This window comes from Staphylococcus sp. GDX7P312P (assembly GCF_008385775.1).
In the GTDB taxonomy this organism is placed as follows: Bacteria; Bacillota; Bacilli; order Staphylococcales; family Staphylococcaceae; genus Staphylococcus; species Staphylococcus haemolyticus.
In genome coordinates this window covers 115344-173014 of sequence record NZ_VUKI01000002.1, presented here as the reverse complement: position 1 = coordinate 173014, position 57671 = coordinate 115344, and the positions used below count along the sequence as shown (strand labels likewise).

General features: G+C 31.8%; 57 protein-coding genes, 2 pseudogenes and 1 riboswitch (2 of these 60 cut by a window edge). Of the genes and pseudogenes, 40 read left to right on the top strand and 19 right to left on the bottom strand.

Features of this window, described 5'->3' with window-relative positions; all coding sequences use genetic code 11:
* Positions 1 to 2384 carry the 3' portion of a YSIRK-type signal peptide-containing protein gene (locus tag F1592_RS01360; protein ID WP_107609731.1) on the top strand. 1222 nt of this gene lie to the left of the window's left edge, so only the last 2384 of its 3606 coding nucleotides appear in the window; the start codon falls outside the window, past its left edge; the stop codon is at positions 2382 to 2384.
* A gap of 80 nt (positions 2385 to 2464) precedes the next feature.
* Here F1592_RS01360 and F1592_RS01355 read toward each other — a convergent pair whose 3' ends face one another.
* Both F1592_RS01355 and F1592_RS01350 read right to left on the bottom strand, forming a co-directional pair.
* On the bottom strand, positions 2465 to 2866 hold the full coding sequence (locus F1592_RS01355; protein ID WP_037537078.1) for a ribonuclease HI family protein: 402 nt from the start codon (positions 2864 to 2866) through the stop codon (positions 2465 to 2467).
* A gap of 118 nt (positions 2867 to 2984) precedes the next feature.
* Positions 2985 to 3689 (bottom strand): queuosine precursor transporter, encoded by a 705-nt coding sequence (locus F1592_RS01350; protein ID WP_037537079.1) that lies wholly within the window; start codon positions 3687 to 3689, stop codon positions 2985 to 2987.
* Positions 3690 to 3893: 204 nt separating this feature from the next.
* Between F1592_RS01350 and F1592_RS01345 the strand changes: the two genes are divergently transcribed.
* From F1592_RS01345 to brnQ3, 26 genes and pseudogenes are all read left to right on the top strand, one after another.
* Positions 3894 to 4088: a zinc-finger domain-containing protein gene (locus F1592_RS01345; protein WP_075140546.1), complete on the top strand. Its 195-nt coding sequence runs from the start codon at positions 3894 to 3896 to the stop codon at positions 4086 to 4088.
* A 12-nt stretch (positions 4089 to 4100) separates the two neighbouring features.
* Positions 4101 to 4352, top strand: coding sequence for a NifU N-terminal domain-containing protein (locus F1592_RS01340; RefSeq protein ID WP_037537080.1), 252 nt, complete (start codon positions 4101 to 4103; stop codon positions 4350 to 4352).
* A gap of 24 nt (positions 4353 to 4376) precedes the next feature.
* Positions 4377 to 5489: a conserved virulence factor C family protein gene (locus F1592_RS01335; protein WP_053017648.1), complete on the top strand. Its 1113-nt coding sequence runs from the start codon at positions 4377 to 4379 to the stop codon at positions 5487 to 5489.
* A 36-nt stretch (positions 5490 to 5525) separates the two neighbouring features.
* On the top strand, positions 5526 to 5960 hold the full coding sequence (gene brxA, locus F1592_RS01330) for a bacilliredoxin BrxA (RefSeq protein WP_011275773.1): 435 nt from the start codon (positions 5526 to 5528) through the stop codon (positions 5958 to 5960).
* Positions 5961 to 6196: 236 nt separating this feature from the next.
* On the top strand, positions 6197 to 7153 hold the full coding sequence (locus F1592_RS01325) for a thymidylate synthase (protein ID WP_053017651.1): 957 nt from the start codon (positions 6197 to 6199) through the stop codon (positions 7151 to 7153).
* A gap of 61 nt (positions 7154 to 7214) precedes the next feature.
* A complete protein-coding gene (locus tag F1592_RS01320) occupies positions 7215 to 7694 on the top strand; it encodes a dihydrofolate reductase (protein ID WP_037537083.1) in 480 nt (159 codons plus the stop codon).
* Between the two features lie 26 nt (positions 7695 to 7720).
* Positions 7721 to 8566 (top strand): fatty acid kinase binding subunit FakB2, encoded by an 846-nt coding sequence (gene fakB2 / locus F1592_RS01315; RefSeq protein ID WP_037537084.1) that lies wholly within the window; start codon positions 7721 to 7723, stop codon positions 8564 to 8566.
* Between the two features lie 113 nt (positions 8567 to 8679).
* On the top strand, positions 8680 to 9207 hold the full coding sequence (gene msrA / locus F1592_RS01310; protein WP_011275777.1) for a peptide-methionine (S)-S-oxide reductase MsrA: 528 nt from the start codon (positions 8680 to 8682) through the stop codon (positions 9205 to 9207).
* Positions 9200 to 9628 (top strand): peptide-methionine (R)-S-oxide reductase MsrB, encoded by a 429-nt coding sequence (msrB, locus tag F1592_RS01305; protein ID WP_037537085.1) that lies wholly within the window; start codon positions 9200 to 9202, stop codon positions 9626 to 9628. Before msrA ends, msrB begins: the two co-directional genes overlap by 8 nt.
* Positions 9629 to 9640: 12 nt before the next feature.
* Positions 9641 to 10141, top strand: a complete 501-nt coding sequence (locus tag F1592_RS01300; RefSeq protein ID WP_053017653.1) for a PTS sugar transporter subunit IIA — start codon at positions 9641 to 9643, stop codon at positions 10139 to 10141.
* Positions 10141 to 10362 (top strand): YozE family protein, encoded by a 222-nt coding sequence (locus F1592_RS01295; RefSeq protein WP_053017655.1) that lies wholly within the window; start codon positions 10141 to 10143, stop codon positions 10360 to 10362. The genes F1592_RS01300 and F1592_RS01295 overlap by 1 nt, the downstream gene beginning before the upstream one ends.
* Before the next feature lie 276 nt (positions 10363 to 10638).
* On the top strand, positions 10639 to 12111 hold the full coding sequence (locus F1592_RS01290; protein WP_149809355.1) for a S41 family peptidase: 1473 nt from the start codon (positions 10639 to 10641) through the stop codon (positions 12109 to 12111).
* A gap of 18 nt (positions 12112 to 12129) precedes the next feature.
* Entirely contained in the window at positions 12130 to 12633 is a 504-nt protein-coding gene (locus tag F1592_RS01285; RefSeq protein ID WP_011275782.1) for a GNAT family N-acetyltransferase, read from the top strand.
* Between the two features lie 18 nt (positions 12634 to 12651).
* A complete protein-coding gene (locus F1592_RS01280) occupies positions 12652 to 13719 on the top strand; it encodes an undecaprenyldiphospho-muramoylpentapeptide beta-N-acetylglucosaminyltransferase (RefSeq protein ID WP_053017658.1) in 1068 nt (355 codons plus the stop codon).
* An 18-nt stretch (positions 13720 to 13737) separates the two neighbouring features.
* Positions 13738 to 14361 (top strand): phosphatase PAP2 family protein, encoded by a 624-nt coding sequence (locus F1592_RS01275; RefSeq protein ID WP_037537091.1) that lies wholly within the window; start codon positions 13738 to 13740, stop codon positions 14359 to 14361.
* Positions 14362 to 14605: 244 nt separating this feature from the next.
* A pseudogene (locus tag F1592_RS13675) lies at positions 14606 to 14712 on the top strand (hypothetical protein); the annotation flags it as partial.
* A 191-nt stretch (positions 14713 to 14903) separates the two neighbouring features.
* The gene (locus F1592_RS01270) at positions 14904 to 15563 is read left to right on the top strand and encodes a response regulator transcription factor (protein WP_011275785.1); all 660 of its coding nucleotides are present in this window, start codon (positions 14904 to 14906) and stop codon (positions 15561 to 15563) included.
* A complete protein-coding gene (locus tag F1592_RS01265) occupies positions 15560 to 16921 on the top strand; it encodes a HAMP domain-containing sensor histidine kinase (protein WP_037537092.1) in 1362 nt (453 codons plus the stop codon). Before F1592_RS01270 ends, F1592_RS01265 begins: the two co-directional genes overlap by 4 nt.
* 282 nt (positions 16922 to 17203) lie before the next feature.
* Positions 17204 to 20012 (top strand): annotated as a pseudogene (locus F1592_RS01260) (2-oxoglutarate dehydrogenase E1 component).
* A gap of 11 nt (positions 20013 to 20023) precedes the next feature.
* A complete protein-coding gene (sucB, locus tag F1592_RS01255; protein WP_053017662.1) occupies positions 20024 to 21298 on the top strand; it encodes a dihydrolipoyllysine-residue succinyltransferase in 1275 nt (424 codons plus the stop codon).
* Positions 21299 to 21448: 150 nt separating this feature from the next.
* On the top strand, positions 21449 to 21598 hold the full coding sequence (locus tag F1592_RS13565) for a hypothetical protein (RefSeq protein ID WP_158264274.1): 150 nt from the start codon (positions 21449 to 21451) through the stop codon (positions 21596 to 21598).
* A gap of 779 nt (positions 21599 to 22377) precedes the next feature.
* A complete protein-coding gene (locus tag F1592_RS01245; protein WP_037537095.1) occupies positions 22378 to 23184 on the top strand; it encodes a VOC family protein in 807 nt (268 codons plus the stop codon).
* A gap of 36 nt (positions 23185 to 23220) precedes the next feature.
* Positions 23221 to 23424 (top strand): DUF6501 family protein, encoded by a 204-nt coding sequence (locus tag F1592_RS01240; protein ID WP_029376685.1) that lies wholly within the window; start codon positions 23221 to 23223, stop codon positions 23422 to 23424.
* Between the two features lie 145 nt (positions 23425 to 23569).
* Entirely contained in the window at positions 23570 to 24361 is a 792-nt protein-coding gene (locus F1592_RS01235) for an ATP-binding protein (RefSeq protein ID WP_053017664.1), read from the top strand.
* A 12-nt stretch (positions 24362 to 24373) separates the two neighbouring features.
* Positions 24374 to 26263, top strand: a complete 1890-nt coding sequence (locus F1592_RS01230) for a vWA domain-containing protein (protein WP_053017666.1) — start codon at positions 24374 to 24376, stop codon at positions 26261 to 26263.
* Between the two features lie 128 nt (positions 26264 to 26391).
* Positions 26392 to 27735 (top strand): branched-chain amino acid-like transporter carrier protein BrnQ3, encoded by a 1344-nt coding sequence (gene brnQ3 / locus F1592_RS01225; protein ID WP_149809353.1) that lies wholly within the window; start codon positions 26392 to 26394, stop codon positions 27733 to 27735.
* Between the two features lie 76 nt (positions 27736 to 27811).
* Here the strand turns inward: brnQ3 and F1592_RS01220 are convergent, their stop codons facing one another.
* From F1592_RS01220 to F1592_RS01210, 3 genes are read right to left on the bottom strand one after another with little or no spacing between them, the layout of a single operon-like run.
* Positions 27812 to 28981 (bottom strand): toxic anion resistance protein, encoded by a 1170-nt coding sequence (locus F1592_RS01220; protein WP_107612665.1) that lies wholly within the window; start codon positions 28979 to 28981, stop codon positions 27812 to 27814.
* Between the two features lie 26 nt (positions 28982 to 29007).
* Positions 29008 to 29634, bottom strand: a complete 627-nt coding sequence (locus F1592_RS01215) for a 5-bromo-4-chloroindolyl phosphate hydrolysis family protein (protein ID WP_011275799.1) — start codon at positions 29632 to 29634, stop codon at positions 29008 to 29010.
* 21 nt (positions 29635 to 29655) lie between these two features.
* Positions 29656 to 29925 (bottom strand): acylphosphatase, encoded by a 270-nt coding sequence (locus F1592_RS01210; RefSeq protein ID WP_037537100.1) that lies wholly within the window; start codon positions 29923 to 29925, stop codon positions 29656 to 29658.
* 165 nt (positions 29926 to 30090) lie between these two features.
* On the opposite strand from F1592_RS01210, the gene msaA reads away from it, so the two are divergent.
* The 6 genes from msaA (at position 30091) to F1592_RS01180 (ending at position 33731) form a co-directional block, all read left to right on the top strand.
* Positions 30091 to 30399, top strand: a complete 309-nt coding sequence (msaA, locus tag F1592_RS01205) for a regulatory protein MsaA (RefSeq protein ID WP_011275801.1) — start codon at positions 30091 to 30093, stop codon at positions 30397 to 30399.
* Between the two features lie 204 nt (positions 30400 to 30603).
* Positions 30604 to 30804 (top strand): cold shock protein CspA, encoded by a 201-nt coding sequence (cspA, locus tag F1592_RS01200; protein WP_002433901.1) that lies wholly within the window; start codon positions 30604 to 30606, stop codon positions 30802 to 30804.
* A 654-nt stretch (positions 30805 to 31458) separates the two neighbouring features.
* Positions 31459 to 31713: a CPBP family glutamic-type intramembrane protease gene (locus tag F1592_RS13670; RefSeq protein ID WP_228480716.1), complete on the top strand. Its 255-nt coding sequence runs from the start codon at positions 31459 to 31461 to the stop codon at positions 31711 to 31713.
* 4 nt (positions 31714 to 31717) lie between these two features.
* A complete protein-coding gene (locus F1592_RS01190; protein ID WP_053017673.1) occupies positions 31718 to 32128 on the top strand; it encodes an Msa family membrane protein in 411 nt (136 codons plus the stop codon).
* Positions 32115 to 32972 carry an ABC transporter ATP-binding protein gene (locus F1592_RS01185; protein ID WP_149809352.1) on the top strand — a complete coding sequence of 286 codons (858 nt, stop codon included), beginning with the start codon at positions 32115 to 32117 and terminating at the stop codon, positions 32970 to 32972. The genes F1592_RS01190 and F1592_RS01185 overlap by 14 nt, the downstream gene beginning before the upstream one ends.
* 9 nt (positions 32973 to 32981) lie before the next feature.
* The gene (locus tag F1592_RS01180) at positions 32982 to 33731 is read left to right on the top strand and encodes a membrane protein (protein ID WP_037537103.1); all 750 of its coding nucleotides are present in this window, start codon (positions 32982 to 32984) and stop codon (positions 33729 to 33731) included.
* A 133-nt stretch (positions 33732 to 33864) separates the two neighbouring features.
* Here the strand turns inward: F1592_RS01180 and lysA are convergent, their stop codons facing one another.
* The 9 genes from lysA to F1592_RS01135 form a co-directional block, all read right to left on the bottom strand.
* Complete coding sequence (gene lysA / locus F1592_RS01175; protein WP_053017677.1) at positions 33865 to 35130, bottom strand: diaminopimelate decarboxylase; 1266 nt, start codon at positions 35128 to 35130, stop codon at positions 33865 to 33867.
* Position 35131: 1 nt separating this feature from the next.
* Positions 35132 to 36208 (bottom strand): alanine racemase, encoded by a 1077-nt coding sequence (locus F1592_RS01170; protein ID WP_053017679.1) that lies wholly within the window; start codon positions 36206 to 36208, stop codon positions 35132 to 35134.
* Positions 36209 to 36214: 6 nt separating this feature from the next.
* Positions 36215 to 37366 (bottom strand): amidohydrolase, encoded by a 1152-nt coding sequence (locus F1592_RS01165; protein WP_107610020.1) that lies wholly within the window; start codon positions 37364 to 37366, stop codon positions 36215 to 36217.
* Positions 37367 to 37683: 317 nt separating this feature from the next.
* Entirely contained in the window at positions 37684 to 38403 is a 720-nt protein-coding gene (gene dapD, locus F1592_RS01160) for a 2,3,4,5-tetrahydropyridine-2,6-dicarboxylate N-acetyltransferase (protein ID WP_011275806.1), read from the bottom strand.
* Between the two features lie 39 nt (positions 38404 to 38442).
* Positions 38443 to 39168 carry a 4-hydroxy-tetrahydrodipicolinate reductase gene (dapB, locus tag F1592_RS01155; RefSeq protein WP_053017686.1) on the bottom strand — a complete coding sequence of 242 codons (726 nt, stop codon included), beginning with the start codon at positions 39166 to 39168 and terminating at the stop codon, positions 38443 to 38445.
* On the bottom strand, positions 39168 to 40052 hold the full coding sequence (gene dapA, locus F1592_RS01150; protein WP_149809351.1) for a 4-hydroxy-tetrahydrodipicolinate synthase: 885 nt from the start codon (positions 40050 to 40052) through the stop codon (positions 39168 to 39170). Before dapA ends, dapB begins: the two co-directional genes overlap by 1 nt.
* A gap of 1 nt (position 40053) precedes the next feature.
* Positions 40054 to 41043: an aspartate-semialdehyde dehydrogenase gene (locus tag F1592_RS01145; protein ID WP_011275809.1), complete on the bottom strand. Its 990-nt coding sequence runs from the start codon at positions 41041 to 41043 to the stop codon at positions 40054 to 40056.
* A 65-nt stretch (positions 41044 to 41108) separates the two neighbouring features.
* Positions 41109 to 42311: an aspartate kinase gene (locus F1592_RS01140; RefSeq protein ID WP_053017689.1), complete on the bottom strand. Its 1203-nt coding sequence runs from the start codon at positions 42309 to 42311 to the stop codon at positions 41109 to 41111.
* Positions 42312 to 42392: 81 nt separating this feature from the next.
* Positions 42393 to 42569, bottom strand: a riboswitch (Lysine riboswitch).
* A gap of 195 nt (positions 42570 to 42764) precedes the next feature.
* Positions 42765 to 44369 carry an ABC-F family ATP-binding cassette domain-containing protein gene (locus F1592_RS01135; protein WP_011275812.1) on the bottom strand — a complete coding sequence of 535 codons (1605 nt, stop codon included), beginning with the start codon at positions 44367 to 44369 and terminating at the stop codon, positions 42765 to 42767.
* A gap of 153 nt (positions 44370 to 44522) precedes the next feature.
* On the opposite strand from F1592_RS01135, the gene cvfB reads away from it, so the two are divergent.
* The 6 genes from cvfB to phoU all read left to right on the top strand — a co-directional run bounded on the left by cvfB (position 44523) and on the right by phoU (position 50417).
* Complete coding sequence (gene cvfB / locus F1592_RS01130; RefSeq protein WP_037537111.1) at positions 44523 to 45422, top strand: RNA-binding virulence regulatory protein CvfB; 900 nt, start codon at positions 44523 to 44525, stop codon at positions 45420 to 45422.
* 370 nt (positions 45423 to 45792) lie between these two features.
* The gene (locus F1592_RS01125) at positions 45793 to 46743 is read left to right on the top strand and encodes a PstS family phosphate ABC transporter substrate-binding protein (RefSeq protein WP_011275814.1); all 951 of its coding nucleotides are present in this window, start codon (positions 45793 to 45795) and stop codon (positions 46741 to 46743) included.
* 185 nt (positions 46744 to 46928) lie between these two features.
* A complete protein-coding gene (gene pstC, locus F1592_RS01120; protein WP_011275815.1) occupies positions 46929 to 47855 on the top strand; it encodes a phosphate ABC transporter permease subunit PstC in 927 nt (308 codons plus the stop codon).
* A gap of 1 nt (position 47856) precedes the next feature.
* A complete protein-coding gene (gene pstA, locus F1592_RS01115) occupies positions 47857 to 48777 on the top strand; it encodes a phosphate ABC transporter permease PstA (RefSeq protein ID WP_011275816.1) in 921 nt (306 codons plus the stop codon).
* A 110-nt stretch (positions 48778 to 48887) separates the two neighbouring features.
* The gene (gene pstB / locus F1592_RS01110; RefSeq protein WP_011275817.1) at positions 48888 to 49763 is read left to right on the top strand and encodes a phosphate ABC transporter ATP-binding protein PstB; all 876 of its coding nucleotides are present in this window, start codon (positions 48888 to 48890) and stop codon (positions 49761 to 49763) included.
* A gap of 12 nt (positions 49764 to 49775) precedes the next feature.
* A complete protein-coding gene (gene phoU, locus F1592_RS01105; protein ID WP_037537209.1) occupies positions 49776 to 50417 on the top strand; it encodes a phosphate signaling complex protein PhoU in 642 nt (213 codons plus the stop codon).
* 114 nt (positions 50418 to 50531) lie between these two features.
* On the opposite strand, the gene pepF is transcribed toward phoU, so the two are convergent.
* Positions 50532 to 52343 carry an oligoendopeptidase F gene (gene pepF / locus F1592_RS01100; RefSeq protein ID WP_107609776.1) on the bottom strand — a complete coding sequence of 604 codons (1812 nt, stop codon included), beginning with the start codon at positions 52341 to 52343 and terminating at the stop codon, positions 50532 to 50534.
* A 170-nt stretch (positions 52344 to 52513) separates the two neighbouring features.
* Between pepF and F1592_RS01095 the strand changes: the two genes are divergently transcribed.
* Entirely contained in the window at positions 52514 to 52855 is a 342-nt protein-coding gene (locus F1592_RS01095; RefSeq protein WP_053017696.1) for a hypothetical protein, read from the top strand.
* Between the two features lie 73 nt (positions 52856 to 52928).
* Here F1592_RS01095 and F1592_RS01090 read toward each other — a convergent pair whose 3' ends face one another.
* The 4 genes from F1592_RS01090 to F1592_RS01075 all read right to left on the bottom strand — a co-directional run.
* Positions 52929 to 53948 carry a siderophore ABC transporter substrate-binding protein gene (locus F1592_RS01090; RefSeq protein WP_149809350.1) on the bottom strand — a complete coding sequence of 340 codons (1020 nt, stop codon included), beginning with the start codon at positions 53946 to 53948 and terminating at the stop codon, positions 52929 to 52931.
* A gap of 88 nt (positions 53949 to 54036) precedes the next feature.
* The gene (locus tag F1592_RS01085) at positions 54037 to 54813 is read right to left on the bottom strand and encodes an HAD-IIB family hydrolase (protein ID WP_149809349.1); all 777 of its coding nucleotides are present in this window, start codon (positions 54811 to 54813) and stop codon (positions 54037 to 54039) included.
* Positions 54814 to 55664: 851 nt separating this feature from the next.
* Positions 55665 to 56924 (bottom strand): aminoacyltransferase, encoded by a 1260-nt coding sequence (locus F1592_RS01080; RefSeq protein WP_149809348.1) that lies wholly within the window; start codon positions 56922 to 56924, stop codon positions 55665 to 55667.
* Between the two features lie 21 nt (positions 56925 to 56945).
* Positions 56946 to 57671, bottom strand: the 3' portion of a protein-coding gene (locus F1592_RS01075; protein WP_053017705.1) for an aminoacyltransferase. It continues 534 nt past the right edge of the window; 726 of the gene's 1260 nt are visible here — the last part of the coding sequence; its start codon lies beyond the right edge, outside the window — the gene reads right to left on this strand; it ends in the stop codon at positions 56946 to 56948.

Sequence of the window (57671 nt, the reverse complement as noted above, 5' to 3'; positions counted from 1 at the left end):
TAACTAGTAAAGCTGGTACTCAAACACCGATTACAGTTACAACAGATCCTAACACAGTTGTTGAATTGTTTGATAAAGATGGTAATAGTCTGGGATCTGGAACAACTGATTCTACTGGACACGTAACAATTAAACCTAATCGTCCGATTCCGGAAGGTGATGTAACCGCTAAAGCAACTGATAACGCAGAACATCCAAATAGTTCTACTTCTCAGCCAAAAAAAGCAACGGACACAACGCCACCAATCATTCCAATTTTCAATACAGAGATAGGTGGCAAAGCTGGTACACAAACGCCAATCACTGTTACGACTGATCCTAACACAACTGTTGAATTGTTTGATAAAGATGGTAATAGTTTAGGTTCTGGTGAAACAAATGGTTCTGGACAAGTGACAATCATACCGAATAAAGCAATTCCTGAAGGCAATATAACTGCTAAGGCGACTGACCATGCAGAACACCCTAATAGTTCTACCTCTGAACCAGTAAAAGCGACTGATACAACACCACCTACAAAACCATCTGTTGTGGGTAACTTGGATGGTAAAGCTGGTAGTACTGATCCTGTGGAAGTAACTACTGATCCAAATACTAAAGTTGAACTTTTAGATAAAGATGGTAATGTGATTGGTTCTGGCATGACTGATAGTACTGGACGTGCGTTTATTACACCAACTAAACCTATTCCTGAAGGTAACGTTAATGTTAAAGCCACCGATAATGCTGAAGAACCAAATAGTTCATATTCTGATCCAGTTAAAGCAACAGATACGACGCCACCAAATGCACCAACCTTTGATACAGATATCTCTGAAAAGGGGGGAACATTGACACCAATTTCAATCACTACCGACCCCCACACACACGTCGATATTGTTGATAAAAATGGTAATATTATAGGCTCTGGCACAACGAACGATCAAGGTCATGTAACAATAACGCCTAATATCCCAATCCCTGAAGGAAATATTTACGCAAAAGCGACTGACAATGCAGCACAACCAAATAGTACGACTTCACAACCTGTTAACGTTATCGATATAACACCGCCAATAAAACCAACAGTTCCTGGCGGATTAGCAGGTAAAGCCAATACACAGGATCCTATTGAAGTTGTAACAGATCCAAATACGCATATAGAAATATTTGATAAAGATGGACAACTCATTGGTACAGGTGACACGGACCAAAATGGTCATGCTTTTATTACACCTACAAAACCAATTCCTGAAGGTAATGTAACGATTAAAGCTACAGATCATGCTGAACATCCAAATAGCTCAACATCCGATCCAATCGAAGCTACAGACACAACGCCACCTTCAGTACCTAAAGTGAATACAGGTCTTAACGGAAAAGCAAATACTTATACACCGGTTTCAGTATCAACTGACCCTAACACTAAAGTGGAATTGTTAGACAAAGATTTCCATGTTATTGGCTCTGGCGTTACTGATGAAAAAGGTAATGCGATAATTACACCAACAAAGCCAATTCCTGAAGGCAATGTTTATGTAAAAGCAACTGACAATGCAGCACAACCAAATAGTTCGGTTTCTAAACCTGTTAAAGCAACTGATACAACACCACCACCTAAACCAGTAGTAAAAGGTAGTATGAATGGTAAAGCAGGTACTAAAGATCCAATTGAAATTATCACTGAACCGTACATTAAAGTAGAAATACTTGATAAAGATGGACATGTCATTGGCTCTGGAAAAACTGATAAAAACGGTCATGTAATAATTAAACCAAACAAACCATATCCTGAAGGTACAATTATTATTAAAGCTACAGATAATGCTCAGCCACCGAACAGTTCATTCTCAGATCCAATTAAAGTAACTGATACAACGGCACCAACTGAACCAAAAATTCATACAACACTGATTCATAAAGCAAATACTAAGACGCCAGTGAAAGTTACAACCGATCCTTATACACTTGTTGAATTATTGGACAAACATGGACATGTCATTGGTAAAGCTACGACTGATGGTAACGGAAATGCTACTATAAAACCAACAACACCAATACCAGAAGGTGACGTAACAGTAAGAGCTACTGATAATGCTCAACATCCTAATAGTTCTTTATCTAAACCAGTTAAAGCAACATTAGCTCATAATGATAAAGCACATAAAGATGGTCGTAATACTCATAATCCAAATCAAAAAGATTCAAAACACAATAGTGGAAATACAGATGATCAAGGTGATAATTTGAGAGGCTATAATCAAAATGATAGCAATCAAAATACTGTAGGCTCTTTACCTAACACTGGTTACAACAATAGTGAAACATCAACTGCATTCTTAATGACTTCACTATTGAGTGGGATCGCATTATTATCAAGAAGATTTAAAAAAGAAGAGAAGTAATGACTTTTTTTAATTGACTAAAAAACACCCCTTTATTTAATTTCAAATTAAATAGAGGGGTGTTATGTATTTAACTAATGTTAATTTTTCTTTTTAGTTAGTTTAAACAATGCTTGTTGCGCCATCTGATTTGCTTCTTTATTTTGTTCTCTAGGTACCCATTTTACAAACACCAATTCAAAACTTTTTTCGAGTATTTCCAAATTCTCATAATATGGTTTAAATCGTGCGTTTTTTACAAATCCTTGATTAACACTATCTTCAATTAATTTTGAATCAGTATATAATAAAGCATTAACAACATTCAGTTCACGAGCATGTTCAAGTGCATGAATAAGGGCAGCCCATTCCGCACTGTGATTATCTAGTTCGCCTAAGTCGTGCGTATATACATACTTTTCATCATTCTCTTTGATAACTATTCCGCATGCACTTCGCCCAGGATTACCTCTAGTAGCTGCATCAAAGTAAATTTTTGCCATATGAATTTAACACCTTTTTAATTTTTATAATTTCACTATTCTTATCGTATTACAAAATAAGAAAATAGGGAATGGCATAGATTTCATTAAGAAATCATTTCCATTCCCATAATATTCTTTAATATCCCTTATCTAGTTTATGAATTTGACCTTTACGATACATAGACTTAGCTATATAACCGAATGGTACATTAAATATAGTAGAAATAAGTTTTAATAAATAAGTTGTAATGAATATTTCGAATACAACCATATTTGGTAAAGTTCCTGCAAATGCAATTGTGACAAACAGTGCTGTGTCAATAATTGAACTTAACATGGTACTACCATAAGCACGAATGATAAATGTTTTATCTGAGCTAAATACTTTTTTAATTGCAGAGAAAATAAATACATCAACGTGTTGTCCAATAATATACGCAATAATTGAACCTAATGCAATTCTTGGTACTAAATCAAATATTGTTGATAAAGATTTTTGAGCCATATCCTCAGGTGCAGGTATAAAATGTAGTGACATTTGCATAACAATAATCATAACCAATGTAGAAGAAAATCCTAACCATACAGCTCTTTTCGCAACTTTGCGACCATAAATGTCATTAAGTATATCTGTAGCTAAATAAATAGACGCAAACATGACATTACCCAAAGTAGCAGAAATACCAAAAATATGAACTGTTTTGATTACTTGAATATTAGCAATAATTGTACCAATTGCTACCCAAGCAATTAAGCCTTGTTTGCCAAAACATCGAAACATTATAACCATTAATATAAATGTAACAAGAAATGTTGCTACACCGAAAATTTCATTATACATAAATATCCTCCTAAATTTTGATGATGCGGGTGTTTAGAAACCGCAAAAACAACTTAATTATTTTATAGTAATTACTTCATAAATGCAATACGACTTACCATTTTCATCAACACTTATTATTAATTAAATCGATTATTTCAAAATAAATACAAATTAAGTTATACTTATTCCATGCTTATATTAAGACAATACTGTACTTAAGGAGTGACTGTTATACTTACACATTCCGAACAAGAAGCAATTGATAAAATTGATGAATTAATGAATACTTATTGTGAAAAATGTTTACTAAAAACACATATCAGAAAAACAGAAGGGAAGACACAAGCACACCATTTTTGTATATCTGAGTGTTCAATAGGTAAACAAATCAAACAATTAGGTAATGAACTTCAATAGGAGGTAAGGACTATGCAAATTGTTTCAATTGAAGAAACACCAAATCATAACACTATGAAAATTAACCTAAGTGAAAAAAGAGAAGATAATAAATCTAATACATTTACTTCTGCTCAAGAAGGACAACCTGATTTCATAAATAAACTGTTCGATATTGATGGTGTAAAATCAATATTCTATGTTATGGATTTTATTTCTGTCGATAAAGAAGATAATGCAGATTGGAATAATATTCTTCCTCAAATTCAATCTACTTTTGAATAAATTTTTACAAGGGGAAATGCACTTATGGAGATATTAAGAGTAGAGCCGACACCAAGCCCTAATACTATGAAAATCGTATTATCTAACAAAAGGGAAGACAATAAATCTAATACATTCACATACATTGACGAACAACAACCACAATTTATTAATGATTTATTAGCAATTGACGGTGTCAAATCTATATTTTATGTGATGGACTTCTTAGCTATTGACAAAGAGCCTAAATCCGATTGGGAAGTGGTCTTACCTCAAATCACTTCAACTTTAAATAATGAGTCATTTTTAGATTCATCAAAAAAGCCCGATGAACACTATGGAGAGATTAAAGCTGAAGCACTTATGTTTAAAGGGATTCCATATCAAATTAAACTCACTACGAATTCAGATGAAAGTCGTAAACAGTTGCCAGACTATTTTGTTGAGAGTATGTTAAAAGCTCAAAAAGATGGAGACAATGTTGTGTTTTTACGTAAATGGCAAGATTTGGGAGTTAGATACGGTGATTTAGAAGAAGTTATGAATGAAGTGTACGAAGAAATCATTGCTTTATATCCATCTGAAAAGTTAGCATCTCTAGTTCAAACTGCATTAGAAACTGATATTGTTATTCCACAGCAACAATATCATCATGTAACTTTAAATGAATATAAAGAGGCAACTGATTGGAAAGATAAATTAAGAATGTTAAAAGAATTTCCAACACCTACACTTCAAGATATTGACCTATTAGATGAAGCTTTACAAGAAGATAAAGCACCCCTAAGACGACAAGCTATAGTATTAATAGGAATGATTGAAGATAAAGAAATTCTTCCATACTTATATAAAGGCTTACATGATAAGAGTCCCGCTGTTAGACGCACTGCTGGAGATTGCTTAAGTGATTTAGGTTATAAAGAGGCTCTGCCTGAAATGGAAAAAGCCTTAAATGATCCACAAAAAATTGTACGTTGGAGAGCTGCTATGTTTCTATTTGATGAAGGCGGACCAGAACAATTACCTAGTCTAAAGTCACACGCTAATGATCCTGCTTATGAGGTCAAACTTCAAATTGAGATGGCAATTTCTAGAATTGAAAATGGTGATGAGGCACTAGGTTCTGTATGGAAACAAATAGCTAATCGAAATAAATAATTATGTTAAAGTAAAACTAAATTAGGAGTGAATATTATGAATCCTTATGAACAATATATGCAAGAATTAGCACAACAAATGAGAGCTGAACTCACTGAAAATGGTTTTGAAAGTTTAGAAACAAGTGAAGATGTATCAAATTATATGAAAAATGTTAACGAAGAAGATACAACATTTGTAGTAATTAATTCTACATGTGGTTGTGCTGCTGGCTTAGCCAGACCTGCAGCTGTTGCCGTAGCAGAGCAAAATGACAAAAAACCAACAAATAAAATCACTGTATTTGCTGGACAAGATAAAGAAGCAACTCAAACGATGCGAGAGTACATCCAACAAGTTCCATCAAGTCCATCTTACGCTTTATTTAAAGGAACAGAATTAAAACATTTTATCCCTAGAGAACATATCGAAGGTCGTGACATTCAAGATATCTGTATGGATATTAAAGATGCATTTGACGAAAACTGCTAAGCAGTATAATTTTAAATAATTTGAGTCATCCATATTAAAGAATTCACTCAGAGTTACTACTATCATCCTTAATTAAGGGTATAAACATGAATTGAGTAAATAAGGACCCACTTTTCATTCCCAAATATAAAATTAAAAACTAATTTTATATTTGGGATTTTTTTATTTTAATTTTATAAATACGCATTATCTAGTATAATATTCAGTAATATAAACAATTCTAGGAGATGAGCAAAATGTTAAATTCCTTTGATTCAGCCTATCATGCTTTATGCGAAGAAATATTAGAAATTGGTAATCAACGGGATGATCGTACTCATACCGGTACTATTTCTAAATTTGGTCATCAGTTACGATTTGATTTATCTAAGGGTTTCCCATTACTTACAACAAAAAAAGTATCTTTCAAACTTATCGCTACAGAATTATTATGGTTTATTAAAGGCGATACAAATATACAATACTTACTAAAATATAATAATAATATTTGGAATGAATGGGCCTTCGAGAAATATGTGCAATCTAATGATTATCATGGTCCTGATATGACCAATTTTGGTCATAGAGCACTACAAGACGATGAATTTAATGAACTGTATAAAGACGAAATGTCTAAATTCAAACAACACATTTTAAATGATGACTCATTTGCAAAAAAATACGGAGATCTAGGTAATGTATATGGTAAACAATGGAGAGATTGGGTAGATAAAGAAGGTAACCACTTTGATCAACTTAAAACAGTTATTGAACAAATTAAAAATAGTCCAAATTCTCGCCGACATATTGTCTCAGCATGGAATCCAACAGAAATAGATAGCATGGCTTTGCCACCATGTCATACTATGTTCCAATTTTATGTTCAAGATGGCAAATTAAGTTGTCAATTGTATCAACGAAGTGCAGATATTTTCTTAGGTGTACCATTTAATATTGCTAGCTATGCATTATTAACTCATTTAATAGCAAAAGAGTGTAATCTTGAAGTTGGAGAATTTGTGCACACTTTTGGTGACGCACATATTTACTCTAATCATATTGAAGCAATAAAAACACAATTGTCTAGAAACAGTTTTGATCCGCCAACTTTAAAAATTAATTCAAATGCATCCATTTTCGATATCAATTACGAAGATTTAGAATTAATTGGATATAACTCACACCCAGCAATTAAGGCACCTATTGCTGTATAATAGGCTGAAATTTTGCGATTATTAATATAAACAATTTTTTCATACGGAGGGGAAGGGAAATATGACTTTATCAATTTTAGTAGCACATGATGAACAACGCGTTATTGGATATAATAATGATTTACCATGGCATTTACCTAATGATTTGAAACATGTTAAAAAATTATCAACTGGAAACACACTAGTGATGGGGCGAAGAACATTTGAGTCAATTGGTAAGCCGCTTCCTAACAGAAGAAATGTAGTGTTAACGAGTGACACAACGTTTAACGTTGATGGTGTAGATGTGATTCATTCTATAGATGATATTTACAAATTAGAAGGTCATATTTTCATCTTTGGTGGTCAGTCATTATTTGAAGAAATGATTGATAAAGTAGATGATATGTACATTACTGTTGTTGATGGTAAACACCAGGGCGATACATTTTTCCCACCTTATACTTTTGAAGAATGGGAAGTAGAGTCATCGGTAGACGGAGAGTTAGATGAGAAAAATACAATTCCACATACGTTTTTACATTTAGTACGTAAACATTAAATTAAATTGATAAACCGGAGGCACTTATGACTAAACAAATTATCGTGACTGATTCTACATCAGATTTATCACATGAATATCTAAAACAACATAATATACACGTAGTACCTTTAAGCTTAACGATTGACGGAAAATCATTTGTTGATCAAATAGATATTACATCTGAGGCTTATATTCAACGAATTGAGGAAGATGCCGACGTAAAAACAAGCCAACCACCAATCGGGAAATTTATTGAACTATACGAAGAACTTGGTAAAGAGGATGTTGAAATCTTTAGTATCCATATGTCATCAGGTCTAAGTGGTACATACCAAACTGCTTTGCAAGCCAGTGATATGGTTGACACTAAAGTAACCGTAATTGATTCCAAATCTATTTCATTCGGACTCGGGTACCAAATCCAACGACTTGTTGAATTAATTAATACGAATCTCTCGTCTAATCAAATCGTAGACAAACTCAAAGAATTACAAAAGAACATTAAACTCTTTGTTGTAATTGGACAATTAAATCAATTAATTAAAGGTGGACGCATAAGTAAGACAAAAGGTTTTATTGGTAATATAATGAAAATTAAACCCGTCGGCACTTTAGAAGATGGATATTTAGAAATCGTACATAATGCACGTACACAAAATTCTAGTATACAATATCTAAAAAAAGAAATTTCAGAATTTATCGATAAACATAAAATTAAATCGATTGGTGTTGCTCACGCAAACGTTCTTGACTTTGTTGACAAGCTCAAGTTGCAATTTGATGAGGCATTCGGCCAACAGAAATATGATGTTAATGTAACGACACCAGTTATTTCAACTCATACTGGTCAAGGAGCAATCGGCTTGGTTGTTGTTCGTGAATCAAATTAATTTCATTGCTTACTTCCTATTGTTCTTTTAATAAAATTCATCATTGTGAGTAGATTACTTTAAATAATAGTATTTATATCGTAAATTTAAATAATGACAGAGGAGGTAATAATATGGCATATGCAACTTTAGCTGGAGGATGTTTCTGGTGTATGGTTAAGCCTTTTACATCATATCCCGGTATTGAAGAGGTAGTATCTGGATATAGTGGAGGTCATGTTGAAAATCCAACGTATGAACAAGTTTGTACTAATCAAACTGGACATAGGGAAGCTGTTCAAATTCAGTTCAACTCAGACATTACGTCCTTTGAAAATATCTTAGATGTATATTTTAAAACTTTTGACCCTACAGACGGCGGTGGTCAATTCTTCGATAGAGGAGAAAGCTATGAACCGGCTATCTTTTATCATGATGAAGAGCAAAAGAAAGCAGCTGAACTTAAAATACAACAATTAAATGAAGAAGGTATTTTTAAAAAACCTGTTATAACGCCGATTCTTCCATACAAAAACTTTTATCCTGCGGAAGACTATCATCAAGATTATTACAAGAAAAACCCTGCTCATTATGAGCAATATCAACGTGGATCAGGAAGAAAATCATTTATCGAAACACATTGGGGGTCTCAAAATGATTAAAAAAGATAAAAATGAATTAAATGAAATGGAATATTTAGTTACTCAAGAAAATGGTACTGAACCTCCATTTCAAAATGAATATTGGAATCATTTTGATAAGGGTATTTATGTAGATAAAATTTCAGGCAAACCATTGTTTACTTCTGAGGAAAAGTTTGAATCTAATTGTGGTTGGCCAAGTTTCTCTAAATCAATTGATGATAATGAAATCATTGAACTCGTAGATAAAACATTTGGTATGATTAGAACAGAGGTTAGATCGGAAGATGCTAACAGTCATTTAGGTCATGTATTCAACGATGGTCCGAAAGAAAGTGGTGGACTACGTTATTGTATTAATTCTGCAGCGATTCAATTTATCCCTTATGATAAGTTAGAAGAACTTGGATATGGAGATTTAATTCCGCATTTTGAAAAATAGGAGTGACTAATTATGTTTAAAAAATTATTTGGTAAAGGTAAAGAAGTTAATAAAGAAATTGAAATCTATGCACCATTAACTGGCGAATATATTAATATTGAGGATATTCCAGATCCAGTATTTGCACAAAAAATGATGGGCGAAGGCTTTGGTATTAACCCAACTGAAGGAGAAGTTGTTTCTCCAATTGAAGGTAAAGTTGACAATGTATTTCCAACTAAACACGCAATAGGACTTAAAGCAGATAATGGTTTAGAAATCTTAGTTCATATTGGTTTAGACACTGTTCAATTAGATGGTCAAGGTTTTGAAATCTTAGTAAGTAGTGGCGACACTGTTCAAGTTGGTGATCCATTACTTAAATTTGATCTAGAATATATTAGAAATAATGCGAAAGATGTTATTTCACCAATTATTATTACAAATTCAGATCAAACTGAATCAATCCACGTCAATGATGTTAAAGCAGTCATTAAAGGTGAAACTAAAATTGTTGATGTGACAATGAGCTAATGAAAGAACATTCATTCTATCAATTTGCTCTAACGGTTAGAGGGCGTAAAGATAGCAAGGGAGACTTAGCTGAAGAAATATTTAATGATCTGTCTTTTCCAAAACATGAAAAAGATTTCAATCAATTGTCTGACTATATTGAAATGCAAAGCGACATATCAGTATCCATGTCAGTGTTTGATGATTTATATGAAGAGTATACAGAATGGTTAAAATTCTAACTTACTCAGTAATGTGGTAAGCACATGTATCATATTAAAATTGCATTAAAAATTTCATAACAGCTGGCTAAATGAGAAGTATATCAAGCCTTTCTCAATTCTAGTCATCTTTTCGGGGGTGGAACGAATTCATTATGGATTCTGTCCCACTCCTTTTGTGCTTTTTATTCAACTTATTTCTTAAAAGTTGCGTTTGTGTCTAAATAACGACATACTTATATTATCTTTTTAGATGAAATTATAAATACATAAGATGTTATATGAGGAAGTGGTTTTATGAGTCAACATTCTGAGGAAAAACAAAGTAGTATAGACTCCAAACATAAAAATGAAACATCTTCTAATAAAAGAATTAATTTTAAAACTTGGCAATTTATAGTACTTTTATTAGGAGTTATCATTATTACAGCTGGTATTACAGTTGCTGCTACAATTGGTATCAGTCACAAAATAAGCGGATTAACTAAAGATGAACGTCAAGAAATTAAAAAAATTGAATATGCTTATAAGACACTAAATAATGATTACTATAAAAAACAAAATGCTAGTAAATTATCTGAGGCTGCTATAGATGGCATGGTTAAAGAACTTAAAGATCCTTATTCTGAATACATGACTAAAGATGAAACGAAAAGCTTTGATGCAGATGTTTCAGGTGACTTTGTAGGTATTGGTGCAGAAATGCAAAAAAAAGATAAACAAATTATGATTACAAGTCCAATGAAAGATTCTCCTGCTGAAAAAGCCGGTATCCAACCAAAAGATGTTGTTACTAAAGTGGATGGAAAATCCGTAGTAGGCAAACCTTTAGATCAAGTAGTAAAATTAGTACGTGGTAAAGAGGGAACAACGGTCAAACTAACAATAAAACATGGTTCTCAAGAAAAAGAAATTAAAATTAAACGTGGTAAAATCCATGTAAAAAGCGTGGAATATAAGAAGAAAGACAACATCGGAGTATTTACTATAAACAAATTCCAAGATAATACTGCAGGCGAACTTAAATCTGCTATTATTAAAGCTCATAAAGACGGTGTTCGTAATATAGTATTAGATTTAAGAAATAATCCTGGTGGTCTACTTGATGAAGCCGTAAAAATGGCTAATATCTTTATAGATAAAGATCAGACAGTTGTAAAACTTGAAAAAGGCGATGACACAGAATCAATCAAAACGTCAAATGACGCTTCTAAAGAAGCTAAAGACATGAAAGTTAGTATCTTAGTAAATGAAGGTTCTGCCAGTGCATCAGAAGTATTTACTGGTGCAATGAGAGACCACAAAAAAGCTAAAGTTTACGGTTCAAAAACTTTTGGTAAGGGAATAGTACAGACAACTCGTGAATTTAAAGATGGCTCATTATTGAAATATACACAAATGAAATGGTTAACACCTGATGGTCATTATATTCATGGGAAAGGTATACAACCTGATACAAAAATAGCTTCACCTAAATATCAATCTATCAGTGTCATTCCAACTGATAAATCTTATTCTGTTGGTGACAATACAAAATACGTGAAATCTATCAAAATCGGTTTAGATGCATTAGGCTACGACGTTAACAATGATTCTAAACAATTTGATACCCAATTGGAATCAGCTATTAAAAAATTCCAATCAGAACATGAATTATCAGTAAATGGTAAATTCGATAAAAAAACTAATGAGAAATTTACACAGTTATTAGTTGAAAAAGCTAATAAAGAAGATAAAGTTTTAGATGAATTAATTAATAAACTAAAATAAAGAGGTGTGTCATAAACAATGATAAGACTAGGTAATATGCAAGATATTTCACAAATAGAAACTTTAGTTGAAGAAGCCAAAAAATTAATGAAAGAATTTAATAATAATCAATGGGATGATAAATATCCAGTTACAGAACACTTTGAAGAAGACATCAACACCGAAACACTATATGTGTTGGAAGAAAATGACACAATTTATGGCTTTATCGTGGTCGACCAACAACAATCAGAATGGTATGATGAGTTAGAATGGCCAATCGATCGTGAAGGCGCCTATGTCATTCATAGACTTGCTGGATCACAACAGTATAAAGGAGCAGCTACAGAGTTATTTGATTTCGCAGTTAAGTTAGCTGAAGAACATAATATCCATGTTCTTTTAACTGATACTTTTGCTCTAAATAAGCCAGCACAAGGATTATTTGAAAAATTTGGTTTCATAAAAGTCGGTGAAGCAGAAATTGACTATCATCCATTTGATAGAGGCGCACCATTCTACGCATATTATAAAAACATTTAAGAATAGAGGTTAATTACTATGTCTAAAATAGCATTTACCGGTGGCGGTACTGTTGGACATGTATCGGTCAATTTAAGTTTAATTCCAACAGCTACTGATAAAGGGCACGACGCATTTTATATTGGTTCTAAAACAGGTATAGAACGTGAAATGATTGAATCACAATTACCTAACATTAAATATCATCCAATATCTAGCGGTAAATTACGTCGATATCTATCAGTTGATAATGCAAAAGACGTATTTAAAGTTTTAAAAGGTGTTATTGATGCACGCAAAGTATTAAAAAGAGAGAAACCAGACCTATTATTTTCTAAGGGAGGATTTGTTTCAGTTCCCGTAGTAATAGCTGCACGCTCACTAAACATTCCAACAATTATACATGAATCGGATTTAACACCAGGCTTAGCTAATAAAATTTCACTGAAATTTGCTAAAAAAATCTATACAACATTTGAAGATACATTAAAATATTTACCAAAAGATAAAGCAGACTTCGTTGGCGCTACCATTCGACAAGACTTAAAAGAAGGTAATCAATCACGTGGATACCAGTTAACAGGTTTCGACGCCTCAAAAAAAGTATTACTCGTCATGGGTGGTAGCTTAGGTAGTAAAAAGCTTAATCAAGCTATACGTGAAAATTTAGAAGCATTACTTCAAGACTATCAAATTATTCATTTAACAGGTCATGGACTAGTTGATTCTAGTATTAATGCTAAAGGCTATGTTCAGTATGAATTTGTTAAAGAAGAGTTAACAGATTTATTAGCTATTACAGATACTGTAGTTAGCCGCGCAGGATCTAATGCTATTTATGAATTTTTAACATTGCGTATTCCTATGTTATTAATACCTTTAGGACTTGACCAATCACGTGGTGATCAAATTGATAATGCTGAGAATTTTGAATCTAAAGGGTATGGTAGAACCATCCCTGAAGATCAACTTACACAGGTTAAATTATTAGAACAACTTAAAGAAATTGAAAATGATCGAGAGTCAATCATTAAACAAATGGAGACTTACACAGAAAGTTTTACGAAAGAAGATCTATTTAATAAAATTTTAAAGGACGCTCTATAAACTCAGGAGGTGCAGACAATGAATCGTACGAAACGTATTACTTTGCTAATCGTTTTTACCTTAATATTTGGTATCATTGCATCTTTCCATGAGTCTAGACTGGGTAAATGGATTGATACTGAAGTATATGAATTTATTTATTCATCTGAAAGTTTCATCACTACTTCTATCCTTTTGGGTGCCACTAAGCTAGGAGAAGTATGGGCAATGGTCTGTCTATCTTTGATGTTAGTCGCATATCTAATGTTAAAACGCTTTAAAATCGAAGCGCTATTCTTTGTAATTGTTATGTCTCTTTCAAGTATATTAAATCCATTACTGAAGAATATTTTTGACCGAGAGCGCCCAACATTATTACGATTAATTGATATATCTGGGTTTAGCTTTCCTAGTGGCCATGCTATGGGGTCAACATCATTCTTTGGTAGTGCGATGTTCATAGCCAATAGAAAAGCATCAGGTAATAATAAAGGAATTATAATAGGGTTATGCGCATTATTTATTCTTCTGATTTCTATTTCAAGAGTATATTTAGGTGTGCATTATCCTACAGATGTCATTGCTGGTATAATTGGCGGTGCTTTCTGTATTGTTCTATCAACATTAATACTTAAAAATCATTTATATCCAACAGCTACGTAAAATATATCGAGATACATTCTTAAAACGCGAGATTGTATCTCGATTTTTTTAAAGGATTAAATATAAGCTATTTGAGTTGGTAGATACTCAAAAGATTTAATCAAATTAGAATAACTAAATAAACTAAATAAAAAAGCAGTGAACCTCGGCATTAGATTCACTGCTTTTTATTAAAACGTTTAAAGTAAGTTTGAAACTTTAACGTTAGTCTTTTACGGGCATATAAAAGGGGAATAACTTGAAAATGACCAATCCTTTAAGAACGAAATATATGTGGGGGGAATTGTCTTATTCGGTATTGATAATCATTTTCAAATACTATTATACATCATTGATAATCATTGTCAATTATAATTGCGAAAAATTCTCATTTAAATTTGATTATATCATTACAATTTTAATCCATTCTCTATTTTCAGTCTTTACTGTGATAAAATATAGCTTATATTATAAGAATATGCATTCGAAAACGCATCATTGATTTAACTCATTCTAGCTATTTAAAATATGATTAATGCATAATAAAAGAGGTGAAAATAATAATGACTAATATACTTATTGTGGAAGATGAACAAAATTTAGCCCGCTTCTTAGAACTAGAACTAACTCATGATAATTATAGTGTAGATATAGAATATGAAGGACAGGCAGGGCTCGATAAAGCATTAAGTAATAATTACGATTTAATTATATTAGATTTAATGTTACCAAATATAAATGGCTTAGAAATATGTCGCCGTGTCAGACAAGAACAATCAACGCCTATCATTATTATTACGGCTAAAAGCGATACATATGACAAAGTGACCGGTTTAGATTACGGTGCTGACGATTATATTGTAAAACCCTTTGAAATTGAAGAACTATTTGCACGCATTCGTGCAGTACTCCGTCGTCAACCTCAAAAGGATATCATTGATATCAATGGCATTAAAATAGACGTCGATGCTTTTAATGTCACAATTAATGGAGAACAGTTAGATTTCACTAAAACCGAATATGACTTACTTTATTTATTAGCAACCAACAGAAACCGTGTACTACAAAGAGAACAGATCTTAGATCATGTTTGGGGCTATGACAGTGAAGTTGAGACGAATGTCGTAGATGTTTATATTCGATATTTACGCAACAAACTTAAACCTTATGGTAAAGATAAGACGATTGAAACAGTTCGTGGTGTTGGGTACGTGATCAGATGATTAAAAAGGGTACTTTAAAATATAAGTGGATGATGATTACAACGTTAATCATGTTTAGCACAATTATTCTTTTCTGTCTTGTTATAATCTTCTTTTTAAAAGATACCTTAAGAGACGGTGAGATTGATGAGGCTGAACACAGTTCAAGTGATATCGTTAATTTGGTAGAATCACGATCTATGAATAATATTACTACATTAGATTTGACTGCTATGTTGGAGAATTTTGAAAAAGCCATTATTTACGATCGAAATGGTAAACAATTAATGCAATCCTCAAATGAAAATATGATTAATTTTAAACCTGATATTGATTTTGTTGATCCTGAAACGATTCAAATTTCAAAACATAACGGAATCCCTTACTTAATTATTACAGAACCAATACATAGTGAACGTTTTGAAGGCTATAGTGTTTTAATTCACTCCCTTGAAGGATATAACAATGTCGTTCGTTCATTATATTTTGTAGCCATTGCATTTGGTTTGTTAGCAACTTTCATTATGGCAGGTATTAGTTATATTTTTTCAACGCAATTAACTAAGCCACTCGTAACCATGTCGAACAAGATGATTCAAATACGACGAGATGGATTTCAAAATAAACTTGAACTCAAGACGAACTATGAGGAAACAGATAATTTAATCGATACTTTTAATGATATGATGTACCAAATTGAGGAATCATTTAACCAACAACGTCAATTTGTTGAAGATGCTTCTCACGAGTTACGCACGCCGCTACAAATCATTCAAGGTCATTTAAATTTAATTCAACGTTGGGGTAAAAAAGACCCAGCTGTTCTTGAAGAGTCTCTTAATATTTCATTAGAGGAAATGAATCGAATAACGAAGTTGGTTGAAGAATTATTATTATTGACTAAAGACAAAGTTAATATTCAGGCATTAGAATTTGAAGAAGTAAACATTAACGAAGAAATTCGTTCACGTATTAAATCTTTAAAACAATTACATCCAGATTATCAATTTAAAACGCATCTATCAAAGAAACCATTAACATTACAGATTAATCGTCATCAGTTTGAACAGTTATTACTTATTTTTATTGATAATGCAATGAAATATGACAAAGATAATAAGCAAATCGAGATAGCTACTCAATTAAGAAACAAACAAATTAGTATTGAAATTACAGACCATGGTCTTGGTATTCCTAAAGAAGATCAAGAGTTTATTTTTGATCGTTTTTATAGAGTTGATAAATCCCGCGCAAGAAGTCAGGGTGGTAATGGCTTAGGGCTTTCTATTGCTGAGAAGATAGTACAACAATATGGTGGTTATATAACTGTTGATAGCGAAGTAAACCAATATACAACGTTTAAAATTATATTTAAATAAATATTAAAAATCGAAGCTGGGACAATTAAGTTGTTCCGGTTTTTTAATACATAACTTTCTTTCAAATAACATCTACAATTAAAACACTCATTCAAACTATCTCTATTTCACATTTTCAGTAAAATTTTCCATCAATTTTCACACAAAATCATATAAATTCAAATTACCAGATTTAGTATTTTTGTTTTTTCCATAATATTCAGTCAATGGACTTTATCAAAGCCACAAATAGTGCTATTATTGACCTGTAAGCGGTTTAACTATTTTGTGGAGGGTAATACTATGGCAAAGGATAACAAGGATGTTACAGAAGCTCCTGTAAACTTCGGTGCTAACCTAGGTTTAATGTTAGATTTATACGATGACTATCTACAAGACCCTAGTTCAGTGCCTGATGATTTACAAGTTCTTTTCAGCACTATTAAAAATGGCGAAGCTCATGTCGCAGCTAAGTCAACCACTGAAGGGAGTGGTTCATCAGCAGGCGATGGTACAATTAAGCGTATTATGCGCTTAATCGACAATATAAGACAATACGGTCACCTTAAAGCTGATATTTACCCTGTTAATGCTCCTAAAAGAACTAATCTTCCTAAGTTAGAAATTGAAGAGTTTAACTTAGATAAAGAAACATTAGAAAATGTCTCAGCAGAAATTGTATCTGATCATTTCAAAGATATATATGATAATGCTTACGAGGCAATTGAAAGAATGGAGAAGCGTTATAAAGGGCCGATAGCCTTTGAATATAATCATATTAATAATAATAAAGAACGTACGTGGTTAAAACGACGTATTGAAACACCATATAGAGCTAATATCAATAATGATGAAAGAAAAAAATTATTTGATACTTTAGCGCATGTAGAAGGCTTTGAAAAGTATTTACACAAAAACTTTGTTGGTGCTAAACGATTCTCTATTGAGGGTGTTGATACATTAGTTCCAATGTTACAACATACATTAAAACGTGCTGCTGAAGTTGAAATTAACAATATTCAAATTGGTATGGCACACAGAGGTCGTTTAAATGTTTTAACTCATGTGCTAGAAAAACCATATGAAATGATGATTTCTGAGTTTATGCACACAGATCCTATGAAATTCTTACCAGAAGATGGTAGTCTTGAACTAACTGCTGGATGGACAGGAGATGTGAAGTATCACTTAGGTGGAGTAAAGACAACTTCTTCATATGGTATTGAACAACGAATTTCATTAGCTAATAACCCAAGTCACTTGGAAATTGTTGCGCCAGTGGTAATTGGTAAGACACGTGCATCACAAGATGACACAAAACACGCTGGTAAACCAACTACAGATTTCCATAAAGGTATGCCAATTATAATTCATGGGGATGCTGCATACCCAGGACAAGGTATTAATTTTGAAACAATGAATTTAAGTAACCTAGATGGTTATTCAACTGGTGGTGCCTTACACATCATCACAAATAATAGAATTGGATTCACTACGGAACCAGTTGATGGACGTTCAACAACATATTCAACTGATATTGCGAAAGGTTATGACGTACCAATTTTACATGTAAATGCAGATGATGTTGAAGCAACAATTGAAGCTATTGATATTGCAATGGAATTCCGAAAAGAATTTCATAAAGATTTTGTAATTGATTTAGTCGGCTATCGTCGTTACGGGCATAATGAAATGGACGAACCTTCGATTACAAATCCACTACCATATCATAATATTCGCAAACATGATTCAGTTGAAATTATTTATGGTAATAAGTTAGTTGAAGACGGCGTTATTTCTAAGGAACAAATGGAAGACGTAATGGATAAAGTTCAAAAAGAAATGCGTGCCGCTCAAGACAAGATTGATAAATCAGATAAAATGGATAATCCAGATATGGAAAGACCTGAGTCATTGCAAGAACCTTTACAAAGTGATGATAAGGATTTCTCAGTAGATCATCTTAAAGAAATTAATGATGCTATGCTCTCATATCCTGAAGATTTCCATGTACTTAAAAAGCTAAATAAAGTTCTAGAAAAACGTAGAGAGCCTTTCGAAAGTGAAAATGGTTTAGTAGACTGGGCTCAAGCTGAGCAACTTGCTTTTGCAACGATTGTTCAAAATGGTATATCTGTTCGATTAACTGGACAAGATAGTGAGCGTGGTACGTTCAGTCATAGACATGCTGTATTACACGATGAAGAAAATGGTGATACATTTACACCATTACATCATGTGCCTAATCAAAAAGCCACATTTGAAGTTCACAATAGTCCATTATCTGAAGCAGCTGTCGTTGGCTTTGAATATGGCTATAATGTTGAAAATAAAAATAGCATGAATATTTGGGAAGCTCAATACGGAGACTTTTCTAATATGGCTCAAATGATGTTCGATAATTTCATGTCATCAGCACGTGCTAAGTGGGGAGAAAGAAGTGGTTTAACGCTATTCTTACCTCACGCATTTGAGGGTCAAGGACCTGAACACTCTTCAGCACGTTTAGAAAGATTCTTACAACTAGCAGCTGAAAATAATAGTACAGTTGTTAACTTATCTAGTTCAAGTAACTATTTCCATTTACTAAGAGCACAAGCTAAGAGTTTAGGTACTGAAGCTATGAGACCATTAATTGTAATGTCTCCAAAAAGCTTATTAAGAAATAAAACAGTTGCTAAACCTATAGATCAGTTCACTTCAGGTGGTTTCAAACCTATTATTGTTGAGGATGGAAATAAAGAGAAAGTGACTAAACTTGTATTAGCATCAGGTAAAATGTTCATAGATTTAAAAGAACATTTAGCTAAAAATCCAGATGATTCAATTTTATTAGTTGCAGTTGAACGTTTATATCCATTCCCTGAAGGGGAAATTAAAGAAGTATTAAATGAATTACCTAATCTTGAAACAGTATCTTGGGTTCAAGAAGAACCTAAAAATCAAGGCGCTTGGTTATTCGTTTATCCTCATTTAAAATCACTTGTAGGTAACCAATTTAATTTAAGCTATCATGGTAGAATTCAACGTGCAGCGCCAGCTGAAGGTGATGGAGAAATTCATAAACTTGTTCAAAATCAAATTATTGAAAGTAGCATTGAAAAATAACTAGGGGGAAATATTATGCCAGAGGTAAAAGTTCCAGAATTAGCAGAATCTATAACAGAGGGTACTATTGCAGAATGGTTAAAAAATGTGGGAGATAGCGTAGAAAAAGGCGAAGCTATCCTAGAATTAGAGACAGATAAAGTAAACGTTGAAGTTGTTTCTGAAGAAGAAGGTGTACTTCAAGAACAATTGGCTTCTGAAGGCGACACTGTGGAAGTCGGCCAAGTTATCGCAACTGTTGGCGAAGGTAGTGGTAATGCTTCTTCAAGCAAAGAGGATTCTTCAGACCAATCTCAATTTGCGAACAACGATGAAGCGACTAAAGAATCAGCTCAACCAAAAGAATCTCAATCAAATAATGAAGAAAAAACACAATCTAATCCTAACAATCAACGTGTTAATGCAACGCCATCAGCTCGTCGCCATGCACGTGAAAACGGTGTAGATTTAAGCACTGTTTCTGGAAAAGGAAACGATGTTGTACGTAAAGATGATGTTGAAAATAGCCAAAAAGCAGCTCAATCTCAATCTTCTCAAGAAACAAACAAAAAAGAAGAACCTAAAAAATCTTCAGGTGCACCTAATAAACCTGTAATTAGAGAAAAAATGTCTCGCAGAAAGAAAACAGCTGCAAAAAAATTATTAGAAGTTTCTAATAATACAGCAATGTTAACTACATTCAATGAAGTAGATATGACAAACGTAATGGAATTACGTAAACGTAAAAAAGAACAATTTATTAAAGATCATGATGGTACTAAACTAGGTTTCATGTCATTCTTTACAAAAGCTGCAGTTGCTGCATTGAAAAAATATCCTGAAGTAAATGCTGAAATCGACGGCGATGATATGATTACTAAACAATATTATGATATTGGTGTAGCTGTTTCTACTGATGACGGTTTATTAGTTCCTTTCGTACGAGATTGTGATAAAAAGAACTTTGCAGAACTTGAAAGAGCTATTGCTGACTTAGCAGTTAAAGCAAGAGATAAAAAACTTGGTTTAGATGATATGGTTAATGGATCATTTACAATTACTAATGGTGGTGTATTTGGTTCAATGATGAGTACACCAATTATTAATGGTAACCAAGCAGCTATCCTAGGTATGCACTCAATCATTACTCGTCCAATTGCAATTGATAAAGATACAATTGAGAATAGACCAATGATGTATATTGCTTTAAGTTATGACCATAGAATTATTGATGGTAAAGAAGCAGTAGGATTCTTAAAAACAATTAAAGAATTAATCGAAAGCCCTGAAGATTTACTTTTAGAAAGCTAATCTCAAAGGAATATAACCTCAAACTAATATTGATACAACGGCGTCACATCGTCGTTGTATTTTTTATCTTAAATTTTTCAAAAATTAAAAATCATAAATTGAAGTTCAATCAATAAAATAGGCTAATCTTTGTAAGTAGGTGAATTTAACATGACAAAAAAAGGCAAATCAATGCTAGATCGTTGGGAAGACGACAAGAAAATATTTGAAGAACAAGCACCTAAAGAGAGTAAAGAAATAATTAAGAAACGTGAAGATGAATTTATTAAAAGGCTTAGAGAAATACAAAAGAAAAGCTAAAGAAATAAGTGATACACAAAAAAATTAAAGATGTTATTCAATTAATATTATACAAGTAATGTACAATGCCCTTAAAATAAATCGAGGTGTTATAAATGGATTTAACTTTTTAAGAACAAATTAAATTAAGAGACGATGTACGTAAAATGCCATAGGCTAGTACACTAGCAGAAAGATGGAAAAGAGAACATGAAATGTTTGAGTTACTAGGACTTTATAAATCTGATACTGGGGATATTGATTTATCTAAAATCGCCATAGAAGTCTTTGATGAAGAGTTAGAAGATATATTACTTGGCCGAAAATAAATAACACTTATTTATAAAAAGTTCTTAGGACAATTGTGATTGTAATTTTTTAGAGAATTGCAAATAAAGTATTTAAGTAATTAGCGTTTATATTATTGACTAATTATGAAATAGATAATTCTCTTAATAATTATTACATCTCTTAAATAATCCAACTATTATATTATAAGAATAGTCATTACTAATTGACTAAAAGCGAACAATTTTTAATTATATAAAATGAAATCATCAGTTAAACATCTTTTTAAATTACCCCCCTATCTTATAAAATAAGGATAGGGGAGGACTTTTTGATATTTATTATAAAATTTTATTCAAATTCATTATACGAATTTTATTGAATTCCGATGTCTCTTCATATGTATTTTTTGAACTCGTTAAATTAAGGGTACGTTATGCAGTTCATGATATAAATCATATTTAAAATGCGTTATAATAATTAAGAAAAGACAAATATTAGGGGTGTCATGCATGAGTGGACTTAGAAGTGTCACATTAGGGACAAGTGATCTTTCTAAAACAAATAAACTATTTAAAGATATTTTAGGATTAAATGTAGCATCTAAAAATCAAGCTTTACGTTTTGGTGATGCAGATTTAAGTCCAGGTACACGAATACATTTTGTTGAAGTGCCAAATTCTGAATATGAAAATCAACATATCGCTAGTGTTGGTTTGAGAACGCCAACAGATTCAGGATTGGATGAGTATCAAACGATTTTAAAAGATAATCAAATTCAAGCAAGTGAAATTACTGAGTTAAACGGTAATAAGCATTTTAATTTCGAAGATAGCAACCATCAAATTTTTGATATTTATTCGAATGAACATAATACGGGCGTAGGACTAGGCACACCTACTTTTGACAGTACAGTAAATCCGCTACACCAAATTCAGGGACTTGGTCCTATCATTATTAAAGTTAATGAATTGCCAGTTACAGCATCTATCCTAAAGAATGTATTTAACTTAACTCATTATGCTGAGTACGAATCAACAGAGTTTCCTGAACAAGTGATACAAGTATTTCAAATTGGCGAAGGTGGTTTAGGTGGTGAACTTCATTTATATCAGCCTAATGAACCTATTGAATTAAAAGAAGAAGGTATCGTTGAGCAAATTGAATTTAGTGCAAATTCAGTTGAAGCATTCAACAATGCACAAAAGGAACTAGATGACATTGGCATTCCTTATCAGACGTTAAATCAAGGCGATGCTAAATCTCTACGTATTACTGAGAATAGTGGCATCTCATTTATTTATACATTAGAAAAGTAAAGACAATAATTATATGGAGGCATGAAATTTATGGCAATGTTACACGAAACATGGAAAACACGTACACCTATTAAAAAAGTTGAAGTGATTAATACAGATGCTAAGAAATTCACAGTTTCTGATATGTTAACTGTTGGAAAGCAATATGATGTTATTAATGAAACTGAGGAATACTATCAAATTATTGATAATTCTGGTTTAGTCGGTGGTTATTATAAAACGTACTTTAAAGAAGTTTAGTATCAATAATTAAGCATGTTCATGATTTAATCAAGGCTTGGGGGTTATTTTGAAAAAGTAATCGTTGAAATATACTCAACATTACTTTTTCAATGCAACTTCTTAGTCTATTTTTCATTTTAAAGAAGGAGAGTAAATTACAAAAATGATTAAGAATCAATATATTAATTCAGATGAATCCGTATTTAATGATGCTAAAGCATTATTTAATTTAAATAAAAATATATTACTTAAAGGGCCAACAGGTTCTGGTAAAACCAAATTAGCGGAAACACTTAGTGCAGTTGTAAATACACCAATGCATCAAGTTAACTGTTCAGTAGATTTAGACGCTGAAAGTCTACTTGGTTTTAAGACAATTAAAACAAACGAACAAGGTCAACAAGAAATTGTTTTTATAGATGGTCCTGTAATTAAAGCAATGCGTGAAGGACATATCCTTTATATTGATGAAATAAATATGGCCAAACCTGAAACCTTACCAATATTAAATGGTGTTCTAGATTATCGTCGCCAACTTACAAACCCATTTACTGGAGAAGTGATAAAAGCGGCGCCAGGATTCAACGTTATTGCCGCAATTAATGAAGGCTATGTAGGTACACTTCCTATGAACGAAGCTTTGAAAAACCGTTTTGTTGTTATTCAAGTAGATTATATAGACGGTGATATATTAAAAGACGTTATTAAGCAACAAAGTCAACTTCAAGATGATGTTATTATTGAACAAATTATCAAATTCAATGAAGATTTACGTACAATGTCCAAACAAGGACAAATTTCTGAAGAAGCAGCTAGTATCAGAGCATTAATAGATTTAAGTGACTTAATTACTGTAATGCCAATAGAGCGTGCTATTCAACGCACAATTATCGATAAATTAGAAGATGAGCGTGAACAACAAGCAATCAAAAATGCGATTGAATTAAACTTTTAGAGAGGGATTATTATGAGCGATCGTTTTATCAAATTTAATGATGAGCAATTAGATGCTAAGCAAGTTATGATGCTTCAAGACTTAGCGCGCTTACTTCTTAAAAATGAGCAAACACAAGTTAAAATTCAAAAATTCCCTTACTATGATCCAATTAATAACACATTGATCACAAGTTGGTTCTGGTCGCACCGTCCCGAGCATATAGAGAAAGCCGGTCTTAAAACTGACGTGATGCTCGCAGCCTATGGGTATCAAATGATGGATGAATCTATTGTGAATGAAGTATTACATGATGATGAGTTTGAACACCCTAAGTTTTATCAGCAAATCTTTAGATTACTAGAAGATATGCGCGTGTTTAATCATATTCGAAATGAACGCCCAAGTACGTCTAAATTAATAGATTTACGTTTACAAACGAGATTGTCTTATACTGAATCTCAAATCAAATTCTATAAAACTAAAACTGTGTATACTGATTTACTATTTTTATATTTAGAAAAAGCATTTCTTAGTCAGAATTTCTTTGATATTCCAATGATGCATTCACAATTAGACGATATTTTGAATTCTATGTTTCAATATCTGCCTAACTTTTTCCAAAATGAAACATCAGAAGATAATATGTACTTAGCTCAACGTATCATGTTTCAAATTGATGATATGTTAACCAAAGATATGTTAAATGAATATTATCATCTCCCTCGTCGTGTATATGAGGCAATCCATGAAATGACGTTTGATGAGTTAAAACGTACAGATGCGAGTAATGTAGATGGAAAAGACAATACCTCTGAGGATACGGACTCTGAGACTGCTGAAGCTGAAACGAATGCCCAAGATAGTAAATCAGAAGGCGGTGCTTACCTTGAAATGGAACTTCATGAGGGCGAAAATAGTGAGGTAATAAGTGATAATGATACTGCTCGTGAAGGTGATTCTACAGACGATATGACAGACATGATGACCAAAAAGGGTCGTGGTTCTGATAATACATTAAATAATGATGAAGGTGGCTCTATAGGAGAGAATGCGTCATTCGCACTTAAAGGAATTAATGAAAATGTTGAAATCAAATGGAATGTACCTGATATTGAACCTGATTTCTTGCCAGCATATCAAAATGTTAAAAACGATGTTCAATTTGAAACTAAGGATTTAATTCAAATTATCAAGAAAACCATTGATCGCGAGCATGTTGATGAGCGACATAACCTTACTAAAGGTCGTTTGCAAAGAGATTTAACAAATTGGTTTATCGATGATCAATATAAATTATTTTATAAAAAACAAGATTTAAGTAAAACGTTTGATGCCACTTTTACTTTATTAATTGATGCATCTGCAAGTATGTTCGATAAGATGGAAGAGACAATCAAAGGGGTTGTTCTTTTCCACGAAACATTGAAAGCATTAAATGTTAAACATGAAATACTTGCGTTTAATGAAGATGCATTTGATTCTGATGATCGTAAACAGCCTAACATCATTGATGAAATTGTTCATTATGATTATTCAACCATGGAAAAAAGTGGCCCTCGAATCATGTCTTTACACCCACAAGATGATAACCGTGATGGCGTAGCTATACGTATTGCTAGCGAACGTTTGCTAAGAAGAAGTCATAATCAACGTTTCTTGATAGTATTTTCCGATGGTGAACCTTCAGCCTACAATTATGCACAAGATGGTATATTAGACACTTATGAAGGTGTAGAAATGGCCCGCAAATACGGTATTGAAGTATTTAATGTGTTTTTGAGTCAAGATGTTATAACAGAAGATATTGAACAAACCATTCATAACATTTATGGTCAATACGCATTATTTGTAGAAGGTGTAGAAAATTTGCCGAGTCATTTATCGCCATTACTAAAAAAATTACTTCTAAAATCATTTTAAAGAATATAAAATTTCTATTTTAAATATTTATCAACTTTTCAAATTTTCTGAAATCACATAGACTTGTAAATCCTTTTTATGCTAGAATGTTTAATATTGCAAACATACACATAAAAAGGAGCAATTCTATGAATAAGAATACTTGGATAGTAGGATTTACATTATTCGCTATGTTTTTTGGCGCAGGTAATCTTATTTTCCCACCAAATTTAGGCCAAGATAGTGGTCATTTCTTTTGGCCAGCTGTTATCGCTTTTTGTTTAACAGGAATTGGCTTACCATTGTTAGGCGTTATCGTTGGCGCATTAGATAAACAAGGGTATGTAGGTTCATTAAATAAAATATCACCTAAATTTTCTGTAATATTTTTAATTATTATATATTTAACAATAGGGCCTCTGTTTGCAATTCCGCGTACAGCTTCGACTTCATTTGAGATGACTGTGACACCAATTGCTCATACAAATAGTAATTTGGTGCTATTTATATTCACCCTTATCTATTTCCTAGTCGTTCTTTACCTATGTATAAATCCAGGTAAAATTGTAGATCGTATAGGATCTCTATTAACACCATTATTATTAATAACAATTTTAGCAATGATTATTAAAGGATTTGTTGATTATAGTGGTAATGCTCCATCTCATGGAAACAAGGTTGATTACAATTCAGCTATTGGAAGTTTCTCAAAAGGCTTTACAGAAGGGTACTTAACTATGGATGCAATCGCAGCAATTGCTTTTTCAATGATTGTAGTTAACGCGATAAAAGCTACAGGGGTTAAACATGCAAATCAAATATTTAAACAAACAGTTATGTCAGGCTTAATTGCAGCCATAGCGCTTGTATTTATATATGTTTCATTAGGATTTATAGGCAATCATATGAACGTTGACAGCACGACACTCAAAAATCTGACAGCTAAAGATCAAAATGTTGGTGCTTATTTATTAACAACAATGGCGACGAATGGTTTTGGTGTCTTCGGTAAATATCTATTGGGTATTATCGTTGCACTCGCTTGTTTAACAACTGCTTGTGGCTTAATTGTATCTGTAAGTCAATATTTTAATAGAATATTCCCTAAAGTTTCATACAAAGCTTATACAATATTCTTTACTTTGATTAGTTTCATACTGGCAAATTTAGGTTTAATTGCTGTAATTTCTATGTCTGTTCCAGTTTTAAGCGTCATTTATCCTATAGCAATAACTGTTGTATTACTAATTTTACTTGCACGATTCATTCCAACTAAACCAATTGCACAGCAAATACCAATTGCAGTTATTAGTATTGTTTCAATATTAAGTGTTATAAGTACGAATGGTTGGGTGAAGATGTCATTTATAGATGCTTTACCGTTAAAGCAATATTCTTTAGAATGGTTCCCAATAGCAGTAGTCGCAACTATAATTGGATATGTCGTTGCTAAATTCGTAAACCAAGACCATATTGTTTATCAAAAAGAATAGCTATCTAAACGAATTAATTATATTAAAAAAGCACATCATACTCATTTTGAGTTGTGATGTGCTTTAATTATTTTAGCTATTCCTTCTTCATCGAAAGTAAGTGTTGTTTTAATTCATCTTCTAAGCCAACAAGTTCTTTCTCAGCTTCTTTACGTTTTTGACGACCATTTTGTTGGATTTGAAGTGTTTGTTCAATTGTTTCAATAATATCACTTTGCGTTGTTTTAAGTGTTTCAATGTCTACAATGCCACGCTCATTTTCCGTAGCAGTTTCAATGGCATTTTGTTTTAACATAGCCGCATTCTGAGTAAGTAAATCATTGGTTGTATCTGTTACGGCACGTTGGGCAGACACTGCATTACGCTGTCTCATTAACGTAAGGGCAATTGCCATTTGATTTTTCCAAAGTGGAATACTTGTAAGAATGGAACTTTGAATTTTCTCAGCCAATGCTTGATTAACGTTTTGAATCATGCGAATTTGTGGTGCAGTTTGTATTGCAATTTGACGAGATAATTGTAAATCATAAATACGCTTATCTAAGCGATCAACAAATTGTTCCATATCCGCTACGGCTTGTATATCCATTTGATTACCAGTTTGATTGGCATGTTCTTGTAGTTTCGGAATGTCGTTCGTTTGTATTTCATGTTTTCTTCTTTTAGCGGCGGCGATATATAAATTAACATCATCAAAGTAATCTTTATTTTGTTGATATAATCCGTCTAATAATTTGATATCTTTTGATAGATTATTTTTATGTCTATCAAGCTGAATTGTAATTCTATCAATTTGGGAACTTACTGATTGCATCCTAGAAAACACTTCATTAATTGAAGCTTTTGTACGTTTAAAAAAGCGCTTAAGTTTGGATTGTTTCTCTGGATTTAACTCATCAGGATTTACAGCTTTTAACTTAGTCATTAATTGATTAAGTGAATCTCCAACAGGTCCAATATCTTTCGTCTGCACTTCATCCAACATTTTATGTGAGAATTGAGACATATTTTCTTGCAAATGTGAGCCATATGATAATAGACCATCATTGTCTAAAGGTTTAATTTGTTGACTAATACTTTCAATTTTTTGCATTTCTTTATCACTGAATTGTTGCTGAAAATCATCTAAAACTGTATTTTGATTCGCTAGACTGACATTACTATTATTATCTAGGTTATTTAGTTGCTGTTGTTCTATATAATCATCTAATGGATGTGAGTTGTTAAATTGATCATTTCGAGGCATTTAAAAAATCGCTCCATTTCTTTATTCTAATTATCTTTATGACGTTTTTGTTCTAATTTATTAAGTTCCATTTCAACATCCAGACGCTCATAATCATCTTCATTGATTCTCTTCAGATCAGCAATCAACGTACGTTTAACTTCATCTAAAGTTATACGAGTTTGTTCTAATTTTTGCTTTTCTTCAATCGTTTTTTTCGGCATTTTTGCCAATCGAGTATATGACTCTATTAAATTTAGCGCATTATCTATATGCGAATAAAAGAAACTCTCTACTTTAAAAAACATTGCTGGCCTTTGTTTAACAGCAAAATGAATTGATTTTGAAATTCTATATATATCGTTGATTTGTCTGAAATCTTGAATAGATCTTACATTGACAAATGATTTTAATATTGTTCTAATCTTGTCTTGCGCTTGCTTTAAATGGTTGCTTACGTAATGATAGTCTCTTCGAGAAAGACCAATTTCGGTTAAATACTTCCTAGACGTGAGTCGTTGAGTAGGGAAGTAGGACACAAAAAACATCCCAATACCAACCAAAGCATCAATAATAAATGAAAGATCAAAGCCAAATACGCTGACCATCCAAGATATCATAGCTACTGGAATTCCTACAATTACGCCTAAAAGTCGAGAAATATTATATCTCAAATTACATCTTCCTTTTTATATTTAAATCGATTTAAAATCAGAAAAATCTTCACTCACATTAGTATCTTCAAGCTCATAGTGTGTAACATGTGAAGCAGGTGATGCACCTTCAGTCACAGCATTAATAAACTGTTCGAGGTCATCGTCATTACCTATTGCATATATTTCAACATAATCATCTACATTCTGGACAGTGCCTAGAATATGATACTTGTTCGCTAATCTTTGTGTATAATATCGAAAGCCTACACCTTGAACCGTCCCAAACACTTGTAAATGCTTTTGCTTCATAGTATCACTCCTTATATTTATTATACGAAGTTTTATACTAAAAAACTAATATTTACTATGGAATAAATAGGCTATCAGACAAAAGTATGAGACATTATATTTTTAATTCAGATATAAAATAGTTAAAATGATTATTATAGGCTAATTGAGAGGGGAAATATATATATGTGGACAGTTGCCAAAATTAGAGCTGACTATGAGGGATGGTGGTTATTTAGTGACTGGACAGATAAAATTATAGAGCAATATCAATTTACTTCATATGATGAAATGCTAAACTACTACAAAAATATAATTTCAAAAAGTAAAGATTATTACGATAATTATGTTGTTGGAAAATACAATATTCATGCGTTTTATAACAATTGCGATTTAAACTTTTGTGAAGATTGTGAAGAAGATTTACAAATATTTTATAGTTTTATTGTATTAAATAATAAAGAAGTATATTATAATCTACCAAAAATTAATTAAAAGATAATTTTCTATAATTGTATTGCAATTTGGTAAGAACTAACATATAATTATTATTAAGCAATGGTTTTATTCCATATTGCAAAGAATATCTGTAAGAGTTATTTATAGCGTTTTGTTATTAATACATAATTGTCACATGTATTTTTTGTAATATGCGAATAATGCATATTGAAAGAATTTAGTCTTGGAGGTTTCAGAATTATGAAACAAGGTACAGTTAAATGGTTTAACGCTGAAAAAGGTTTTGGTTTTATCGAAGTTGAAGGTGAAAACGACGTATTCGTACACTTTTCAGCAATTAACCAAGATGGTTACAAATCATTAGAAGAAGGTCAATCAGTTGAATTTGAAGTAGTTGAAGGCGACCGCGGTCCTCAAGCTGCAAACGTTGTAAAACTATAATAAATAGATTGTTAAATATTGACTTTAGTAACACCTTACCAAGATGTAGGGTGTTTTTTATTTTTAAGTTAAAATTGCTTAAGAAAAAGTTCTACGAAAAATGAGATCAATGAAACTATCAATTTGTTTCGTTGATCTCATTTTTTTATAAAAAGAGTTTGCCTTTTATTGAATAGCGCAAAATACAATATTGTTTTTATTGTATAAATATATTATTATACTGATAAGTAGGAGAAAGGAGAGATGATTATGTTAAAACTTTTAGATATATTCCAATTCTCAATTGGTAGATTTTATATCGGCTATCGTGGCCGTCATATTAAATGGTAATATCAATCTTAAAAAATCGAAGAATAATTTGTATATTTGCAATTATTTGTATAATACTCAGTAGTTCAATGATGCTAAATTTATTAATAGGCTTAACTGCTTATCTAATAAAATCAGAATTTTTAGAGTTTATAGTTTTATTGTTAAGTATTAACATCTGTTTTTTAATAATACCTACTTATCTTTCTTCAATTTTTTCTTATAAATTCGATCCATACTCAATGTATAAATTTTCAAATATATTAATTTACACAATTATTTTTATTTTAGTGTTTTATTTTTTTTGATGATTTTAAATTAACATTATTTTATTTAACAATTGCAATGGGAGAAGAATATTTATTTAGAGAAGTTGTTTATAAAATCCTATTAAATAATTTTAGTTTTATCAATTCAATTATTATAGGTTCTTTATTGTTTTCTTTGTTATTACATTTAAATGAGTCAATAATAACAAATTTATTAATTAGATTCCCATCCAGTATTTTATTATATTTATTAAGATATGCTTTTGGTCTTAGAGCATCTATAAGTGTTCATTGGATTTATAATATTTTAGTTTCAAAAGTAATAGGGTGATTGTATGAAATTAGCACTTATTTCGATTTTAGTAAATTGTATTTTTTATATTTATTTAGCTTATTTGGGCTTAGATATAAATTTATTTTTATCAACTGTTTTAACTATTATTATTCCTTGCTTAATTTCTTCAATAGCAATAATCTTTGTTAAACCATCAATATTACATGTGTTAATCACTGTTGCATTTAATGTTTTTTATTATATAATTTACAGTTTATATATTATGAATCTAGATGGTTATTTAGAATATGTTTCTAAATATAATATTGATAATAATGATATAAATATACAAGTGTCACCAAATATGTTAGAAATCTCTCAAGTAATTTTTTTAATATTGGCTTATTTAATACCACAACTATTCATAATATTTATTAAATTTAAAAAAGGGGAGAAAAATGTTAGAATTTAAAAATATTTCAAAAAATTATCGTAAAAAAGCAATTTTAGAAAATATAAATTTCAAAATATGTAAAGGTGAAAAAGTCGGTTTGCTTGGTACTAATGGGGCAGGTAAAACTACTTTAATGAAGCTAATTGCTAAATCTCAGTTGCCTACCCAAGGTCATATTTTTTATAATGGCATTGATATAAATAGTAAAGATAACGTTTTAAATGATTTTGCATTTATGATTAATCAAATCTATTTCCCTGAAATTAGCGCTAGAAAAAATTTAGAATATTACTTAGAAATTAATAATAAAAAAGAATATTCTAAAGATATAAGTAAAATTTTAAATCTAGTTGCTCTAGAAGATAACTCGAAGAAAGTAAAATACTTTTCATATGGTATGAAACAGCGATTATGTTTGGCGTTATGTTTAATAATCAAACCAAAAGTTGCTATTTTAGATGAGCCATTTTTAGGTTTAGATCCTATTGGAGTACAAAAATTAATAACAATAATCGAACAATTTTCTAAAGAGAATGACACAATTTTTTTAATATCTAGTCATCAATTAAAAGAATTAGAAGGATTGTGTACAAGGTTTTTATTATTAAATAACCGAAAGATTACAGAAATAGATGCTAAAGAACAAAACAATATTATAAAATTGAAATTTAAAAAAATAATTAACAATATTGACAATTTACTTTCTAAGTTCTCATTTATTGAAAAAATAGACTTAAATATTGTCACTATAAAAAATGAGAACGATAACTTGTCTAAATTACTTGTAGAGTTAGGGGATAATTCTTTATTAGAAGTTATACATAACTCACATGATTTAGAATCATATTTTTATCAAGAGTAGGTATTTCTAATGTTTAAATTTATATTCATGTATGTTTTTAAGATACGTGCCACATGGTTACTTTTAATTTTAGGTCTCTATCCTTTATTAATATTTTTAGCACAATTTTTAAATAGTAATTTCTTATCACTCTCAGCTAGTCAAGCTGGTAGTGTAAGCTTTTTGGAAACCTTTATTGCGATATATGATACCCAGCAAAAGTCAATGCTATCATTAATAATAGTTGCTTATTTAGCATCAATATTATTCTATAATGAAATTAGTACTAGTCGTCTTCTTTTTTTCAAAGATCAGAATAGAAATAAAATTTTTAATAATAAGTTTTTATCAATCATTATTGTTTATATTACTTTTCTAATTATATTGTGTGTATCCTCAATAATTGTTTATTTATATTTTGTGAATAATCATGATTATTCATCACATTCTTTATTATTAAAAGATACTAAATATAATCATTATTTAATGACAAATTTGATAGGATTATTTTTTACAGATGCTATTCTAATATTTTTATCACTTATTGCATCTATACGTTTCAATACTGGAGTAACTATTATTACTCTAATTACAGGATTTATTCTCATAAAAGTTACAGACAGTATTGATAAAATTAAGCTTTTCCCTTCAAACTTTATCAAATTAGATAGTAATATTAGCTTTTCACAAAATTTATTAATAATGAGCGTTATTACTTTAGTATACATAGTAGTTATATACCTTGTATCAAAACTTATTTTTAAAAAATTACAATATTAGTAAATATATATAATAGTATTAATTATTAAGATATTAAAAACCTACGTAGCAAAATTTATAAAGTCTACGTAGGTTTTAAAATTTAAATTTTTCATTTAACATTCTTTGGAATTATTTTTAAAATTGGTAATTGTTATTTAGTATCGTTAATAATTAATTGACGTAATGATTGGCGTTTAATAACTTCACGTGCTTTACCATCTTTTAAGAAAAATACAGGTGGTTTCTGCATTTGGTTGTAATTAGAAGCCATAGAGTAATGATATGCTCCTGTAGAAAGAATCGCTAGGTAATCACCACGTTTAACAGAAGAAGGGAGTTTCGCATCACGAATAATGATGTCACCTGATTCACATAATTTACCAGCAATTGTTACTGTTTCATCAGCTTCTTCATGACGGTTTACTAATAATGCTTGATATTTGGCACCATATAATGCAGTTCTAATGTGATCGCTCATGCCACCATCAATTGAAACATATTTGTTTACTTCAGGAATTTCTTTAATTGTACCTACTTCGTATAAAGTAATTCCAGCTTCTCCAACAATAGAACGGCCTGGTTCAATACCAATTTCCGGTACTTCATAATTTAGACGTTCAGTTTCAGCTTTAATTGCATCTGTAATTTCTGCAATACCTTCCTCAATAGGGAAGCTTACGTCTCCTTCAACGTATTTGATACCGAAACCTCCACCTAGATTAAGTAATTCAACTTTGATATCATTTTCAGAAAGCCAGTTAAGCACAATCTTAGCAGTTTCAATCATCGCTTCAGTTCCTTCGATTTGAGAACCAATATGGAAGTGAATACCCTTTAAATGTAAACGTTTAGAGTCGCGCACTTTATTAACCGCTTCAATCGCTAAGCCATGGCGAATTGATAAACCGAATTTACTATCTTCTTGGCCAGTTTGAATAAACTCATGCGTATGTGCTTCAACACCAGGATTAACGCGTAATACTACATTTACAGTGTCGCTCGCATATCTGTCGATTAATTCAATTTCCTCAAGTGAATCGATAACAAAATAACCAACGCCACTTTCTAAAGCGTATTGTATTTCACGTTTGGTTTTGTTATTCCCATGGAAGTGGATCTTACTTGGGTCAAACTTTGCTTCTAATGCAGTATATAATTCACCTTCAGAAACTACATCTAATTGTAAGTCTTCTTCTTGTACTAATTTGACCATTTGGATACATGTAAATGCTTTCGAAGCATATGAAATATTATATTTTAAACCACTTTTTTGAAAAGCTGAATGATATCTACGCATTTGATTGCGAATTTCATCTTCGTCATAAACAATAGTAGGGGTACCAAAGCTTTGTGCAAGTGTCTTTAAACTTGTACCTGCCATTGTTAACTCACCATAATCATTATATTTTACTGCCATTTTATCTATACTCCTTTATGAGAGAATCATGATTCATCGCACTAAGTTGTTCTGAATTAGCGCCTACACCTTTGAATGTATATTCATCAATGCGTATATCGTTATTATATAATATCACTTCATCTTGTGCATCGACTTCCTCATCAACTTCAACAAACATGTGACTCATCATTAATGCACGAATAGGGTAGCGTTTGCCATTTATTAATGCTTCATGTTTAGCTCTCGATTTAAGAATACCATCTCCATAGCCTACATCTACAACTGCTAATCGCGTATGGTCTCTAGTAGCTTCAAAGGCAAAACTATACCCACAATTATCTCCAGCATTCACTTCACGCACTTGTATCACATTACCTTTTACAGTAAGAGATTGTTTAATACTATATTCATTTAAAGCACTATATGGTCGAGACCCATACAATGCAATGCCTACACGCGCATGAGTATGGTAGGGTAAAAGTTTCTGACCTTCACGATAGTAACTTGCACTATTTTGTGCATGGATTAAATCAAATTTATATCCTTCATTTAACAATGAATTTACTACATTTAACCATGCTTCACGTTCTATACTATACTCAGGGACATCAAATTCATCTGCGTAACCAAAGTGCGTCCATAAACCACTAATAATCATTTTCTCTTCATTTGTATTTGCAAAATGGTCTTTGAGTACTTCTCTAATTTCTTCTAATGTTTTAAATCCTGAACGATGAAGTAAATTTTCAAATTCTAAGTGCACTTTGATACCACTCAAATCATTCTTATATTTGTAATAGTAGGCTAATGACGGTAAAGTCATTTGTATTTGATATTGTCTTACTTTTTCAAAATCATAAACAGCGTTCATTAAGAATATAGTGGCATCAGGTGCTATTTCTCGTACTTTAATGGCTTCTTTTAAAGAGGTAGTGCTGAATGTATTAATTCCAGCTTTTAAAAAAGAAGTAACAGCAAACTCCAAACCATAATGATAAGCGTTGTTCTTCACCACAGCCATAATTGAATTATCATTTTTAACTTTAATAGCATTTTGTAAAAACGCTTCTTTATCGACGGACCATATTGCTGTCAATGTGAATTACTCCTCTCCATAATGCATTAATAATTGTTCATAATAATTTGCCACATAGATTAATACTTTTTCATCAAAATTAAGATGAGATGTATGAAGTCCAGTCACAAAACCTTTGTCTTCATTTCGAGTGCCTACAAATGCAAAGTAAGCTGGGGCTAACTGTTGACCATAGAAGCTAAAGTCTTCTCCAAATAAGAATGGAAGAGGCTTATCTATAACTTCTAGATTTGCAGCATTAATCGCTTGTTCTACACTCGCACGTAGTTTAGGGCTATTCATCGTAGGTGGGTAGCCTTCTTCAAATTTCACTTCACAATCCACATTAAATAATAAGCTTACACTTTCAGCAATTTTATGCATTTGTGTTTTTACTACATTTAAATCATTTGGATCATAAGTTCGAATCGTTCCTTCTAAATATCCATGGCTTGCTACAGTGTTAATAGCTTCTCCAGCTTCAAAATGACCCATATGAACAATATTTCGTTTTAAGCCATTAAGATGATACTGTTGTATTTGTCCTACTTGATTTAGAACGTGTAGAAGGGCTTCTCCACATGAATGACCTTGCTCTTTATCTGCAACATGACTTGATAATCCTTTTAAGAAGAAGCGATATTCAGTTGCACTTGCTGTAATTTCTTCATCACGGATAACAACTTGTCCTTCATCGGCAAATGGATTAACATGGATGCCAAAAACAGCTTCTATTGGATAGTTATTAAACGCACCTGCTTTAATTAGACGATTCGCTCCGCCACCAGTTTCTTCGGCAGGTTGGAAGATGAATACAACGTTGTGTGGAAGTGTTCCTTTATCGAACATTTCTTTGCATCGTTTAACAAATAACATTAATGCCGTTGTATGTCCGTCGTGACCACATGCATGCATTACATTATCCGTTTGACTTCGATAATCGACATCATTTTCTTCAAAAATTGGTAACGCATCGATATCCGCACGAAATGCAATGGTATGATCACTATTACCGTTTAAGTATGCTATTGCACCAGTTTCAAGAGGGCGCTCATATGACACGCCTAATTCTTCTAAAAACTGTGTGATGTATTTTGTCGTCTCGCATTCATGTAAACTTAATTCTGGATGTTGATGTAAATGTCTTCTATGTTTAGTTACAAACTCTAATTCACTCATCATATCATTCCTTTATTAACTTAATTAGTCTTATTAATATTGTAACTTATTTCATCTTTTTATGTATGACGTGATATTAATTTAAAATAGTATTAATTTTGAAATAGGGGCGTATGGATTATTTGCCCAATGCTTGGCCTGTTGGTAAAAATTCTAAATAAATACGCTTTACTATGCCAAATCCACTCTTCATGAGAATAACTAAAACTGAGAAGGGCTCAGTTAAGCGCCTTCTCAGTTCAGTAAGCTATTGTGATTATGCAATACAGCTATAAAATAGTCTTTTTGTCATAGCCACTCATCAAATACTCATATCATTAGTCATTTAATTTTCTTAATGCTGAAACAATTTCACGTTTAGAGTCTTCTACTTCCGAAGTTTGTTTAATCACTTTAGCAGGGGTACCAGCTACGACTGCACCAGCTGGAACATCTTGAGTAACAATAGCACCTGCAGCGACAATTGCGCCTTCGCCAACATGAACACCTTCTAAAATGACTGCATTAGCACCAATTAATACATTATCATCTATGACTACTGGTGAAGCACTAGGAGGCTCAATTACGCCAGCTAGAACGGCGCCAGCACCTACATGCACATTCTTACCAGTTGTCGCACGACCGCCTAATGTAGCATTCATATCAATCATAGTTCCTTCACCAACTACAGCACCAATATTGATTGTTGCGCCCATCATAACGACAGCACCGTCCTCAATAATTGCTTGTTCACGTATAAATGCACCTGGTTCAATACGCGCATTCGTATTTGTTAAATCTTTAAGTGGAATTGCTGAATTACGACGATCCATTTCAATTTCTAACTCAGTAATTGTAGATTGGTTTGATTCATAGAATGGTTTCCAATCATCTGCTTCACAAAAGATTACTTTAGAATTGTCGGAACCAAATACTTTAAAAGAATCAGGGAAGGTAACACCATCAAAATTACCATTAACATATACTTTTAATGGTGTAGATTTTTTGGCGTCACTAATATATTGAATAATTTCCTCAGCTGATAAATGTTGTACCATAATTTAAGTCTCTCCTTATTATTCGCTAGATTTTATATCTTATAGGTTGTCAAACGTGTAATAACCGTTAGATTGGTTTATTAATTTTTCAGCAGCAGTGATTGCTCCATTTGCAAAAATATCTTTAGACTGTGCTTTATGTGAGATTGTAATAGTTTCATCTGTTCCTGCAAATAATACATCATGTTCACCTACAATAGTCCCACCACGAATTGAGTGAATGCCAACTTCATCTTTAGTGCGTTGTTCTGTATGTTCATGTCGATCATAAACTGGTGTGATATTTTGGCGTAAGTCTTTAATAACATCATATAATTTTACTAATGTACCACTAGGAGCATCTACTTTTTTATTATGATGTGCTTCAGTCAACTCGATATCATAATCTTGCAGAAGTGGTACAGCTGCTTCTAATATTTTAGTTAGAGCATGTACACCATAACTCATATTTGCACTAAAGAATACGGGCATGTTATGGCTTAATTCATTTAACTTTTCAACTAATTTTTCTTTTTCACCTGTAGTAGCTATAACTAAAGGTAATTGAAACTCTTCTTCAAGAAGTGGTAATAATAGATTAGGATTTGAAAAATCAATCGCTACATCCGCTTCATTTTGTGCATCAGCAATGTGATCATAGTGTGTATATGGTGTTGTCTCATTTTTTTGAGGCTCAATAACACCTATAATTTCATGACCTTTTTCCTCTGCTAAACGAGCCACTCTTTGATTCATTGCGCCGTAACCAATAAGTAAAATTTTCATTAAAGTTCACCTGCTTTAAACTGTTCAAATGCATTGATTAAGACTTTGGCATCTGCATCTTCTAACGGAAGAAGTGGTAAACGCAATTCATAGTTACCAAAACCTAAATGACTTGTTAACGCTTTAATTGGAATAGGATTAACATCTACAGAAAGCGCATCTAATAAATTACTAATTGGTTCGAAATCGTTTGAAATATCTTGTCCACTTTGTTTAGCATCATATAAAGCTTGGAATTCTTTAGGAATTGCATTTGCAATAACTGAGATAACACCATTGCCACCTCTTTGATAAAATTCGACAACATTATCATCGTTACCACTATATAAAGCGAATTCTTCTTGATTGATACGACTTTTAACGTCTTCATAATATTCAAAGTCATTTGTGGCATCTTTGATTGCAACAATATATTGGTTATGACTTAATGTTTCAACTGTCTCTGGTTCAATTATCATATTTGTACGAGAAGGTACATTATATAGTACAACTGGCAATTCAACTTCATTCGCAATCGTTTCGAAGTGTTTAACTAAGCCACGTTGATTTGTTTTATTGTAGTAGGGGGTAATCAACATAATTGCATCTGCACCAAGTGCTTTAGCGCGTTGAGATGCTTGAATTGATTTGGCAGTATTATTCGTACCTGTACCTGCAATAATTGTCACACGATGATTAACTTGCTTTATAACCGACTCCAATACTTGTTCTTTTTCTTCTTCAGTTAAAGTAGGGCTCTCAGCTGTAGTTCCATTAACAATAATAGCTTTTACACCATTGTCTAATAGGAAATCTACGTGTCTTTCTAATGCATTATAATCAACTTCATTATTTGTGAATGGGGTAGCAAGTGCTACTCCCACACCTTCGAATAAATGTGGCATATTATCTAGCTCCTTTTAAATTGATTACTTGCTCTAATACTTGTACTGCATTCAATGCTGCACCTTTTAATAAATTATCAGATGTGCACCAAACGTGGAATGTATTATCTAATGAGTCATCTCTACGGATACGGCCTACAAATACTTCATCTCTACCAGTAGAGTTAAGCGCCTGAGGATATTCATTTTTTTCAGGGTTATCAACTAATACTACACGTTCGTCTTTATCAAATAAATCTTTAATTTCTTGTACAGTTGCTTCCTTATCTAAAGTAACGTCAATTTCGACACTATGACTATCTTGTACTGGAACACGTGCACATGTTGCAGTTACTTTTAATTCAGGTTCATGTAAAATCTTGCGTGTTTCATCAATCATTTTTTGTTCTTCTTTTGTATATCCATCCTCTAAGAATACGTCAATATGTGGTAATACATTATTATAAATAGGGTGAGGATACGCTTCTGGTTCTTTACCATTTGCGCCTTCAGCTAAATCTCTTTTACCTTTAATACCTGAACCTGAAACAGCTTGATAAGTTGTATATGCAACACGTTTTAAACCAAATTGATCTTGTAAAACTTTTAAAGGTACTACTGATTGAATTGTAGAACAGTTAGGGTTGGCAATAATGCCGCGCTTAAATTCAGGTTGATTTACTTCAGGTACAATTAAGTCAATATCTTCAGTCATGCGCCATTGACTAGAGTTATCGATGACAATTGCACCTGCTTTTTCAAAGATTGGGGCGAATTGTGCACTTGTGCCACCACCGGCACTCATTAGAACGTAGTCAAATTTTTCACTTGCTGCTTCTTCTGTTAATTCTTGTACAACATACGTTTGACCTTGAAATTGAACTTCTTTACCTGCTGATCTAGCTGATGAGAATAATACTAACTCATCGAACTTGATGTTTTTGCGATCAATTGTTTCTAACATTTTTGTTCCAACTAAACCTGTTGCTCCGACTACTGCTAATCTTGTCATAAAAGTCACTCCAATATCATTTGTTTGAATTTTAAAAAAATTATTTATAAATAGCATGTTGATGTTTAAATATCAAATGCATTGTATAATACTTCAACCGCTTTTTCTCCATTATCAGCATCAATCACATAAGAAATACTAATTTCAGATGTTGTAGTTTGATAGAATGGGATATTAGCATTAATTAAAGTAATGAAAGCCTTTGATGCAACGCCCGACATATCTCTCATACCCGAACCAATAAGCGAAATTTTAACGTATTCTTCATTAATTTTATAATCCAATGCGTTAAATGAAGAAGAAAGGTTACTTAAAATAGTTGAAATTTGTTGTACATCACTATCTTTAATAGAGAATGATAGCTGCAATCCTTCAACGTTAACTATTTGGGATATCATATCCACATTTACTGAACCTTCTTCTAATGCTGTGAACAATTGCGTTAAAAGACGATTATCAGGTAGGGGATAACTAATTGTAACGTGCATCATATGTTTATCTAATGCTACACCTGTTACTGCTTTTTTCTCTAATAAATCTGTCCTTGACATAATCCATGTTCCTTTCTCATTTGATAAAGTTCTACCGAGATACAATGGGATATCATAGTTCTTAGCAAGTTCTACGCTTCGAGTTTCAAGAACACCTGCACCTAATGCACTCATTTCCATCATTTCTTCATAAGAAACATAATCTAACCGTTTTGCCTCACTTAATATTCGAGGGTCAGTGGCATAAACGCCATCAACATCAGTATATATTTCACATGGAATTTGATTACTTGCAGCAATTGCAACTGCCGTTGTATCTGATCCTCCACGTCCTAACGTTGTAAGTTCAAATGCATCATTGATACCTTGGAAACCAGCAACGACTAATACATCTTTGTCGATGAATGCTTTATCAAATGTTTCTGGATTGATTTCAGCAATTCTGCTCTTCAAATGATGGCCAATCGTTTTAATACCTGCTTGATAACCAGTCATTGCTCTAGCATTAACACCGATATCATTTAACACCATGGATAAATATGATACCGTCTGTTGTTCACCGGTTGTTAAAAGTAGGGCGAGTTCCTCATCTTTAGGTGTAGCAGTAAGATTTGATACATTATCCATTAATTGATCTGTTGTTTTACCCATAGCACTAACAACTACAATTAATTGTTCACCGTCATCCACACGGTTCTTAAGCATTTCTGCAATATTTTTTATCTTTGTAAAATCAGCGACGGATGAACCACCGAACTTCAAAACACTTCGTTTCAAAACTTTACCTCCTAAAATATAGGGAGGCACACGCTATAAAAAAGAACAAGTTCGGAAGTGCGAACTTGTTCGTGATTTATATACAAGTGATGCACTCCATTATTAAATAATAATGACAAACTTTCAGCTCTTAACCACAAAGTCCAACAAATCATAGCTGCGATTATGATTCATTTCGGCATCGCACCCTTTCTATATTAGCTGTTGCAGACAGTTTATCTAATATATACTGATGATTGATGCGCCTCATCAATTTCTTATTCAATTGCTATGTTTTATATTATACATATGGCAATTGTGTCTGTAAACCGATAATTGTGATTTTTTGAAATAGACTGAAAAATTAGAAAGTACTTTTACTATATGTAAGTAAAGATTTATCAAATGAGTAAAATGATAGTAAAATACGCACTTCCCAATTTAGTAATAGGGAAGTGCGTATGTGTTTATATATTATTTTTGTAATACGCCAATTTCTTGTAAATATTCTTCATAAGGAACTTCTTTTGATAAACCACCTGATTGATTTAGATCAATAACTCGATTTGCAATAGTATTGATAAATTCAAAGTCATAAGATGTAAAGATGATTGATCCTTTGAAAGAAGCTAATCCATCATTTACTGCTGTAATACTTTCTAAGTCAAGATGGTTAGTAGGTTCGTCTAATAGTAAAACATTGGCACTTGATAGCATCATTTTACTTAACATACAGCGAACTTTTTCACCACCAGAAAGTACACTAGCTTTCTTTTTAACTTCTTCACCACTAAATAACATTCGTCCTAAGAAACCACGTAAGAAAGTTTCTGTTTGTTCATCTTCAGGTGCATATTGACGTAACCAGTCTACTAAATTCATGTCTACGCCTTCAAAGAACTCTGAGTTATCTTTAGGGAAGTAACTTAATGAAGTCGTTACACCCCATTTAAATGTACCTTCATCAGGTTCCATTTCACCAGCTAAAATTTTCAATAATGTAGTTTTTGCAATTTCACTATCTCCAATCAAAATTGCTTTATCATTAGGATTCATCGTGAATGAAATGTTATCAAGTACTTTTTCACCATCAATTGTTTTAGAAAGTCCTTGAACAGTCAATAAATCATTACCGATTTCACGCTCTGGTGTGAATTTAACATATGGATAACGTCTTGAAGATGGTTGAATATCATCTAATTCAATTTTTTCTAATTGTTTCTTACGACTTGTTGCCTGTTTAGATTTAGAGGCATTAGCTGAGAAACGTGCAATAAAGTCTTGTAACTCTTTTATTTTTTCTTCTTTTTTCTTATTTTGTTCTTGAGCCATTTTTTGAGCTAATTGACTAGATTGATACCAGAAATCATAGTTACCTACATATAATTTAATCTTACCGAAATCTAAATCAGCAATATGTGTACATACATTGTTTAAAAAGTGACGGTCATGAGATACCACGATGACAGTATTATCGAAGTTAATTAAGAAATCCTCTAACCAACTAATGGCAGGAATATCTAGACCATTGGTAGGCTCATCGAGTAAAAGGACATCAGGCTCACCAAATAAACTTTGAGCTAATAAGACTTTCACTTTTTGATTATTTTCCAATTCTGACATTTGCTTATCATGTAAATCAGCAGATATGCCTAGACCTGAAAGTAAAGAAGCAGCGTCAGCCTCTGCGTTCCAACCATTCATTTCGGCGAATTCACCTTCTAGTTCAGCGGCACGTATACCATCCTCATCACTGAAATCAGGTTTCATATAAATTTCATCTTTTTCTTTCATGACTTCATATAAGCGTTCGTGTCCCTTGATAACAACATCTAATACACGTTCTTCTTCATAGGCGAAGTGATCTTGTTTCAAAACAGCTAAACGTTCATCTTTACCCATTGAAACATGTCCTGTTTGAGAATCAATTTCTCCTGATAAAATTTTTAAAAACGTTGATTTACCAGCACCATTAGCACCGATAAGCCCATAACAATTTCCTTCAGTAAACTTAATATTTACATCTTCAAAAAGTTTACGATCGCCAAAACGTAAACTTACATCAGTTACTTGTAGCATGCATTTACTCCTTTATTTATCGTTTAACTAACGGAAAAATTATATCATATTCTTTATATAGTTTCGACCTAATGCAAATCTAAACACGTGAATGATAGTTTTTAGTATGCATGTTATAATAATGAAGAATACAAACCCTCGAAGGAGAATATTATGGCATTAGATAAAGATATTGTTGGTTCAATTGAATTTTTAGAAGTCATTGGCTTAGAAGGTTCTACATACCTTTTAAAAGGCCCTAATGGTGAACAAGTAAAATTAAATCAATCAGAAATCAATGATGAAGATGAATTAGAAACAGGTGAAGAGTATAGTTTCTTCATATATCCAAATCGCTCAGGCGAATTATTTGCTACTCAAAACATGCCTGACATTACTAAAGATAAATATGATTTTGCAAAAGTGTTAAAAACAGACCGAGATGGTGCACGTGTAGATGTAGGTTTACCAAGAGAAGTGCTAATCCCATGGGAAGATTTACCAAAAGTCAAATCACTATGGCCACAATCTGGAGATTATGTGTTAGTAACATTACGTATAGATAGAGAAAATCAAATGTTTGCTCGTCTTGCCAGTGAAACAATAGTAGAAAAAATGTTTACACCTGTATATGATGATGAAAAACAGAATGAACTGATTAAAGCTAGACCATATCGACTATTAAGAATTGGTAGTTTCTTATTATCGAAGGAAGGCTATAAAATCTTTGTGCATGAATCAGAGCGTAAAGAAGAACCCCGATTAGGTGAAGAAGTAGAAGTACGTATTATTGGTCATAATGATAAAGGGGAACTCAATGGTTCGTTTTTACCTTTAGCTCATGAACGTCTTGATGATGATGGTCAAGTAATCTTTGATTTATTAGTAGAATATGAAGGTGAATTACCTTTTTGGGATAAATCAAGCCCAGAAGCAATTAAAGAGGTGTTCAATATGAGTAAAGGCTCTTTTAAACGCGCAATAGGTCATTTATACAAACATAAAATTATTAATATTGAAACAGGTAAGATCTCTTTAACCAAAAAGGGTTGGAGTCGAGTAGAAGATAAATAATCATAAATATAAACAATTTCCTTCTATATAAAATAGTTGTTTTAATAGTACAAAATAATAACGTTAAAAATTAAATAATCTTAAGTTAAAAATAAATTTAAAGTCATATTACTTATTTAAAGTACAATACATCACTAACAATATATTTTACGCTTTCAGTCACCTATACGGGAGTGATACAGTTTTTCATTATAAATTCTGTATCACTCCCGTCTTTTTTATAGATAATTTTTATAAAAAATATTGATTTTCCTGCAATCTTAACAAAACCTTTACATTTAAACTATTTTATATTAACAAAAGGTATGTATTATAAGCATTGTAAGAAATACATATAACATTTTGGGTTATCTATTAGGAGGATATTTTAATGAAAAAATGGCAATTAGTTGGTACAACTGTTTTAGGCGCTTCGGTATTATTAGGCGCATGTGGCGGTGGAGATAGCAGTGGAAGTGGTTCTGGAGATGGCAAAGACCTTAAAGGTGAAGCCAAAGGTGAAGGTTCATCAACAGTAGCTCCTATCGTTGAGAAGTTAAACGAAAAATGGGCTAAAGATCATCCAAACGCTACTATTTCATCTGGTCAAGCAGGTACTGGTGCTGGTTTTGAAAAATTCATCGCTGGCGAAACTGATTTCTCACAAGCTTCTAGACCTATTAAAGATGAAGAAAAACAAAAATTAGAAGACAAAGACATTAAATATAAAGAATTCAAAATTGCACAAGATGGTGTAACTGTTGCAGTTAATAAAGACAACGACTTTGTTAAAGAATTATCTAAAGATCAATTGAAAAAAATCTACAACGGCGAAGCTAAAACTTGGAAAGATGTAAATTCTAGCTGGCCTGACAAAAAAATCAAAGCTTTCTCTCCAAACTCAAGTCACGGTACTTATGATTTCTTTGAAGAAGAAGTAATGGATAAAGAAGATATCAAAGCTGAGAAAAACGGAGACACTAACGTAATTGTTCAATCAGTTGAGAAAAACAAAGAGGGTATCGGTTACTTCGGTTATAACTTCTACGAACAAAACAAAGATAAATTAAAAGAAGTTAAAATCAAAGACGACAAAGGTAAAACAACTGAACCAACTAAGAAAACAATCAAAGACGGTTCATATGCTTTAAGTAGACCATTATTCTTATATGTAAAAGAAAAATCATTAAAAGATAATGATGTTATGAGAGAATTCATCAAATTCACATTAGAAGACAAAGGTAAATCTGCTGAAGATGCTGGTTATGTAGCTTCTCCAGAAAAAACTTACAAAGATGAACTTAAAGATTTAAAAAAATACGATAAAAAATCAGATAAATAATAATCATTATTAATATCAAAGGGCTGGGAATTATTCAAGGGGTATTACAAGGTAGCAACACTGCTACCTTGTTCTCGAATATATGGGTGATTGTTAAAATGTTTTAGGTTAATTTGAACTCATTGTTTACCTGATAATTTCTAGCGCTTTTTTAAATTTATTGGGAGAAAAAGAGAGGGTTATATATGGCATCGGAAACTAATGTTAGAGACTTGATAGCTAAAAATAACGCTAAAAAGGGCGGTTTCAGTGATAAAATCGTACCTATTATTTTAGGAATTATAGCTGCAATCTCAATTTTAACTACAATCGGTATTCTTTTCACTTTGATAACTGAGACAATAACATTCTTCACACGCGTATCTATTGTTGAATTTTTATTCACTAAAGACTGGAACCCAACTGGTTCTGATCCTAAATATGGTATTTGGGCATTAGTAATTGGTACGTTGAAAATTACAGTTATCGCAACTATCGTCGCAGTTCCAATTGGATTAGGTGCTGCAATTTACTTAAGTGAATACGCAAGTGACAAAGCAAGACGTATTATTAAACCAATTCTTGAAATTTTAGCAGGTATTCCAACAATTGTATTTGGTTTCTTTGCTTTAACTTTTGTAACACCTGTACTAAGAACTATTATTCCAGCACTTGATAGTTTCAACTCAGTCAGTCCAGGAATTGTAGTAGGTATCATGATTGTTCCAGTAATTACAAGTATGAGTGAAGATGCAATGGCATCTGTTCCTAACAAAATTCGTGAGGGTGCTTATGGTTTAGGTTCAACAAAATTTGAAGTTGCTACAAAAGTAGTATTACCAGCCGCAGCTTCAGGTGTTGTAGCTTCAATTGTATTAGGTATTTCAAGAGCGATCGGTGAAACTATGATTGTTTCATTAGCTGCAGGTAGTTCACCAACAGCTTCATTAAACTTAACGAATTCAATTCAAACTATGACTGGTTATATTGTTGAAGTTGCAACTGGAGATGCTACATTCGGTTCTGATATGTACTACAGTATTTATGCAGTAGGTTTCACATTATTTATCTTCACATTAATAATGAACTTAATTTCTTATTGGATTTCGAAACGCTTCAGAGAGGAGTATTAATATGACAGCTACTACAAATCCTAAAGCTAAAACACTAATTGACCAAAACAAAGTAGAAAAAAATATCTCAAGTCGTGGTAAAACAAATAAATTAAATAAATGGTTATTCTTTACATGTATTGTAATAGCTTTATTAGTACTTGCAGCATTATTGATACAAACATTTGTTAAAGGTGTTGGCTATCTTACACCAGATTTCTTTACAAATTTCTCTTCTTCTACACCTTCACAAGCAGGTATTAAAGGTGCGTTAGCAGGGACAATTTGGTTAATGATAAGTATTATTCCAATCTCTATCGTTCTTGGTGTAGGTACAGCGATTTATTTAGAAGAATACGCTAAAGACAATTTCTTTACTAGTTTCGTTAAAATTAGTATTTCTAACTTAGCTGGTGTACCTTCTATCGTATTTGGTTTACTTGGATTAACATTATTCGTTCGTGGTGGCGGTATTCAAGCATTAGCATTAGGAAATAGCGTTATTGCTGCCGCTTTAACAATGTCATTGTTAATTCTACCGATCATTATCGTATCAAGTCAGGAGGCAATCAGAGCAGTTCCTAATTCTGTTCGCGAAGCTTCTTATGGCTTAGGTGCAAATAAATGGCAAACTATTCGTCGTGTCGTATTACCGGCTGCTTTACCTGGTATTTTGACTGGATTCATCTTATCACTATCACGTGCATTAGGAGAAACAGCACCATTAATCTTAATTGGTATACCAACTATTCTATTAGCAACACCAACAAGCATTATGTCTATGTTCACAGCATTACCAACTCAAATTTACACTTGGGCTAAAATGCCTCAAGCTGAATTCCAAAATGTTGCATCAGCAGCAATTATTATATTACTTGTAATCTTATTACTAATGAACGCAGTAGCCATTTTCTTACGTAACAAGTTCTCTAGAAAATATTAATCAAATCAAATACAACATAATTTAGGGAGTGAAGGTTGAATCGATAATATCATGTTTTTAGTAGAGCATAACTATCGTTTCAATCTTACAGATATAAAGGAGTTTTAATTATGGCAAATACAAATGTTAAAGAAAAAGAGTTAGCAAAACATACTGATCAATCTCAAGAATCAATTTCAACAGTAGTTTCATCAAATGAAGTTAAGCACAATAAAGAATCAGATAGTAATAAAAAAGTGGTTTATTCAACACAAAACTTAGATTTATGGTACGGAGATACACATGCGCTACAAAACATTAATTTAGATATTTTAGAAAATAATGTAACTGCTATTATTGGACCATCTGGTTGTGGTAAATCAACTTATATTAAAACATTAAATCGTATGGTAGAATTAGTACCTTCAGTAAAAACTGCTGGTAAAATTCTATACCGTGACCAAAATATTTTCGATGAAAACTATTCTAAAGAAAAATTAAGAACAAATGTAGGTATGGTATTCCAACAACCAAACCCATTCCCAAAATCAATTTACGATAATATCACATATGGTCCTAAAACACACGGTATTAAAGATAAAAAATTATTAGATGAAATCGTAGAAAAATCATTACGTGGCGCTGCAATTTGGGATGAATTAAAAGATAGATTACACACAAACGCTTACGGTTTATCTGGTGGGCAACAACAACGTGTTTGTATTGCTAGATGTTTAGCTATTGAACCAGATGTTATTTTAATGGACGAGCCTACATCAGCATTGGACCCAATCTCTACATTAAGAGTTGAAGAACTCGTTCAGGAATTAAAAGAAAATTACTCTATTATTATGGTTACACACAACATGCAACAAGCTGCACGTGTATCTGATAAAACTGCATTCTTCCTTAATGGTTATGTTAACGAATACGACGACACTGATAAAATCTTCTCTAATCCTTCTGATAAACAAACAGAAGACTACATCTCAGGACGTTTTGGTTAATATTCTATAATGATGACCATTATTAGACATAAATACGAAGGTCAATTAGGTGAATTAATTAAGGATATTCGTCACCTTGGTCTTCGTGTTTATTTTAATCTCGAACATGCATTAGTGTCGTTAAGTGAAGATGATAAAAATTTTGCAAGACAAGTCATTGAGAATGATAAAATAATCAATAACTTAGATTATGATATTAATGAAAAAGTTATTATGTTAATTACAAAGCAACAACCAATTGCGACAGATTTAAGAATGATGATGGCAGCTCTAAAAATTTCCACAGACTTTGAACGCATGGGAGATAACGCAGCACATATAGCGCACATTCGTCTTCGAGTAAAGATTACAGATCACTATGTATTGACTCGATTAAAAACGATGGGGAAATTAGCAATGTTAATGTTACAAGATCTTAATACAGCTACGAAACAAGAGGATATAACGTTAATCAAAGAAATTATTGAGCGTGATAAAGATATTGATGATCTTTATGCAAATATAGTTAACACAACATATTTAATAGATAATGACCCTTTTGTAGCTGGCCAAGCACATTTAGCTGCACGAAATCTTGAAAGAGTCGGAGACCATGTTAGAAATATTGCAGAGAGCGTTTATTATTTCTATACTGGTGAACATTATGAAAAATAATATAGTATCAAATCCTAAATAACCCAAAACCAAACAATTAAACCCTGATAAGACTGATTAAATCAGTTATTATCAGGGTTTTACTATTAATCAAAATATATATACATAGTTTAATTAGTCTTGTTGCTCAATTTCATCTGTTAATTGTTCCGCTTCATTAACTAAATCAGAGATATATTTAATAGTAGCTTTAAGTGGTGCATCTGTAGTGATATCAACACCTGCAACTTTTGCTAATTCAATAGGAGATTGACTTCCACCTGCTTTTAAAGTTTCAAGCCATGCATCTACAGCTGGTTGTCCTTCTTGTTTAATTTTTTGTGAAACAACCGTACCAATTGTTAAACCAGCAGAGTAGGTGTAAGAGTATAATCCCATATAGTAATGTGGTTGACGCATCCATGTTAATTCAGTTCCATCTGTTAATTCGACAGCATCACCAAAGAATTGTTCATAAACGTCTCTCATAATGTTATTAAGCACTGGAGCTGTAAGTGACTCACCATTATCAACTTTGCGATATACTTCACGTTGGTAAGCAGCTTCAAGCAAGTGAGTTACCATATTATGATAATATGTGCGTGATAAAATAGATCCAATTACCCAACGTTTAAATTTAGGATCTTCACTGTTACTGAATAGATAATTTGCCATTAACATTTCATTCATGGTAGATGGTGCTTCTACAAAGTACATTGAAGCTTCAGAATCTAATAAATTTTGATGTTGTTGTGCCAATGTAAAATGACCTGCATGTCCCAATTCGTGTGCTAGTACAAACGTTTCAGTCATCTTTCCAGTCCATGAAATAAATACATATGAATGTGTATAATAAGGGCTAGCACAGTAAGCACCTGTGTCTTTTCCTTTATTTTGTGCAAAATCTATCCAACGATCTCTATATGCTTGCTCAACCATTTGTATATAATCTTCGCCTAATACATTTAAAGCACCATGAATATATTGTTTAGAATCTTCGATTGATATTTCAGGTTCATAGCTTGGATCAACAGAAACCTTTAAATCCTCAAAGCGCATTTTATCTAAACCGTGTATACGTTGTAATAATTTAGCATATTTTTGCATTACAGGCGCTAAATCACTCATAATTACGTCGATTTGTCTGTCATACATTTCTCGTGTAACTTCTTGATCATGTAATAAATAGTCTATGACAGAATCATATCCTCTTAAGTCAGCCTCAATTTTTTCTTGTTGCACATGTTGATTGTAAGTCGCAGCAGTAGTATGTTGATATTTTTTCAGAGCATCACTAAAGCTTTTAAAACTTTTTTGTCTAAATTCTGGATCAGCATTATCCTCGTATTCATTTTCAAATGTTGCGTAATCCATAGGGTATGTCACATTGTTATGTTCAAATGATTCGAAGGCAATATCAAGCATTTTCGTTGTGCCATATAATTCATATGCACTTTGAAAAGTAGGCGATAAACTCGCCATTACTTGTTCCACTTCAGGTGACAATTGATACGGCTTACTTTCAATTAATTTCTCTAAGTAGTGAGGCACATCAGATTCTTCTATTGCTTGTTTAATAACCTCTTCAGGTAACATTAATATTTCAGATTCTACAAAGGATAACTGACTTGAAATCTTACCATAATTTGTCGATAACTTTGCGCTTAATGTTTGTGCATCAGTATTAGCAGTATCAACGCTTAGTCTTAGTTCCGCATAATTACCAAGACGATCAAGTTGAATAAGAATATTTTCAAATTCTGATAATACTTTTTTTATCATCTTTGCATCTGAAATTTTACCTTTATATTGTTGATTGAATGACTTCGATTGATTTAGTATATTATCTAAAGTGTCATAAAATTGTTCATCACTATCAAACAAATCATTTAAATTCCATTTTTCTAGTTCTGGAACATCTTTTCTAAATGGTAAACCTGACGTCATATATTCCACTCCCTTAAAAATCATTTCACAATCATTATACACAATATCATTTTCAAACTCATTATTAAGCCTCAAGGCCGAGTTATGCTTATAGGCAAAGGGGTATAATTTAATTACATATTATTGTATAGTATTTAAAAGAAAGATTTTTATTATGATAGGAGATATACATGACTATTTTTGATATGCCGAACTATTTATGGATTACAATAGTTGCAATGATAATTTTAACTGTCTTCTGTGCTTTAGTACTTAAGAAATGGTTTGTATCCGCAGTAATTACATTTGTTGCGTTAGCTGTCTTAGCATTTTTTATTCCTAATTTTTATGACATCTCATTTCAACCATTACTAGGATATGCTGCTTTTCTATCCATTATCAGTTTAATTATCAGCTTTTTATTATGGTATTTCACTAGAAATTGGCGTCGTGAACGTAAAAAGAAACAATTAGAAAAGGAAATACGTAAATACGAAGATGATGACGAAACAATCCGTCGTCGTAGAAGATAATAAAAAAGCGTTTGAGACATATGTTTCAAACGCTTTTTTTCTATTCTAAAGTGAGGGGATTAAAAGCTTTTCACTAATTATTTTTAAAAGCTTTTTCAATTTTGTCTAATTGCTCAATGGTAGTTTCAATTCCACCCTCAGAAAAATACCATGCGTTAGATTCAAACTGATAAACTTGATCATTCTTAATAGCTTTTAAATTTTTTATAACGTCGTTATTTAATGCAGAAGGTAACGACTTATCATTTCCTTTTTGAGTACGATCAATTACAAATAGTTTATCTGGGTTTACTTTGTTTAAATACTCATAAGTAATAGAATTTCCAGCAGAATTGGCTTTCATGGCAGTGTCAGCATGTTTTATTCCTAAATCTTTATTTAAGAATCCTCCGAAACGACCAGTAGGTCCAAATGCTTTAACACTTTTATCATCCACATTTAAAAACAAGACCGTATCGTCATTAATAACTTTTTTAGTTTCAGCAACTTTTTTACTTAGTTTCTCATTAAGCATTTTAGCCTTATTTTGTTGTTTGAATATTTTCCCAAACAATGTCGTATTATCTTTAATGGAATCAATATAATGATCATTATCAGGACTTACAAATAATATTTTAGCGTTAGGGGCAGCTTTTTTTATTTCATCTAGCGTTTTAGTATGTGCTTGTCTAAATGATGTGAAGATAACTTCGGGTTTAGCTTTAGCTAAATTATCATAATTAGGTTGTCCAGGGTTACCTAAATTAGTATATTTATCATTTTTAAATTCTGAAAGGGAAGAAGGTAAGAAAGCAGCACCTTTACCTTTCGCAATTGTCACAATCTTATCTTCCAATCCCATCTGTTTCATAATATCTAATGCACCATAATCTAATACAGCCACTCTATCTGGATTTACTGGAACCTTAACTTTCTCTGTTTTCATTTCTCCTTTAGTATGTGTATTATTCTCATCTTTAAACTCATATGTATTCTCAACTGTAATCGTATCCTTAGAAGATGACGACGATTTAGAAGTAGAATCCTTACCGCACGCAGATAATAATACAACTATTGTGAAAAGTATAGCTATAAATTTAAATGAATTTTTCATAATTAACCTCCTATGAAATTATTATACTTGCAATTGATAATCATTTTCAATAAGAAGTTGTTTATATTTAATTATAAATGTAGCTATTTTAGTAATCTTTGCTTAATTCATTTAAAGATAAACATAGTGCTTCCGGATTCGCATTAATGCAACGGATATTTTTATTATTTTTTAAAATAGAAGCATTCATTGATTCATTATTTACAAAATAACCAACTTTAGCATGTTGCAACATTTCAATATCATTATGATCGTTACCGAATGCAATATACGTAGGATATTTACCGAGTATATGCTCAATAGCAGTAAATTTATTAATATATTTAGCTGTAATATCAATATTAAGCTCATTTGAATGATTAATTAGTGAAAGACTAGGTGCATTGGTAGCTAGATATGTTACAACTTCATCAAAGTCTTTTTCATCTATGTTCAATAAAATCGTCTTAATAGGTGAAGTAATCTCATTAATAGTTAATTTTTGTGCTAATATATGAGGATCTAGGCGTTGATAAATTGTATTTGTAGCATCAACACGTGCTGCATAATTCCATTCATCATCAACAATGTAATTCAAGTCATATTGATTAATGACATGTTTTATCACATTAAATGATTCAGGCTGAATAGTTGCAAGTGTCTGTATACGACCATTAATAGAGATAATTGAACCATTACCACCAATAAGTGCAAATTCATGAAATTTATTAGGTAGTACAGGTAATAAATCACGAATTGGTCTAGCTGAAGCAAAAATAATTTTATGTCCTATATTATGTAAACTAAAAAGTTGGTCAATAATTTTACAGTCAATTTGACGACCATCAAAGCAAATTGTTCCATCAATATCCAACACGATATTCATAATTAGCTCCTTTATATATAATAGTATATTTAGAGTTAAGCATATATAACTATATATAGCCAGATATTTAAATGAATTATTGCTGAATAGATAGTAAATGTACATATAGAATCAGACATAGTAGGTAGTAAGATAGGTCCCCTGAGTTACTACATATAACTTCCTATAATATATATTATGTAAACTAAAATGAAACACAAATAATTATCTACATAAAACCTTTAAATTGATACGCTGTCAGGACGATTTCTGAACATGTTTTATTATTGTTATGTATGATTGCTTGTTATCTTACAATATTCAGCTTAAATAAATTGTTCATCCTAAGTTAATTAATTTAAAACTCATAAATACACATGGTTATTTATATGTCTATACGTTTAGAGATATTAATCCTATGATAAAGTGTTTAATCTTTGACAAAGCTAATTGTTAACTAATTGAGTACTGCAGCAATTATTAATATCATGTACATAAAGCGAGTCATCAAGAACTCTTATTATATAGATTTAAGTAAATGTAATAATTTCTATTTTAGATATTAGGTTTAATTATTACACTTAAATGAATCGTAACTCTTTCGTATTAATCTTGCTATCTATTTATGTAAATTGTTAGTCTTAACAAAATTTGCTAAAGAATAATAATTTAAATATTTTAAATTTAGCAAAATAAATTTGTTTTGTAATATTATTGCTAAAAATCAGACGTGTGGTAATATTAAATTGTAGGAGGCAACATGAAAATCAACTTAGAATTTACCTACACTGTATTGTAACTTGTCTCTATCACTAGTTACGATAAATAAAGGCTGCGACATCCACCATGTCACAGCCTTTAATATCATCAATTTATTTTTTTACTTTTTTGCGAATTTTATTAAGTGTATTAAACAACCAATATTTAACCTTATTTATAGGTTTATAGAAGTCCCCGATTAGCTCTTCAATGTAAACATTAAATCCTCTTTTAAAGCGATAAACACCATAATCTTCACTGTTCTCTGTAAAATCACCAGATAAACCATAAAAATTATATCGATCATATCCATGTTCGAAGCAATAGTTCATCATATGCCAATGCATCATATATGGTCCCATATAATTATTATATTTTTCAGATGAACCTCCAGAGAAGTAATTCACTTCATATGAATTTGCAAAGAAAATTCCTGATGCCAAATTCAAGATTTGGCCATCTGTTTGACGTAATTCGCTTGCTTGTAAGAGTTCTTTTTTATCGTGTTCAATTTGCTTATCTAATTCTGCAATTTTTCTAAGTTGTTTATCATTTTTATTTTCTTTTGCCATCATTTGATCACGACGGTTTTCTTTATCATTTAAAGCGTCTTGCAATGATTTTATGTATTCATCTAAATCAATATATGCAAGTGGAACAAGCACTTTATCTCCATAAGTATCAAAGAAGTTATAGAAATATTCGTCTGTTTTTGATACGAAACCTGTTCTTGCTTCTGTTTCACGGTATAAGTCTAAGAATATATGAAACTCATCTCTACCAAGGAATCTTACTTTTACCCCGTAGTTTATCGCTTTATTAATATTTCTTTTACGTTGGCTATCAAATTGTTTTCTTAATGATGCAGGTGTTTCTCCTTTTAGATAGCTAACACCCATCCATCTTGCTTGACTTGATGTGTCGTATTCAGTAGTGAATCCATGGTGTTCATATCCATGTGATTTAAATAAATTAACTACAGCATCATTTTTCTCTCTATCTTCAAGTGGATTAATATCTTTATCATAAATTTGATAAATCCAATATGGATCAATTTTAACGTATAAGCATTGGTGTTGATGTAAATACTTTTCTAATTCACGTAAATAAAAATCAACTAAGCCTAAATCAGAATAGTCCATTACTGGGCCTCGATTTGAGTAATATACATAGCTTCCCATGGTCGGTATTTTAGAGAAAAGACTAGCAGATAGTACTTTATTGCTTTCATCTTTTACACCTAGTAACACTACTTCAAAGCCATCATTTTCACGTGTTTGAATATTCTCTTTCATTTGGAAGTAATGGCTTTCTAATGATGGGTTTTGTACAAAGTTTTCGAATTCTTTAACTGTTAACTCTGTAAATTTCATATTCGTCTATTCCCCTCTTAATTAAATCTTTTTTTTAATCTTTTTGAGTGTCTTATACACTGAATACATAGGTTTGTTAATAGGTTTCACAAAGTCTCCAACATACTCAATTACGTCTGCATTGAAACCTTTTTTAAATTTAATTACTCCAACATCTTCAGCGTCTTCACTGAAATCACCGCTAATACCATAGAAATTGTATCTATCAATACCATGATCAATTGCATAGTTAATCATTGTCCATTGAACAGCATAACTGCCTGCAAAATGTCTATATTTATTAGAAGTTCCACCTGCATAATAAACGACTTCAAATGGATTAATAAAGAAGAAACCTGCTGAAATTGGTAATTCATTACCATGTTCGGCTTGTAATTTTTTAGCCTCGTCTAATTTTTGTTGATTGGCATCTAATTGTTTTTCAAGATTTTCTTTTTTATTAAATGCCTTTTTATTGTCTGGTCGTTTTTCAATATCTTTTAAAGCTTTATTAACATCTTTATTTAAAGTTTCACGTTCATTTTGTAATTCTTCGATGTACTCATCAAACTTAATATAAGCTAGTGGTACAAGCACGCGATCTTTGAAATGTCTATAGCGATTATAATAGAAACTATCATCTCTATCTTGGAATTCTTTTGTTTCGGTTGTATCTTCCATAAATGAACGGAAGATTGGAAGTTCTTCTTCTGATAAGAACTTAACTTTCACACCATTTTTTTGAACTTTTTTAGTATTACGTTTACG

Excerpts from the sequence above, each read along its gene's own strand:
- F1592_RS01355 (WP_037537078.1), bottom strand. The coding sequence starts at position 2,866 with ATGGCAAAAATTTACTTTGATGCAGCTACTAGAGGTAATCCTGGGCGA.
- F1592_RS01350 (WP_037537079.1), bottom strand. The coding sequence starts at position 3,689 with ATGTATAATGAAATTTTCGGTGTAGCAACATTTCTTGTTACATTTATA.
- F1592_RS01340 (WP_037537080.1), top strand. The coding sequence starts at position 4,101 with ATGCAAATTGTTTCAATTGAAGAAACACCAAATCATAACACTATGAAA.
- F1592_RS01335 (WP_053017648.1), top strand. The coding sequence starts at position 4,377 with ATGGAGATATTAAGAGTAGAGCCGACACCAAGCCCTAATACTATGAAA.
- brxA (WP_011275773.1), top strand. The coding sequence starts at position 5,526 with ATGAATCCTTATGAACAATATATGCAAGAATTAGCACAACAAATGAGA.
- F1592_RS01325 (WP_053017651.1), top strand. The coding sequence starts at position 6,197 with ATGTTAAATTCCTTTGATTCAGCCTATCATGCTTTATGCGAAGAAATA.
- F1592_RS01320 (WP_037537083.1), top strand. The coding sequence starts at position 7,215 with ATGACTTTATCAATTTTAGTAGCACATGATGAACAACGCGTTATTGGA.
- fakB2 (WP_037537084.1), top strand. The coding sequence starts at position 7,721 with ATGACTAAACAAATTATCGTGACTGATTCTACATCAGATTTATCACAT.
- msrA (WP_011275777.1), top strand. The coding sequence starts at position 8,680 with ATGGCATATGCAACTTTAGCTGGAGGATGTTTCTGGTGTATGGTTAAG.
- msrB (WP_037537085.1), top strand. The coding sequence starts at position 9,200 with ATGATTAAAAAAGATAAAAATGAATTAAATGAAATGGAATATTTAGTT.
- F1592_RS01300 (WP_053017653.1), top strand. The coding sequence starts at position 9,641 with ATGTTTAAAAAATTATTTGGTAAAGGTAAAGAAGTTAATAAAGAAATT.
- F1592_RS01295 (WP_053017655.1), top strand. The coding sequence starts at position 10,141 with ATGAAAGAACATTCATTCTATCAATTTGCTCTAACGGTTAGAGGGCGT.
- F1592_RS01290 (WP_149809355.1), top strand. The coding sequence starts at position 10,639 with ATGAGTCAACATTCTGAGGAAAAACAAAGTAGTATAGACTCCAAACAT.
- F1592_RS01285 (WP_011275782.1), top strand. The coding sequence starts at position 12,130 with ATGATAAGACTAGGTAATATGCAAGATATTTCACAAATAGAAACTTTA.
- F1592_RS01280 (WP_053017658.1), top strand. The coding sequence starts at position 12,652 with ATGTCTAAAATAGCATTTACCGGTGGCGGTACTGTTGGACATGTATCG.
- F1592_RS01275 (WP_037537091.1), top strand. The coding sequence starts at position 13,738 with ATGAATCGTACGAAACGTATTACTTTGCTAATCGTTTTTACCTTAATA.
- F1592_RS01270 (WP_011275785.1), top strand. The coding sequence starts at position 14,904 with ATGACTAATATACTTATTGTGGAAGATGAACAAAATTTAGCCCGCTTC.
- F1592_RS01265 (WP_037537092.1), top strand. The coding sequence starts at position 15,560 with ATGATTAAAAAGGGTACTTTAAAATATAAGTGGATGATGATTACAACG.
- sucB (WP_053017662.1), top strand. The coding sequence starts at position 20,024 with ATGCCAGAGGTAAAAGTTCCAGAATTAGCAGAATCTATAACAGAGGGT.
- F1592_RS13565 (WP_158264274.1), top strand. The coding sequence starts at position 21,449 with ATGACAAAAAAAGGCAAATCAATGCTAGATCGTTGGGAAGACGACAAG.
- F1592_RS01245 (WP_037537095.1), top strand. The coding sequence starts at position 22,378 with ATGAGTGGACTTAGAAGTGTCACATTAGGGACAAGTGATCTTTCTAAA.
- F1592_RS01240 (WP_029376685.1), top strand. The coding sequence starts at position 23,221 with ATGTTACACGAAACATGGAAAACACGTACACCTATTAAAAAAGTTGAA.
- F1592_RS01235 (WP_053017664.1), top strand. The coding sequence starts at position 23,570 with ATGATTAAGAATCAATATATTAATTCAGATGAATCCGTATTTAATGAT.
- F1592_RS01230 (WP_053017666.1), top strand. The coding sequence starts at position 24,374 with ATGAGCGATCGTTTTATCAAATTTAATGATGAGCAATTAGATGCTAAG.
- brnQ3 (WP_149809353.1), top strand. The coding sequence starts at position 26,392 with ATGAATAAGAATACTTGGATAGTAGGATTTACATTATTCGCTATGTTT.
- F1592_RS01220 (WP_107612665.1), bottom strand. The coding sequence starts at position 28,981 with ATGCCTCGAAATGATCAATTTAACAACTCACATCCATTAGATGATTAT.
- F1592_RS01210 (WP_037537100.1), bottom strand. The coding sequence starts at position 29,925 with ATGAAGCAAAAGCATTTACAAGTGTTTGGGACGGTTCAAGGTGTAGGC.
- msaA (WP_011275801.1), top strand. The coding sequence starts at position 30,091 with ATGTGGACAGTTGCCAAAATTAGAGCTGACTATGAGGGATGGTGGTTA.
- cspA (WP_002433901.1), top strand. The coding sequence starts at position 30,604 with ATGAAACAAGGTACAGTTAAATGGTTTAACGCTGAAAAAGGTTTTGGT.
- F1592_RS13670 (WP_228480716.1), top strand. The coding sequence starts at position 31,459 with ATGGGAGAAGAATATTTATTTAGAGAAGTTGTTTATAAAATCCTATTA.
- F1592_RS01190 (WP_053017673.1), top strand. The coding sequence starts at position 31,718 with ATGAAATTAGCACTTATTTCGATTTTAGTAAATTGTATTTTTTATATT.
- F1592_RS01185 (WP_149809352.1), top strand. The coding sequence starts at position 32,115 with ATGTTAGAATTTAAAAATATTTCAAAAAATTATCGTAAAAAAGCAATT.
- F1592_RS01180 (WP_037537103.1), top strand. The coding sequence starts at position 32,982 with ATGTTTAAATTTATATTCATGTATGTTTTTAAGATACGTGCCACATGG.
- lysA (WP_053017677.1), bottom strand. The coding sequence starts at position 35,130 with ATGGCAGTAAAATATAATGATTATGGTGAGTTAACAATGGCAGGTACA.
- F1592_RS01165 (WP_107610020.1), bottom strand. The coding sequence starts at position 37,366 with ATGAGTGAATTAGAGTTTGTAACTAAACATAGAAGACATTTACATCAA.
- dapD (WP_011275806.1), bottom strand. The coding sequence starts at position 38,403 with ATGGTACAACATTTATCAGCTGAGGAAATTATTCAATATATTAGTGAC.
- dapB (WP_053017686.1), bottom strand. The coding sequence starts at position 39,168 with ATGAAAATTTTACTTATTGGTTACGGCGCAATGAATCAAAGAGTGGCT.
- dapA (WP_149809351.1), bottom strand. The coding sequence starts at position 40,052 with ATGCCACATTTATTCGAAGGTGTGGGAGTAGCACTTGCTACCCCATTC.
- F1592_RS01145 (WP_011275809.1), bottom strand. The coding sequence starts at position 41,043 with ATGACAAGATTAGCAGTAGTCGGAGCAACAGGTTTAGTTGGAACAAAA.
- F1592_RS01135 (WP_011275812.1), bottom strand. The coding sequence starts at position 44,369 with ATGCTACAAGTAACTGATGTAAGTTTACGTTTTGGCGATCGTAAACTT.
- cvfB (WP_037537111.1), top strand. The coding sequence starts at position 44,523 with ATGGCATTAGATAAAGATATTGTTGGTTCAATTGAATTTTTAGAAGTC.
- F1592_RS01125 (WP_011275814.1), top strand. The coding sequence starts at position 45,793 with ATGAAAAAATGGCAATTAGTTGGTACAACTGTTTTAGGCGCTTCGGTA.
- pstC (WP_011275815.1), top strand. The coding sequence starts at position 46,929 with ATGGCATCGGAAACTAATGTTAGAGACTTGATAGCTAAAAATAACGCT.
- pstA (WP_011275816.1), top strand. The coding sequence starts at position 47,857 with ATGACAGCTACTACAAATCCTAAAGCTAAAACACTAATTGACCAAAAC.
- pstB (WP_011275817.1), top strand. The coding sequence starts at position 48,888 with ATGGCAAATACAAATGTTAAAGAAAAAGAGTTAGCAAAACATACTGAT.
- phoU (WP_037537209.1), top strand. The coding sequence starts at position 49,776 with ATGACCATTATTAGACATAAATACGAAGGTCAATTAGGTGAATTAATT.
- pepF (WP_107609776.1), bottom strand. The coding sequence starts at position 52,343 with ATGACGTCAGGTTTACCATTTAGAAAAGATGTTCCAGAACTAGAAAAA.
- F1592_RS01095 (WP_053017696.1), top strand. The coding sequence starts at position 52,514 with ATGACTATTTTTGATATGCCGAACTATTTATGGATTACAATAGTTGCA.
- F1592_RS01090 (WP_149809350.1), bottom strand. The coding sequence starts at position 53,948 with ATGAAAAATTCATTTAAATTTATAGCTATACTTTTCACAATAGTTGTA.
- F1592_RS01085 (WP_149809349.1), bottom strand. The coding sequence starts at position 54,813 with ATGAATATCGTGTTGGATATTGATGGAACAATTTGCTTTGATGGTCGT.
- F1592_RS01080 (WP_149809348.1), bottom strand. The coding sequence starts at position 56,924 with ATGAAATTTACAGAGTTAACAGTTAAAGAATTCGAAAACTTTGTACAA.